Source organism: Stenotrophomonas maltophilia (assembly GCF_047497515.2).
GTDB lineage: Bacteria > Pseudomonadota > Gammaproteobacteria > Xanthomonadales > Xanthomonadaceae > Stenotrophomonas.
The window spans coordinates 167,588-209,915 of sequence record NZ_JAXAXL020000002.1 but is presented as its reverse complement, the minus strand read 5'-3'; the positions used below and the strand labels follow the sequence as shown (position 1 = coordinate 209,915).

The following is a 42,328-nucleotide window of genomic DNA, read 5'->3' as shown; positions in this document are numbered from 1 at the left end:
CCGGCAACCCCGCAACGTATACGGGGATCATGAGGTTGCCGGCCAGCGGCCGGCACTACCAATCGGATTCGTCAAACGGAAGCGCCGGGCCACGCCCGGCGGCGTCATTTCACCGGGGTGAACAGCAGGTCCTGGAAATCGAAGCTGAAATCGGTCAGGTCGGAGATCGGCTGCATGCGCACGTCGCGTACCTTCCCATCCGGGTCCAGGGTGAAGTTCACGAACGCGTCGGCGTTGAGCGAGCGATCATCCCAGCGCACGATGAAGGTGTCGTGCTGCCAGTGCTCCAGGCGCCCGCTGAGCTGCGCGGTCTTCATGAAGCGCAGGCGCAGGCCCTTGCCCTCGGCAGCGATCTGCATGTCGCCATACCAGCGGTCGCGGAACGTGCCGGTGTAGCCGGCCAGCGCCAGCGACGGCGTGCTGCGCTTGTCCCGCGCGGCCTGGTGCTTGGCCCAGGCTTCATCGGCCTTGTCCTGGCCCTTGGCCACGGCCTTGGCATAGGCATCGACCCAGTCGTGCTTCTCCCCACCCAGGTAGGCATCGAGCACGCTCAGGGTGATCGCGTTGAACGCCGCGCCCACTTCCTGGTTGGTCAGCACCACCACGCCCAGCTTTTCGCCCGGCACCAGGGTCAGCCGCGAGACCATGCCCGGCCAGCCACCGGTATGCCAGACCAGCTTCTGGCCGCGGTAATCACTCAGGCTCCAGCCTTCGCCATAGCCGGCAAAGTTGGCCCGCGCCGGGGCCAGCTCCGGCACGCTTGGCGCCGGGATCGACTGCGGCGTGATCATCCGCCACATCTGCTGCTGGCTCTTTTCGGTAAACAACGGCGTGCCATCGGACAGCTTGCCTTCGGCCAGCTGCACCTGCATCCAGCGTGCCATGTCATGCGCGCTGGAATAGATGCCGCCGGCGCCGGCATTGTTCGACCAGGTCAGCGGCGCAACCGTGCGCAGGTCCTTGAAATCGTACTTGGCGTGGCCGACGGCCGCCCTGTCGCCCGGCTTCAGATGATCGGCGTTGTAGCGCGTGCCTGCCATGCCGACCTTGTCGAAGATGCGGGTCTGCAGGAACTGCTGGTAGCTCATGCCCGAGACGTGCTCGATCACCTGCTGGGCCACCGCGTACAGGATGTTGTCGTAGGCATAGCTTTCACGGAAACCGCCCTTCAGCGGCACCTTGCCCAGCCGCTCCACCACTTCGGCGTTGCTGTAGGACGTGGTCGGCCAGAACAGCAGGTCGCCCGCGCCCAGGCTCAGGCCACTGCGGTGCGAGAGCAGGTCGCGGATCGTCATCTGCCCGGTCACGAACGGGTCGGACATGCGGAACGACGGCAGGTGGTCGATCACCTTGTCGTCCATCTTCAGCTTGCCGTCTTCGGCCAGCAGGTTCAGCGAAGTGGCAGTGAACGCCTTGGTGTTGGACGCAATGGCGAACAGCGTGTCGGCCTGCACCGGCTCCGGCTTGCCCTGCTCGCGCACGCCCCAGCCGCGTTCCAGCACTACCTGGCCATCCTTGACCACGGCCACGGCAATGCCGGGCACGTCGAACTGCGCGCGCACGCGCTCGACCGTCGCATCCAGATCCTGCAGCGGCGTCGGGGTCGACGCGCTCGCCATGGTCGTGCAGGCCAGCAGCACGGCGCCTCCAATCCAGGTTTTCATCCAGCACCATCTCCGAACAGGGGTCGCGGCCATGTGCAGGCCGTCACCGGGGTTTCGCGGAATGGTAACGGTGAACGGCGCACCCTGCCCTGTGCCATAGGAGGGGTGTCATGGGCGAGAACAGCCAGCCGGGCAACGGCTCCACCATCATTCCGTGCCTGCGCTACCGCGACGCGCTGGCCGCCATCGACTGGCTGCAGCGCGCTTTCGGCTTCCACGCCCAGGCCGTCTACGCCGACGGCGAGACCGTGTTCCATGCGCAGCTGACCTTCGGCCACGGCATGATCATGCTCGGTTCGGCCAGCAACCAGAGTGCCTGGACCGAGCACACCGCCATGCCGGACGAGGTCGGTGGCCGCCAGACCCAGAGCGCGTGCGTGATCGTCACCGATGCCGATGCGCACTACGCCCGCGCCAAGGCTGCCGGAGCACGCATCGTCATCGACATCGCCGACCAGGACTACGGTGGCCGCGGCTACGCCTGCGCCGACCCGGAAGGCTACCTGTGGTGGTTCGGCAGCTACGACCCGTGGCGCGCGGACCACGGCCAGTGAAGGCCGCGTCCCGCCAGGCAGCCGTCCGCTGCGGCATCGGTGGCTGGGTGTTTCCCGAATGGCGCGGCGGCACGTTCTATCCGGCCGGGCTTGCGCAGCGCGAAGAACTGGCCCATGCCAGCCGTGCCCTGCGCTGCATCGAGATCAACGGCACGTTCTACCGCACGCCCACGCCGGCCCAATGCGCGCAATGGGCGGCGCAGACACCGCAGGACTTCCGATTCTCGATGAAGGCGCCGCGCTACCTGGTGCAGCGCCGCGACCTGTCCAGCACGGTGGAGGCCGCCGCGCCTTTCCTGCAGGCTGCGCTCGCGCTGGGCGACCGGCTCGGTCCGTTGCTGTGGCAGTTCGATCCACGCCATCCGGCCGATGCCGAAGCGCTGGACTCACTGATGGCGCAGCTGCCGAAGCAGCTGGACGGCGTGCCGCTGCAGCACGCACTGGAAGTACGCAACGCCGCCGTGCACGGCCCGGCACTGGTTGCCGCCGCCCGCCGCCACGATGTCGCCCTGGTGATCGAGGACAGCGACGAGGCGCCACTGCACGGCGACATCAGTGCCGGTTTCGTCTATGCGCGGATCAAGCGCAGCCAGGCCCGCTTGAAGCAGGGCCTGCCAGCCCCGGTGCAGCAACGCTGGGCCGAACGCGCACGACGCTGGTCACAAGGCGCGCCCGTGGATGATCTGCCGTGCCTGGCCGAACCGCCCCCGGCCAAGCCCCGCGAGGTGTATCTGCTGTGCATCGGCGCGGGCAAGGCTCGCAACCCGGCAGCGGCGATGGCGTTGCAGCGGCTCATCGACGGCGCCAACGATCCAGCGCCCACAGCACCGTCCAGCCCAGCACGAACGCCGCGGCCACGCGCAGCACGTTGATCGCGAAGGCCACCGCCCCGATCCGCTGCACCTCCAGGAATGGATAGGGTGCCTGCCCCAGCAGCCAGGCCACGGTCATCGCCCAACCGAGATAGGCCAACGGCACCAGCAGCACGCCCCCCAGTGCACGCCAGCGCAGGCCGCCGTGCGGCAACAGCAGCACCCAGCCGCCCAGGTACAGCAGCGGTACCGCGTAGTGCAGCCCTGCATCCACCCACCATTGCAGGCCGGTCGGTTGCCACAGTCCCTGCAGGGCCAGCACGTAGACCAGGCCGGTCACACCGATGCACAGGGCCAGGGTGGCCGCCAGCATCGCGGGCAGTACCCGGCCGCGCGCCACCCCGATGCAGCCCAGGCACACGCCCAGATTGCTGAGGATGGTGAAGTAACCAAAAAAGCGTACGGTGGCCGCGACCACGCCCGCATCACCGCCCGGCCCGTGCAGCAGCAACAGGTACTGCAGCAGCAACGAAGTGGCAGCGACCAGGGCGGTCAGCGCCGCCCATCCACGCACGAACACCGGGCCTGCACGCATGCGGGAGTCTCGATGGGAACGGCGCGCCGGCCCGGCCGTGACCATCGCCGCGAACCTGCGCTTGCCGCACAATACACCGATGAGCACACCCGACACCCGCAAAGCGCTGTGGCAGATCCACTTCTGTGTCCTGCTGTGGGGCGTCACCGCCATCCTTGGCAAGCTGATCACCCTGCCCGCGCTGCCGTTGGTGTGGTGGCGCATGCTGCTGGTGACGGCGATGCTGGCGCTGCTGCCGCGGGTCTGGCGCGGGCTGCGCACCCTGCCGCTGCGGGTGGTGGCCGGTTATGCCGGCATCGGCGCACTGGTCGCCCTGCACTGGCTGACCTTCTATGGCGCGGTGAAGCTGGCCAACGCCTCGGTGGCCGCCACCTGCATCGCGCTGGCGCCGGTGTTCACCTCGATCATTGAACCGTGGGTGGCCAAGCGGCCGTTCCAGCTGCGTGAACTGGCGTTCGGCCTGGCGGTGCTGCCCGGCGTGGCGCTGGTGGTCGGCGGCGTGCCCGATGGCATGCGCCTGGGCGTGCTGGTGGGTGCGATCTCGGCGCTGCTGGTGGCGGTGTTCGGCTCGCTCAACAAGCGCATGGTCAGCCACGCCGATCCGCTCACCGTCACCGCGCTGGAACTGGGTGCAGGCACCCTCACCCTGACCCTGCTGGCGCCGCTGCTGCCGTACCTGCTGCCAGCACTGGCCAGCCCATTGTGGGTGGTGCCGGACCTGCACGACGGCATCCTGCTGCTGGTACTGGCCGGCTTCTGCACGCTGCTGCCATTCGCGCTGGCACTGGTCGCGCTGCGCCACCTGAGCGCCTACACGGTGCAGCTGGTGACCAACCTGGAGCCGGTGTATGCGGTGCTGCTGGCGGTAGTGCTGCTGCGCGAACAGCACGAGGTCACGCTGTGGTTCTACCTCGGCGTGGCGATCATCGTCGGTGCGGTGTTCCTGCATCCGCTGCTGAATCGTCGCAAGCCGGTGCAGCACCCGGAGATTCTCGGTACGGCGGAAGCACGCAACATCGCCGATTGAGTGCATCCACGCATGGCGTGGATCTACCGGGCGTAGATATACCGGGCGTGGATGGCCGTATCAACGCTGCGGCCAGTGCCATGCCGGCGCATCCAGCAGGCCCTGCCCGCTCAGCAACGTGCGGCCCTGCTGCTTGTGCAGGTGCAGCGAATGGCACCCCGGCGCCTGTTCCAGCGCTGCGATCAGGCGGCTGGCATGTGACACCACCCAGACCTGGCTGCGCGCACTGGCGGCAATGATCAGCCGTGCCAGTGCCGGCAGCAGGTCCGGATGCAGGCTGGTCTCCGGCTCGTTCAGCACCAGCAGCGGCGGCGGGCGCGGCGTATGCAGGGCGGCGGCCAGCAGCAGGAAGCGCAGGGTGCCATCAGACAGCTCGGCCATCGACAACGGCCGCAACAGGCCCGGCTGGTGGAAACGCAGGGCCAGGCGACCATCCAGCTGCTCAAAGCCGACCGAGGCCCCCGGGAAGGCATCGTCAATGCTGCGTGCCAACCCGGCCGGATCCCCGATCTCGAGGATGGTGACCCAGGCCGCGGCCAGATCGCGGCCGTCGTGATGCAGCACCGGCGTGCGCGTGGCCATCGCCGGCTGCCGTGCCGGCGCATCGGCATCGCTGCGGAAATGATCATAGAAGCGCCAACGACGGATGTACTCGCGCAGCGCGATGGTTTCCGGCATGCGCTGCGGATCACCGACCTGGGTGAACAGGCTGTCGAACACCGACAACCGGTCATCCACCAGGGCCCAGCCGCGCGCATGGCGTTGCCGCACCATCGCCCCACGCCGATCGACCAGCAGGTTGGCGCTACGCAGGAAGGGCCCGGCCCAGATCGCCTCGGCCTTGATCTGCGGATCCAGCGCGAACGCCGAGCGGCTGGGTGGCGGGTAACCGAGATCGATGGCATAGCCGAATTCGTCCGTGGCGAAACCCAGCTTCAATCCCACCGCCGCTTGCCGGGGGCCACCCTGCAGCGCGATCTCGCCGGCCGCAACCCGGCGATCGAGGGTTTCCGGTCCGGCCCACAGCGCCGAGCCCAGCCCACCTTCGCGGGCCAGCACCGCCGCAACGCCGCCCTGTGCGGTCTCCGCCAACAGGCGCAGCGCACGGTACAGGCTGGACTTGCCACTGCCGTTGTCGCCGGTGATCACGTTCAACGGCTGCAGCGGCAGCACCAGCCCATGCAACGAGCGGTAGTGGGCGATGGCCAGGGTCTGCAGCATGGGCGCGTCCGCGGGAACAGAAACCCCATGTTCGCGGGTCGCAATCGCACAGACCGCGACGCAGCGTTACCCGATCGGCAAAGGCATCCACGCTTGGCGTGGATCTACCGGGTGGAGCGCTTCAGTCCGCCAGTTCCACCCGGTTGCGGCCGTTGCCCTTGGCCCGGTACAGCGCCTTGTCGGCACGCGCCAGCGTCTGGTCCACGCTCTCGCCCGCACAATGCTGGGCGATGCCGATGCTGATCGTGACCGGGAAGCCCAGCGGCAGGCCCGCCACCGCCAGGCGCAGGAACTCGCATTGCAGTTCGGCGGTACGCAGGTCGGTGCCCGGCATCACCGCGACGAACTCCTCGCCGCCATAACGCGCGCCCATGCCGCGCCCGGCGAAATGCGAGCGCAGCAGCACCCCCAGCTCAGCCAGCACGCGGTCACCGGTAGCGTGGCCCTGGAAGTCGTTGATGTGCTTGAAGTGGTCGATGTCCAGCAGCGCCACGCAGGCCAGCCCGGGCTGGCCGTCGACCACGGCAACCGCCTCTTCCAGCGCAGCCGCCATCGCACGGCGGTTGGGCAGGCCGGTCAAGGCATCGGTGCGGCTCTGCTCGGCCAAATCGGCATTCTGGGCCAGCAGCACGTCCTGGTACTCCGACAGCAGCCGCTCATAGTCATCGCGTTCCAGCATGTGCTTCTGGATGTCGAGGGCGAAGCGGCGCAGCTCCATCACCAGCATCACCTGCCGTGACAGTGCAGCCAGCGCTTCGGCCTTGTCGCTGGCCAAGTGCTGGGGATGCGCGTCGAACACGCACAGCGTACCCAGTGGCAGGCCGTCGGAACTGATCAAGGGCGCACCCGCATAGAAGCGGACATGCGGATCGCCGGTCACCACCGGATTGTCATGGAAGCGGATGTCCTGCTGCGCGTCCTCGACCACCATGATTTCCTGGGGCTGCAGGATCGCGTGCCCGCACATCGATTCGCTGCGCAGGTTCTCCGCCGCATCGATGCCCTGGATCGACTTGAACCATTGCCGTTCGACGTCGATCAGGGTCACCGCCGCCATCGACGTGCCGCAGACCGCCTTGGCGATCACCACCAGGTCATCGAAGGATTTTTCGCGCTCCGAATCCAGGATGCGGTAGCGGTACAGCGCCTCAAGCCGAAGGGCTTCGTTGGCAGGCTTGTCGGGCTTGATCATGCAGCGTCACGTTCCGGCAGGTCACTGCGAAGTCTAGCCGATGCAGGTGCGCAATCCGCACATCGGGGGATGCCGGCCAGCGGCCGGCACTACCGCGCGTTACCAGTCCAGCTGCTTCGGCAGCAGGCCCTGCAGCTCCTGCTCGGTCAGGTTTCGCCACTGGCCCGGCTTCAGCGCACCGATCTTGATGTTGTCGATGCGCACGCGGCGCAGCTGGGTCACGCGGTAGCCGAACTCCGCCGCCATCAGGCGGATCTGCCGGTTCAGGCCCTGCTGCAGGGTGATGCGGAAACCGAACTTGGCGATGCGCGAGGTCTTGCACGGAAGTGTCATCTGGTCGTGGATGCGCACGCCGCGCGCCATGCCACGCAGGAACTCGTCGGTGACCGGCTTGTTCACCGCCACCAGGTACTCCTTCTGATGGCCGTTCTCCGCGCGCAGGATCTGGTTGACGATGTCGCCGTTGCTGGTCATCAGGATCAGCCCTTCCGACTCCTTGTCCAGGCGGCCGACCGGGAAGATGCGCTGTTCATGGCCAACGAAGTCGACGATGTTGCCCTTGACCGACGTTTCGGTGGTGCAGGTAACGCCCACCGGCTTGTTCAGCGCGATGTAGACGTGGCGGCGGGCGCCGGGCTTGCGGGCGACGCGGGCTCGCAGCGGCTGGCCGTCGACCAGCACCTGGTCTTCCTCACCCACCACCGCGCCGGTGCCGGCCGGATGGCCGTTGACGGTGACGCGGCGGGCGGCGATCAGGCGATCGGCCTCGCGGCGGGAGCAGAAGCCGGTGTCGGCGATATGTTTGTTGAGTCGGGTGGTCATCACCCTATTATCCGGCATCGCCGCCCGCTGCGCGTCATGCCGGTGCGGACGGATCCAGTTCCTCGCCGTCGAAGACCCGGTTGCGACCGGCGCGCTTGGCCACGTACATGGCATGGTCGGCGCGCCGCAGCAGCGCGGCCAGATCGTCCTCGCCCGGCCGCCACTGCGCCAGGCCGATGCTGGCGGTCACTTCCAGGCCCGGTACCTGCAGCGCCTGGCAGGCCTCGGTGATGCGCTGGCGCAGGCGGTCCAGCCGTGCCGACGCCGCTTCACGCGGCATGCCCGGCATCAGCAGCAGGAATTCCTCGCCGCCCATCCGCACCACCTCGTCCTGGCTGCGCACCGCGGTCCGCAGCGCCCGTGCCACCGCAACCAGCACCTGGTCGCCGACGGCGTGGCCATGACGGTCGTTGATGTCCTTGAACAGGTCGATATCGAGGAAGCCGATCACCAGCGGCCCGCGCTCACGGTCCACCCGTTCCAGATGGCGGGCCAGCTGCTGCAGGCCGGCACGCCGGTTCGGCAGCCCGGTCAGGCCATCGGTCTCGGCCAGGTGGCGCAGTTCGTCGCGCTGCTGGCGCAGGCGGCCCAGCCGCTGGTTCAGGGCATAGGCGGCCATCATCAGCAGCCAGGTCACCGCCAGCTGCAGCGCTTCCACCCGGTATTCCATCAGCCATTCGGCGCCACAGGCGTCGGCGATGATCAGCACCAGCATCGGCGCCAGCGCAGCCAGCCCGGCCTGCGCCCAGCGGTCGCCGCGCGCGCGCGCCCAGACCCCGACCAGCAGCGCCAGGCCGCAGCCGAGCAGGTAGGACACCTGCAGGCCCTGCGCGACCCAGGCCAGATGATCCCAACGCAGCCACGGCACCAGCACGGCCAGTCCCAGCCCGGCCCACAGCACGGCCAGCTGCACCGGGCGCGAGCGCGGCAGCACACGGTCACCACCGTTCAGCCGCCACAGCGCCGGCAATACCAGGGCCTGGCTGGCCGCAGTCAACGACAGCAACCACTTGGCACCGTGCTCACCCACCGGCAGCCAGGGTTCGGGATAACCACTGAGACCGCCGAGGATGGCCTGCCACAGCACCAGCACGGTGGTGCCGGCGATGTAGACCAGGAAGCTGCGGTCACGCGTGGTCAGGAACGCCATCAACGACGACAGCGCCAAGGCGATCGCCACCGCGATGCAGGCCGCGCGCACCAGCAGTCGGGCGGTGTCGTTCTGCTGTACCGGGCTGGGCGCGCCCAGCCGCAGCGTGGGCACCCAGCGTGCCTTCAGCGGTGTCTGCCAGGACACCAGGAACGGTGCGTGGCTGCCGGCCGGCGGCACGGCCACCAGGCCGATGCCGGCACGGAAGCGCGAATCGCGGGTGCGGGCATCGTGCATGTCCCCGCAGATCTCGCGATCGCCATGCTGGACGCGGACTTCGCCGGAAAACACGTTGAACACGTCCAGCGCCTGCGGCTGCCCCGACCAGCCTTCGGCTGGCGCAGGCACCTCCACCTGCTGGCGGGGGCCGGACAGCATCTGCGGTGTGCAGGCGCGATGCGGGGTGGGTTCATCGGTGGCACCACCGACCAGCAGGTAGTCGCGGCCCGACGCGGGCGCTGCGGCCTGCAACGGCCACGCCATCGCCAACCACGCCAGCAGTACGGCCACCACCGCTCCTGTTCCGTACCACCCCTGCCTGCCGCCCACGCCACGTCCTGTTCCTGCTTACGTCCGCGCCCGTTGCGCGTCGCCCCTGGGCCGCATTATCGCAGCCGCGCGGGCCGCGCATGTGTAGACCAAAGTCGCCGCCCGCCGTTCAGCCGGCGCCGGGCGGCCCTTTCACCGCAACCAGGCGGAACGGCCGCAGGTCGGTCAGGGTCATCCGTTCCAGCGGCTGCGGGCGCTCGATCGCGTAGCCCTGCAGGCCCTGCACGCCGAGCCGGGTCAGCGCACCGGCCACCTCGTTGGTCTCCACCCATTCGGCCACCACTTCCATCTGCAGCTCACGCCCCAGCTCACTGATCGCGCGCACGGTGGCGTGGCTGACCGGATCGGTATCCATGTCGCGCACGAAGGCGCCGTCGATCTTCAGCATGTCGGCAGGCAATTGCCGCAGGTATCCGAACGAAGACAGCCCGGAACCGAAGTCGTCTAGCGCCATCCGGCACCCACGCGCCTTCACCGCGTCGATGAAGGCGCGGGCCTGGCTGAGATTGCTGATCGCCGCGGTCTCGGTGATCTCGAAACACAGCTTGGATGCCAACGCGCGGTTGCGCTCCAGCAGATCGCAGACGAAGGCGAGGAAGCTCGGCTCGGCGATCGACTGTGCGGACACGTTGACATTGCACAGCCCGAGCTGGCGCACATGCGCCGGGCACACCTGCAGGTGGCGGAACAGCAGCCCCAGCACATGGCGATCCAGCGCCACCGCCATGCCATAGCGCTCCACCGCCGGCATGAACTGGCCCGGCAGGTGCAGGCTGCCGTCGGTGCCACGCATGCGCACCAGCACCTCGTAATGCAGGTAGTTGGGGTCACCGACGCGGGCGATGCGCTGGGCATACAGCAGCATGCGGTTCTCGGCCATCGCCAGGCTGACGCCCTGCAGGCGCTCGGCTTCCTGGCGCCGCTCTTCCAGCGCCATGCGGTTTTCATTGAAGCAATGCACACGGTTGCGGCCGGCCTGCTTGGCGGCGTAGCAGGCGCTGTCGGCGGCGCTCATCAACCAGTTCACATCGGGCGCGTCGGCGCTGACCTCGACCACGCCGATGCTGCAGCTCAGCTGCGGGCTACCCTCGCTGATCGGGAAGGTGGCCTGGCCCAGGTTGCGGATCACCCGTTGCAGCACCCGCTTGGCTTCGTCCTGCCCGGCATGGGCAAGGAATACCGCGAATTCGTCGGCACCGAGCCGCCCGACCCAATCGCCATCGCGCACCGTGGCCACCAGGTAGTCGGCAAAACTGCGCAGCATCTGGTCACCGGCAGCGTGGCCGAAGCTGTCGTTGACCAGCTTGAAATGGTCCAGGTTGATGTAGCACAGCGAATGCGTGCCGCCCTCGCTGCGCACCTGCAGCAATGCGCGCTCCAACAAGCGCTCGATCTCGCGGCGGTTGATCAGGCCCGTCAGCGGATCATGGCTGGCGTGGTGCTCGATCTCGCGCGCCAGTGCATGGTTCTGGCTGACATCCTCGATGATTGCGAACACTGACAGCCCGCCATCGGTGCTGCGCACGGCGGTACCGCTCCAGCGCCCCCAGACCAGGCTGCCATCGCGCCGGCAGAAGCGTAGTTCGCTCGGCCGCAGCTGCCGGTCCCAGTCGATGCGGCCGTCCCCGTCAATGACCAGCTCGCCTTCCATCAGCAGGTCGCCCAGCGACAACTGCACCAACTGGTCGCGGCGATGATCGAGAATGTCGGCCATCGCCTGGTTGGCTTCGATCACCTTGCCTTGCATGTCGAGCTTGAGCATGCCGACGTTGGCCTGATAGAACGCGGCGCGGAAGCGGCTCTCGTGTTCAGTCAGATCCTTGCCGACGCGGCGTGCCAGCGCGACCGCCATCAAGCTGATTGCCAGCACTGACAGCCCGCCGACCACCAGCGTCGCCACCCGCACCATCGTGGCCATGCGCAGCAGTGCCTGGGAGAACGCCTGCGCCTAGACCTGCAGGCGCCGATCAAGATCGCGCAACTGCTGCAGGTAGCGGTCACGCGTATCCGCCGGCAAGGGGCCTTCGTGATGCCGCAGCTGCAAATCGTCGACCAGGCGCTGCACCGCCATCAGGTCGCCATCGGTCTGCCGCCACAACGCGGTCGCCTCGCGGAAGGCACCGATGTCGCGCGCATAGCGGAATGAAAACACCAGGCGGGGAATATCGGCAGGTGCATTGCCCCCCTGCAGGAAGCCCTGCTTGGCCTTCGCCGGATCCGGCTCGGCCTGCTCCAGCGCCAACCGCGCCTGCAGGTCGCCCAGCGGCACCTGCAGGGCCTGGCGTGCGTCCTCCAGGTCCTGGGCATCGGTGCGCGCCAGGTAACGGCTGAGCGCGGCGGTCGCATCCTGCTGACCCCGCGACCAGTAGCCCTGACCGGCGATCCAGGCGGTGGAAGCCGCCTGCAACTCCTGGATCAAGGCGGACAACGCGACCAGTCCGATCGCCATGCCCGTCAGCAACGCAAACCGCAGGCCCAGGCCACGGGTCATCGGCACCCGCCGACTCTGTTGGTCCGTGCCACTCCTACCCATCCCGGATCCCCCTGAATGTGATGCGGTGACAACCTCCCTTGGAACCGGCTCAGCCTAGGACCGGGAATGTGTGGGCCATGCGAAAAAAGGGACGGAGGGGATTAAGTCGTTTTCGGCATAAGCGCGCGGCCTGCCATTTACGACTTAATCCCCTCCGTCCCCTTTTCCGGTACGCCAGCCCGGGGGCTGGCGTTGTTCAGGATGACTGCGGGTGCAGCTTAGAAGCTGCGCGGGCCGCGCGGCTTGAAGCCGTCACGACGCGGCGGGCGGCTGTCGCGGTCACCGCCGCGGTCGCCACCGTGACCACCCGGACCACCCGGGCCGCCACGACGGGGGCCACCCGGACCGCCCGGACCGCGCTTGTCGAAGCGCGGCTTGAACGGACGCGGGGCCGGGTTGGTGTCTTCACCCGGCGCCAGCGCACGCATCTGCAGCTGCTGGCCAGACACCCAGACCTTCTGCAGGTGTGACAGGACGTCCGACGGCATCTGCGCCGGCAGGTCCAGCAGCGAGAAGTCGTCGTGGATGTCGATGCGGCCGATGAAGCGGCTTTCCAGGCCCGCTTCGTTGGCGATGGCGCCGACGATGTTGGCCGGCTTCACGCCGTGCTGGTGGCCGACCGAAATACGGTAGGTCTCCATGCCCTGCTCCGGCGCACCACGCGGCGGAACCTCACGGCGCGGGCGCTGCTCGAAACCACCTTCGGCATCGTCACGACGCGGGCCTCGCTCGAATCGCGGGCCACGCTCGTTGCGGTCGAAGCGCTCGCCACGCTCCGGGCGGTCGCCACGGTCGAAGCGCTCGCGCGGCGCGCGCTCTTCGCGCGGGGCACGCACCGGCGGCTGCAGCAGGAACGGGGTGTCACCCTGCAGCATCTTGGCCAGCGCGGCGGCCACTTCGATGGCCGGCACGTTCTGCTCGTTCTCGAAGCGCTCCAGCAGCTGGCGGTAGAAGTCCAGGCCACCGGCACCGAGGGTTTCGGTGATGCGCGAGGTGAACTTGTTGATGCGGGTGTCGTTGACCGCTTCCACGCTCGGCAGCTGCATTTCTTCGATCGGCTGGCGGGTGGCGCGCTCGATCTGGCGCAGCATGCCCTTCTCGCGCGGGGTGGCGAACAGGATCGCCTCACCGCTGCGGCCGGCACGACCGGTACGGCCGATGCGGTGCACGTAGCTTTCGGTGTCGTACGGGATGTCGTAGTTCAGCACGTGGCTGATGCGCTCCACGTCCAGGCCACGGGCGGCCACGTCGGTGGCGACCAGGATGTCCAGCTTGCCTTCCTTCAGCATGGCGATGGTGCGCTCACGCTGCGCCTGCTGCATGTCGCCGTTGATCGCGGCCGCGGCCAGGCCACGGGCCTGCAGCTTGCTGGCCAGTTCTTCGGTGCCGGCCTTGGTGCGGGCGAAGATGATCATCGCGTCGAACGGCTCGACTTCCAGGATGCGGGTCAGCGCGTCCAGCTTGTGCATGCCGCTCACCCACCAGTAACGCTGGCGGATGTTGGCCGAGGTGGTGGTCTTGGCCGCGATGGTCACTTCCACCGGGTCCTGCAGGTAGGTCTGCGCGATGCGGCGGATCTGCGGCGGCATGGTGGCCGAGAACAGCGCAACCTGGCGCTGTTCCGGCAGCTTCTTCAGCACGGCCTCGACGTCATCGATGAAGCCCATGCGCAGCATTTCATCGGCTTCGTCCAGCACCAGCGTCTTCAGCTCGGACAGGTCCAGGGTGCTGCGGTCCAGGTGATCGATCACGCGGCCCGGGGTACCGACCACGATGTGCACGCCGCGGCGCAGCGCCGACAGCTGCTGGCCGTACGGCTGGCCGCCGTACACCGGCAGCACGCGGAAGCCGGGGATCTTCGACGAATAGGACTGGAACGCCTCGGCCACCTGGATGGCCAGTTCGCGGGTCGGTGCCAGAACCAGGGCCTGGGGCTTGATCTGCTGCAGGTCGATGTTGGACAGTACCGGCAGTGCGAACGCAGCGGTCTTGCCGGTGCCGGTCTGGGCCTGGCCCAGCACGTCGCGGCCTTCCAGCATCGCCGGGATGGTGGCGGCCTGGATCGGCGACGGGGTTTCGTAGCCGATGGCGGTGACCGCCTGCATCACGGGTTCGGACAGGCCGAGCTGCGCGAACTGCAGCGGCGCTTGGGAATCTTGGGACATGGGGAACTCCAAAGGCACTGCCGTCTTCCTGGCAGTGCGATAAAAAAGGGATGCTCCGCGCTTTGGGCGCCCTTCTTATCGCGTGCCCTGGCGCTGCTCGGTCGGAGGAGATTTCACTCGCTCAGAGCGGAATGATACCGCATTGATCCTGAACGAGGCGTACAGCTTTTCCGGGCGCGTGCGGTCATGCCCGGTGCTGGCGCACAATACGCGCCCTCTTTCCGGCCCGGCCACCGGCCTGCGCCCTCTTCCCAGGAACCCCGCTCCATGCAGATTCTCGAATTCGACCTCGACGGCGACTACGTTGAACTCAAGCAGCTGCTCAAGCTGGCCGACCTGGTCACCAGCGGCGGCGAGGCCAAGATGGTCATCAGCGAAGGCCAGGTATTGGTCGACGGTGAGGTCGAACTGCGCAAGGCCTGCAAGATCCGCGCGGGCCAGGTGGTCGAATTCGCCGACAGCCAGATCCGCGTGCTGGCTGCTGGCTGATCTGAACCGGTTCAGGCCACGCGCTGGGTCAGGTGCGAGGCAATCAGCTGCCTGAACGGTGCAACGCCCTGTGCCAGGCGCAAACCAGCTGCACGCAGCACGCGCGCCGGCCGGCGATCGTCGGTGTACAGGCTGGCGATCGCATTGGTGGCCTCGTACAACGGCCGCGACGCCAGTCGATGGCCACGCTGATATCGGGCCAGCATGCCCTCGGCCGCGATGTCGGCGCCACGCCGCTGCTGCCCGGCGATGCCCTGCGCCAGCCGCTGTGCGCTGGCCAGGCCCAGGTTGAAGCCATGCGCGGTGACCGGGTGCATGCCCACGGCAGCATCACCGACCAGCGCCGAGCGCTCGCCCACGAACCGGTGCGCGTATACCCCTACCAGCGGATACGCCTGCGGCGTGGCCACCGGCTGCATCCGGCCCAGGCGGTGCTCGAAGCAGGCACTGATGGCCTCACCGAACGCCACCTCGTCCATCGCCAGCAATTCCTCGATCTGCCGCGGCGGCAGCGTGATCACCGCCGATGCCTGGCCCTCGTTGAGCGGCAGCAACGCCATGGTGCGGCCATAGCCGAACCACTCCCACGCGGTGTGATGGTGATCGCGCTCGACCTGCATGCGGCAGACCAGCATCGATTTGCCGAAGTCGCGCATCTGCGCGCCGATGCCGAGCATGCGTCGGGTGGCGGAAAAGCGGCTGTCGGCAGCCACCAGCAGCCGCGCGTGCAGCGTGTTGCCGTCGTCCAGCGTGACCAGATGGCCCTGCGCATCGGCCTGCACGCCGAGCACCTTGCGGCCATCGAACAGTTCCAGCCCGTCCTGGCCCTGCACGGATTCCCAGGCGGCGCGGCGGATCAGATGATTGGGCACCAGCCAGCCCAGCGGCTGGCCGTCGACCTGGCTGCTGGCGAAGGTCAGCGCAAACGGCGAGCCGCCGTTCATCACCTTGGCATCGCGCAGCTCGGCTACTTCAGCCTGCGGCAGGCGCTGCCACAGGCCCAGCTGCTCGAGGCTCTGCCGCGAGGCATGGGTCAGCGCGATCTCGCGGCCATCGAAGGCCGCCTCGGCCAATGCCTGGCGCGGCTGCACGTCCACCAGCCCGACCTGCAGGCCGCTACCGGCCAGCGCGCGTGCGAAGCACAGGCCTGCCGGGCCCGCGCCAACCACCACCACGTCCATCCTGCGCATGCGCGCCTCCTGCCGTTGATCCAGTCCGGGCCAGCATAGCGCCACGCAGCTGACCGGCCTTGATCTGGATCAGGCCCGGCTCACAACAATGCGAACACCAGCGCCAGGATCGACAGCAGCGACACCGCCCAGACCAGGCTGCGCACATAGGGCACGCCCGCGGCATACAGCGGCAGATAGGCCACCCGCGCCCAGAAGTACGCCTGTGCGGCCAGCGCCGTGGTGTCGTTGCCACGCCCGGCCAGCACCACCGCGATCGCGGCGGCGGCGAAGAACGGGAAGGTCTCCAGGAAGTTGGCCTGGGCCCGCTGCAGGCGACCGGCCAACGCACTGAGTGGCCGGGCCTGGCCATCACGCGCCGAGGCATTCCATTTCAGGCCGCGCTCGCGGGTGACCACGGTGGAGGTAGCGAAGATGTAGACAAAGCCCAGCAGCACCGACCAGGCCAGCATCGTCAGTTCAGTTGCCATCATTGCGCTCCTCAGGGTGCCGATGCACGCAGGCTGTAACCGGCCAGGCGCCACACCTGGTCCTCGTCGAAACGGAACGACACCAGTTCGCGCACAGGCTGCGCGCTGTTGGCGAAGCGGGTCGGGAAGCTGACGTTGATGTACAGGCCTTCGGGCACGGCGGCACCGGCGCCGTACTTGACCCGGGTGATGGTCGGCTGGCCGCGGCCGGCCATCGCGCCCAATCGCGTGCGCTCGGTGGTCAACTGGGTGACGAATGCGGCCTTCGGCACGGCGCGGCGCGCAACCGGCGAGGCACCCTCCCACAACTCGCCGGCGCGGTTGGCGTCGACCAGCTGCGCCACCCTCACTGCGGCGGCCCCCATTTCCGCGTCCTGTTTCTGCACCTGGGCCTGCTGCGCGGCGGTCAACGCCGGTGCACCGGCCGTGGCCGGCTTGGCGGCCGCGGGCGACGACGGCGCCGGGCGCGCGGGTGCCGGTGCGGGCGTGGCGGGTGCAGGTGCCTGCGCCAGCGCAACGAATGGCAACAAGGACAGCAGCAGGAGCACGCGCTTCATGGACACCGCCGGTTCTCGGAAAAGAACCGCAGTCTACGCCAGCGCAGTGACCGCTTCGTCAGCGCGCGTGGGCGCTGCCTTCGACCACGGCAGCGTCGGCCTGCGCGGCAGGCTTTCCGGCGTCCACCGGTGCCTGCTCGGCCACCGGCGGCGGCTCGGACGGTGCCGGTGGCAACGTCGCCACGTCGATCTCCGACAACGGGCTTTCTTCCGGGCACACCGCATCGGGGAAACCGAAGCGCTGCTTCAGTGCCTGGCCACAGCTGTTGATCGATTCCATGTCAGCGCCTTCGCGCTTGCACTGCTGGTCGAAGGCGATCAGGAACGCATCCTTGCGCTGCACGAAGTCATCACCGCAAGCGCGCATCTGCTTGATCCGCTCCAGATCGTCCTGCACTGCGTTGGTACCATCCAGGCCGTACTGTCGCAACTCATCCGGGGTCAGCAGGCGCAGGCTGCGGTTGGGCACGGTCATCATCAGGTCGGCCACGCCCACCGCCACACCGTTGCGCTGCAGGTAGTCCTTCACGTTGTCGTAGACCTCGTGCAGCTCGCGGTTGAGTTCAGCACGCGAGGTGGCCTTGGAACTGATGCGCATCATGCGGTGGATGCCGACCTTGCCCGACAGCAGGCGGTTGTCACCGGCGGCCAGCACGAACACGCAGGCACTGTGGCAGATCGAGCCTTCGCGCACCCAGATGGTCCAGCCCGATTCACCGATGCTGTCACCGGCCACGATGGCCGATTCCACCTGGCCGCCGCTGGAATCCAGGTCGAGGATGCGCTTGTGGATCTTCTGCTCGTCGGCAACCACGGCCAGCCGCCACATCATCTCGGCGAAGCCCGGATTGATCTTTCCGGAATAGCGCACGCGCATCAGGCCACGCTCGGCGCAGGGCGCCAGCGCCTGGCTGATCTGATCGCGCTGCAGGCCCTCCAGCTCGATGCCATCACCGGCGTCGCCGGCGTACTCGGTGCTGCAGCTGACCCAGGCGCGGCCATTCTCCAGTTGCGCCTGCGGCCACGGCCGATCGGCCCGGCTGCGCGGCGCTGGCGGCGGTAGCGGCGCGTCGGCCGCATTGATCGACACCATGTTCTCGCCATCGCTGGCCGGCGCGCGCGCCGCCTTGTCGGCGGCGGTCACATTGCCCGGATTCTCCAGCTTGCTGCAGCCCGCCAGGGCCAGGCACAACAGGGGCAACCAGCGGAATTTGGCGGACATCGGCAACCGGTCTTCATAAGAGCAAGGGCCACAGTCTACCCGCCCAGCGCGCGCGTTCAGCGCGTGGCACTGAACCCGCTCTGACCCTCGGGAAAGCGTGTCGACCGAGGTCGACACCCACCCACAGCAAAAGCGTGCCGACCAACGGTCGGCACCCACCAACCGCAGCGACCAACTGTCGGAGGTGGGGCGGTGCGGGTGCAGGGCTGCAAGCCCTGCCAGAACCCCCCTTCAGCATCCATGTCCGAATCCGGCGAGTATCCCCACCCGCACCCGCCTAGACTGGCGCCATGGACACCGCCCTCGCCCTCGACACCGCCGCCTGTGACCGCGCCCGCCTGGCCCGTGACGCGCGCTTCGACGGCGTGTTCTTCACCGCCGTGCGCAGCACCGGCATCTATTGCCGCCCGGTGTGCCCCGCGCCCCCGCCAAAGCCGCGCAACATCACCTACTACCCGAGCGCCGCTGCCGCCGCCGCCGCCGGCTACCGGCCGTGCCTGCGCTGCCGCCCGGAACTGGCTCCCCAGGCCCAGCAGGCACTTGCCGGACAGGCAGTGCAGCGCGCCCTGGCCCTGATCCAGGGTGGCTTCCTGCAGGAACAACCGGTGGCAGACCTCGCAGAGAAGATCGGACTCAGTGCACGCCAGCTGCAACGGCTTTTCGTTGAACACCTGGGCGCGACACCCGGACAGATCCACGCCACCCATCGCCTGCTGCTGGCCAAGCAGCTGTTGACCGAAACCACGCTGCCGGTGACCGACGTCGCGCTGGCAGCCGGCTACAACAGCCTGCGCCGCTTCAATACCGCGTTCCTGCAGGGCTGCGGCATGGCCCCCACCGCGCTGCGCCGCCAGCATCAACCGCTCGCCGCCGATGAGGGGGGCCTGGTGCTGCGCCTGGCCTACCGGCCACCGCTGGACTTCCCACGCATGCTGGCCTTCCTGCGCAAGCGCAGCCTGCCCGGCATCGAACTGATCGGCGAAGACAGCTACCAGCGCGTGTTGGGCACGCACGAGCGGCCCACCCTGCTGCGCGTCACCGCCGATCCGAAACGGCCGGAACTGCACCTGCAGCTGAGCGCCGTCGATCCGCGCTTGATTCCAGACATCGTGCGGCGTGTTCGTCGCGTGTTCGATCTGGATGCCGACCTGCAACAGGTGCACGCTGCGCTGAGCGAGGAACCGCTGCTGGCGCGGGGCATCGCCGAGCGCCCCGGGCTGCGTGTTCCGGGCGGCTGGGATGGATTCGAAGTGGGCGTGCGCGCGGTGCTCGGCCAGCAGGTCAGCGTCGCTGCGGCCACCACGTTCGCGCGGCGCCTGGTGGATGCCTTCGGCGCACACCTGCCGGGCATGCCGTCCGATTTTGACCGCCAGTTCCCTGCGCCAGAGGTGCTGGCCGAGGCACCGCTGGAATCGATCGGCCTGCCGCGCAGCCGTGCCGCCACGGTGCGCGCGCTGGCCGCCGCCTGCGCCAGCGGCCAGCTCGATTTCGGGCCGGGCCAGGCGCTGGAAGAGTTCGTCACCCGCTGCGTGGCACTGCCCGGCATCGGCCCGTGGACCGCGCAGTACATCGCCCTGCGGGGCCTCGGCCAGCCTGATGCCTTCCCCGCCGGCGACCTGGTGCTGCAGCAGGTCCTCGGCCATGCGGAGGGCCAGCGCCTGAGCGAGCGTGCCACCGAGGCGCGCTCGCAACCCTGGCGGCCGTGGCGCGCGTATGCCGTACTGCACCTGTGGCACCTGTCCGGCACTTTCGTTGGAGAACCGACATGAGCCTATTGTTCGACCGTTTCGACAGCCCGATCGGCGTGCTGACCATCGCCGGTGACGAGCGCGGACTTGCGCATGTGCTGTTCCCGGAAAACCGCCATCCGGCGCGTGGCCGCGCCGACTGGCACTACGCGCCGGATGCGCTGCCGGAAGCCCGCCAGCAGCTGCTGCAGTTCCTGCACGGCGAACGCAGCAGCTTCGATCTGGAACTGGCACCGCGTGGCACGCCGTTCCAGCTGCGGGTGTGGCAGGCGCTGGCGCTGATCCCGTTCGGGCAGACCTGGAGCTACCTGCAGCTGGCACAGCATCTGGGCCAGCCCAGCGCAACCCGCGCGGTGGGCGCCGCCAACGGCCGCAACCCGTTGCCGATCATCCTGCCCTGCCATCGCGTGATCGGCAGCAACGGCGCACTGACCGGGTTCGGCGGCGGCCTGGAAACCAAGGCCGCACTGCTGCGTCTGGAACAGCGCCAGGCGCCGCTGTTTGCCTGAACTCCGGGGTCAGATCCCTTTTCCAAAGGAAAAGGGATCTGACCCCGGGCGGGACCACGGGTGGCGGTGGGTGCAGCGTGTCTCGGCTTGGTCATTGCGGCGGCTTATCATGCGTGGATGACTTCCGTACGCCTGACCTGCGCGCTGGCGCTGCTGCTGCCCCTGGCCGCCTGCACCACCGCGCCCGCCCCTTCCGCCTCCATTCCCACGCCCGTCGCTGCGGCTGCGCCGCCGAAGCTGCTGTTGATCTCCATCGACGGCCTGCGCGCCGACGCGCTCGATCGCGGCCTGACCCCGAACCTGCAGCGGCTGATCGACGGCGGCGTACGTGCACGCTGGATGACCCCGTCCTACCCATCGCTCACCTTCCCCAACCACTACACCATCGTCACCGGCCTGCGCCCGGACCACCACGGCATCGTCAACAACAGCATGGACGATGAGGCACTGGGCCGTTTCGAGCTGAGCAACCGCGAGGCGGTCACTACCAGCGCGTGGTGGGGCGGCGAGCCGATCTGGGTCGGCGCCGAGAACGCCGGCGTGCGTTCGGCCACCACCTCGTGGCCGGGCAGCGAGTCGGAAATCCGCGGTGTGCGCCCGAGCCAGTGGCGCATCTACGACGGCCAGGAACCGCTGGAGCAGCGTGCCGGCATCGTGCTTGACTGGCTGGCACAGACCGACGCCGATGCGCCGCGCCTGACCACGCTGTACATGGAGCACGTGGACAAGGCCGGCCACCACTACGGCCCCGATTCGAAGCAGTATGCCGACGCCATCGTGCGCGCCGACCAGATCGTCGGCCAGGTGCTGTATGGACTGCAGCAGCGCGGGCTGGCGTCGACCACCAACGTGATCGTGGTGTCCGACCATGGCATGGCCAGCGTCGCCGACGGCCACGTGATCGCCACCGAATCGATGGCCGATCCGGCCATCGCGCGCAATGTCAGCCAGGGCCAGTCGGTGGGCTTCGCACCGGTCGCGGGCCGCGAAGCCGAGGCCGAACGCGCCCTGCTCGGCCGCCACGCGCACTACGAATGCTGGAAGAAGGAAAACCTGCCGCCGCGCTGGCACTACGGTACGCACCCGCGGGTGCCGCCGATCGTCTGCGCCATGGACGAAGGCTGGGATGCATTGCATCGGGACAGGATCGCCAAGCGCACCAAGCAGGATCGCGGTTCGCACGGCTACGACAACGCCCTGCCGTCCATGCGTGCGGTGTTCGTGGCCAGCGGCCCGTCATTCCGCCAGGGCCTGGTGATCGATGGCTTCGACAACGTCGATGTCTACCCGCTGCTGGCACATCTGCTGCAGGTGCCGGCCGCGCCGAACGACGGCAACCCGGAAACGCTGAACAAGACCCTGCGCTGACGCCGTTGTAGGGCCGAGCCCATGCTCGGCTCTACAAAAGCGTGCATAAAAAAACGCGGCGCCAGGCGCCGCGTTTCTTTTTGGACCAGTCAACCGGCCGGATCAGGCCTTGGCGACGGCCTTCTTCGCCACAGCCTTCTTCGCCGGAGCCTTGGCCACGGTCTTCTTGGCAACCGGGGCGGCGGCGCCTACGGCGACCTTGCTCGCGGTGTGCGAACGGGCGTTGCCGTAGCTGGCGTTGTAGCGCTTGCCCTTGGCGGTCTTGCGGTCACCCTTACCCATGTCTTCAACTCCTCAAGTGTGAAATCTGGTTACCCCGTACTGACACGGGTTCGGCGGGGCCGCCTTGCTGGGCGCCCCCGCGCACGATCGAAAATCCTATCACGGAGCGCCTAGTGCGCGCAGCTGGCGTCGTGCACGTGGCCGTGGTTGAGGCGCAGGTTGACCAGGTGCGCGACGCCCACCAACAGGCCACCGATGGTCATCACCACCGCATGCGGCACCGCGTTGTGGTGCAGCGGGTCGTACAGCACGCCAGCCCACAGCGCGACCAGGCCCGGAATCAGGAAACCCAGCGCGCGCAGCGCGCCATGCCGGCGATAGCCCCAGACCAGGCTGAACAACCCGAGCAGGGTCACGAACAGCACCAGCGCCTGCTCGACGCCATCGCTCAGCCACAACGACAGGCCCAGCGACGGCGCCGCCGCCAGCACGACGGGAATCACTGCGCAGTGCACCGCGCACAGCATCGAACCGGTGGCGCCGAAACGGTCGAGCAGGTGGCGCAGGCGTGAGGACAGGGACATGACTTCCAGCAGGGTCGGCGAATCGTTATGGAATAATATAACATTCGTTCCCGACCCGCACGGTTTCCCTCCCCCTGTCCCATCGACGGGATTCGTGCGCCCCGTGATTGATACATTGTAACAAAGGACCTGCCCATGCCCGCCCACACCCCTCGGCTCAGGCCGCATTCCCTGGCCCTGGCCCTCGCCGCCCTGCTGCCGTCCGTCGCCTTTGCTGCCGGCCCGGACAGCGCCCATCGTGACCGCCACCTGACCGAACTGTCCTCGGTACAGGTCACCGCATCCCCGCTGCAGGGCGATGCCGAATCGCTGGCGCGCCCGGTGGACGTGCTGGCCGGTGAGCGCCTGGACGAGCAGAAGGCCGGCACCCTCGGCGATACCGTGGCCAAGCTGCCCGGCGTGCAGAGCACGTTCTTCGGCCCGGGCGTCGGCCGCCCGATCATCCGCGGCCAGGAAGGCCCGCGCGTTGCGGTGCTGTCCAACGGCATGGGCAACATGGACGCCTCCACGGTCAGCGCCGACCATGCCACCAGCATCGAGCCGTTCCTGGCCGACCAGATCGAAGTGCTGAAGGGCCCGGCCACCCTGCTGTTCGGCAGCGGCGCCATCGGTGGTGCGGTCAACGTGGTCGATGGCCGCATCGCGCGCGAACTGCCGGAGCGCCCGCTCAGCGGCCGCGCCGAACTGCGCGGCAATTCGGTGAACAATGAACGCAGCGGCATGTTCCGCCTCGATGGTGTCAGCGGCAACGTCGTGCTGCATGTGGACGGCCTGGTGCGCAATGGCGACGACTACCGCATTCCCGGCTATGCGGTGATCGACAGCCTGGAAGATCATCACGACCACGATCATGACCACGATGCGGCCGAGGGCGAAGAACCGCGCCGTGGCCGCCTGGACAACAGCTCGATCCGCACCCGCGCCGGCGGCGTCGGCGCAACGTGGCTGGGCGACGGTGGCTACTTCGGCGTATCGGCCAGCACCTACCGCACCAACTACGGCATTCCCAATGGCGCGCACGTGCACGCCGACGGTGATGATCATGGTCATGACCACGGTCACGACCACGGCGATGAAGAGGAAGGCGGCGACGAGCATGACGTGCGCATCGACATGGTGCAGAACCGCTTCGAGACCAAGGCCGGCATCTACGACCCGGTCTCGTTCCTGAAGAACATCAACGCACGCGTGGCCTATACCGACTACGAGCACGTGGAGCTGGAGGCCGGCACGCCGTCAACCCGCTTCACGAACCGTGGCATCGAAGCGCGCCTGGAAGCGGTGCAGCAGCAGATCGGTGGCTGGGACGGCGCCTTCGGCCTGCAGTTCGGCAACAGTGATTTCGGCGCCAAGGGTGAAGAAGCTTTCGTTCCGGATACCGGCACCAGGAACATTGGCCTGTTCGTGCTGCAGGAAAAGCAGTTCGGCCCGTTCAAGCTGGAACTGGGTGGCCGCCACGACCAGGTCAAGCTGGACCCGACCGGTGACTACCGTCGCCGCACCTTCGGTGCCACCAACCTGTCCGCTGCGGGCATCTGGAAGCTCAACGACGCGGTAGACCTGCGCATTGGCGTGGACAGTTCCGAGCGTGCGCCGACCAATGAAGAGCTGTACGCCGCTGGCGCGCACATCGCCACCCGTTCGCTGGAAATCGGTGATGCCAACCTGAAGACCGAGCGCGGCCAGCGCATCGAGCTTGGCATCCACACCCACAGTGACCGCCTGGACTTCTCCGCATCGGTTTACCAGACCAAGTTCAAGGACTTCATCTACCTGGCCGACACCGGCGTTACCGAAGGGCTGCCGGTCCGTGCCTGGACCCAGCAGGACGCGGTGTTCCGCGGCGCCGAGGCCGAAGCGCTGGTGCACCTGTTCGAAGGCGGTGCCGGTGATTGGGACCTGCGCCTGTTCGGCGATTACGTGAAGGCCAAGCTGGATGGCAGCGGCAGCCGCAACCTCGACATCGCCGTGCCGCACGGCGACCACAACCACAACTACACGGTGGAACTGGCCAACACCGGCTACCTGCCGCGCATCGCTCCGGCCCGCGTCGGTGCCGACCTGCGCTGGTCGAAGGATGGCTGGCGCGCGTCGGTCGGTGCGGTGCGTTACAGCCGCCAGAAGGACGTCGCCCAGAACGAGGAACCGAGCAACGGCTACACCCTGGTCGATGCGCACCTGGCCTACCGTTGGGACCGCAACGCCAGCAACAGCTACGAGGTGTTCCTGGATGGCAGCAACCTGACCAACCGCGAAGTGCGCCCGCATACCTCGCTGCTGCGCGACTACTCGCCGCTGCCGGGTCGTGGTGTCGCTTTTGGCATCCGCGCGTTCTTCTGATCGCGCGCGGCAGGGTCGAAGCCCTTTCCGCAGGAAAGGGCTCTGATCCACGCCCATCCACGCATGGCGTGGATCTACCGGCACAGCGGGGTCGGATCCCTTTCCGCAGGAAAGGGCTCTGATCCACGCCCATCCACGCATGGCGTGGATCTACCGGCACAGCGGGGTCGGATTCCTTTCCGATGGAAAGGGCTCTGACCCTCGCCCATCCACGCATGGCGTGGATCTACCGGCACAGCGGGGTCGAAGCCCTTTCCCAAGGAAAGGGCTCTGAGCCCACGCCATCCCACGGGGGCCTTCGGGCCCCCGTTTTCGTTTCGGCCAGGCCCATCACGCGGGCGTCACAAAGATGTGCGTACGACAACAAACGGACAATCCCGTCACTCAATGTCTCGCCAACCGGACATTAATGTCCGAAAATAAACCCATGACCGCCCAACGTGCCGATGCCGCTGCCCGCCGTGCCCTCATCCTCGACGCCGCCGATCATGTGTTCGGCCAACACGGCGTCACCGCCCCACTGGACCTGGTGGTCGAACGCGCCCAGGTGGGCCGCGCCACCCTGTACCGCAACTTCCCCGACCGCACCGCGCTGATCCAGGCGCTGCTGCAGCGTACGGTTGACCGCATCCGGCGCCAGGTCGAACAGCTCGGTGACCGCGACGACGCCCTGTTCGAGGTGTTCGAGGGCATGGCCCAGCGCATCATCGATTCACCTGCCCTCGCCGATTACTGGCGTGCGGTGGATTCGGACGTGCCGGCCATGCGCACCGCGCGCGAGACCGTGCGTGACCTGCTGGAAGCGCCGATTGCCCGTGCCAAGGCCGCCGGCCTGTGCCGCGCCGACCTGGAGAAGACGGATATTTCACTGATCTCGGGCATGCTGGGTGCGGCCCTGCGCGGCAAGACCCGCGATGAGCGCGCCCAGCTGGCCGGGCGTGCCCTGCAGCTGCTGCGCGGCGGCCTCCAGGGAGAACCCAGCGAGGCCCGTTGATGGTCCAGCCGTATCTGAAGCCGGTTCCGGATTGGGAGGAGCACGAGAAGCCGACCATGCCCGGTTCGGCGTCGATGCCCTGGCATCCGCCCTATCGGCGCGTGGCCTACGCGCTGGTATCGCTGCTGGTGGCCATCACCGGCGGCCTCGGCAATGCGCTGGTCACCGCGAACCTGCCGTTCCTGCAGGGCCAGCTGGCGCTGACGCCGACCCAGGGCAGTTGGCTGGTGGCGGCCTATGCGATGGTCAATGTCACCGCCAACCTGCTGGCCTTCAAGTTCCGCCAGCAGTACGGCATCCGCCTGTTCGCCGAGATCGGCCTGGGCCTGTATGCGGCGCTGGCGGTGCTGCACCTGTTCGTCGGCAGCTTCGAGACCACGATGCTCACCCGCGCCGCAAGCGGTTCTGCAGGCGCCGCCTGTTCCACGCTGGGCACGCTGTACATGCTGCAGGCGCTGCCGCGCCGCTTCACCGGCAACCTGCTGGTGGTCGGCGTCGGCCTTTCACAGTTGGCGGTGCCGATTGCCTGGATTGTGTCACCGGGGTTGGTCGATACCGGCCAGTGGCACCAGCTCTACTCCTTCGAAGCCGGCCTCGCCCTGTGCGCGTTCGCGGCGGTGGTGGTACTGAAGCTGCCGCCCGGCATCCAGATCAAGGCCTTCGAGCCGATGGACTTCCTCACCTTCGCCCTGCTCGCCCCTGCCGTTGCCCTGCTGGTGATCGTGCTGGCACAGGGCTATACGCGCTGGTGGCTGGATACGCCGTGGCTGGGGTGGGCACTGGTCGCCTCGATTGCGTTGTCCACCACCGCCTTCATCATCGAGCACTACCGCCGCAACCCGCTGCTGCAGACGCGCTGGCTGGCCAGCCTGCCGGTGCTGCACTTCATCGTCGGCGCGTTCCTGATCCGCTTCCTGACCACCGAACAGTCCTACGGCGTGGTCAACCTGATGCGCACGCTCGGCATGGGGCCGGACCAGCTGCGGCCGCTGTTCGTGGTGATCCTGGCAGGCGTGATCACCGGCATCGCGGCGGCGGCACTGACGTTCGGGCCGAAGCGGCTGATCGCCCAGCTGCTGATGGCGATCCTGCTGCTGGGCACCGCCGCCTTCTTCGACCAGCACCGCACCAGCCTGGACCGGCCGCACGACTTCTACGTCAGCCAGTTCCTGGCCTCGGTGGGCGCCGGCATGTTCATGGGGCCGCTGATCATGCTCGGCATCTCCGCCGCGCTGAAGCAGGGCGTGGACCACATGATCACCTTCCTGGTCACGTTGTCGATCACCCAGACCCTGGGTGGCCTGGCCGGTTCGGCGGTGCTCGGCACCTTCCAGCTGCATCGTGAGCAGCTGTATTCCAGCGCGTTGACCAGCCAGCTCGATCCGGCCGATCCGGTGGTCGCGCAGCGCCTGCGGGTGCAGCAGCAGCTGTACAGCGCGCAGATCACCGATCCGGTCCTGCGCAGCGCACAGGGCAGCGCGCAGCTGGCGCAGATCACACGCCGCGAAGCCAATGTGCGCGGCTTCAATGATGTGTTCACCCTGAGCGGTTGGCTGGCGATCGGCTTCCTGTGCTGGTTGCTGCTGCTGTCGCTGCGTACCGCCGTGCTCAAGCAATGGCGCAAGCGCCACCCCACGTCCCCTGCTGCGGCCACGCCGGCCGCGCCCCGTTGAGTTGATCGCCATGCCCCCCGTCCCGCCCCGCCCCGACGACATCGACGCCGACAACGTCACCCCACCGCCACCGACCGATGCGGCGCCTGCGCCCACACCCGCGGCGCCGGCTGCCGCACCGAAATACCTCAAGCCCAGCGCGCGCAGCGTGGTGGTGATGGTGGTGGTGGCGTTGCTGGGGATCGCGCTGATCCTGCGCGCCTGGCATCTGTGGCCGTTCACCAGCAGCGTGATGGTGACCGACAACGCCTATGTGCGCGGGCAGATCACGGTGATGGCGCCGCAGGTGAACGGCTACGTGACCGAGGTGCTGGTGAAGGACTTCCAGCATGTGAAGAAGGGCGAACCGCTGCTGCGCATCGATGACCGCATCTACGCACAGCGCGTTTCGCAGGCCCAGGCCACGCTGGACAGCGCGCGCGCGGCGCTGGCCAACTCGGACCAGTCGCAGGCGCAGAACCGTGCGCAGATCGCTTCCGCGCACGCCACGCTGTCGGCCGGGCAGGCCGAACTGCAGCGCTCGCGCAACGAGGCCCGGCGCTACGAGGAACTGGCCGCGCAGCAGCTGGTGTCGGTCAACGACCGCGACAAGTTCCGCACCAGCCAGGCCTCGGCGCAGGCCAGCGTGCAGCAGTCGCAGGCCCAGATCCGCATTGCCGAGGAAACACTGGTCTCGACCCAGGTGGCACGCAAGAGCCTGGAAGCCCAGGTGGAGAGTGCGCAGGCACAGCTGGAACTGGCCCGCATCGACCTGGCCAATACGGTGATCCACGCACCGCGCGACGGCCAGATCAGCGAGGCCAGCGTGCGCGTGGGCCAGTACGTTGCCGCTGGGTCGCAGCTGCTGTTCCTGGTGCCGGAAGCGCTGTGGGTGGTGGCCAACTACAAGGAAGGCCAGACCTGGCAGATGCGCATCGGCCAGCCGGCTACCTTCGCGGTGGACGCGTTCCAGGGCCAGGTGCTGCACGGCCATGTCGAGCAGATCGCGCCGGCGACCGGCTCGGAATTCAGCGTGCTGCGCCCGGACAACGCCAGCGGCAACTTCACCAAGGTGGTGCAGCGGCTGCCGATTCGGATCTCGATCGACCCTGGGCAGGAACTGGCCGCGCGGCTGCGGCCGGGCATGTCGGTGATCGCGCGGGTGGATACCGCCGCAGAGCCCGCACCGGCGCGGTAGCCATGAATCGGGGTCAGATCCCTTTTGCCTCGGCAAAAGGGATCTGACCCCAGGAGCCATTGCTCAGCCGGCGCAGCGGGCGCAGAGCCCGTGCACTTCAAGCGTCTGCGCCTGCGGCTGGAAGCCCAGCTCCTTGGCGCGCTTTTCCAGCTGGGTGACGATCTCGCGGTCTTCCAGTTCCACCGCGCTGTGGCAACTGTTGCAGATCAGGAACGGCACCGAGTGCGCCGCACTGCTGGGGTGATGGCAGGCCACGAAGGCGTTCACCGATTCCAGCTTATGCACGAAGCCATTGGCCATCAGGAAGTCCAGCGCGCGGTACACGGTGGGCGGGGCATCGGCGCCCACGCCCTTGCCGTTGCGCACCCATTCCAGCAGCTCATACGCCTTGACCGGCTTGCCGGCCTCGGCGATCAGCTTCAGGACGTTGGCGCGGATCGGGGTCAGGCGCAGCCCGCGTTCGCGCGAGACACGCTCGACCACCGCCACGAAATCCGATGCGTCGTGGACGTGATGGTGCGGGGCGGTACAGGCAGTGGCGGTCTTGGCGGGCATGCGTGTTCTCCGGTTCGGGCCTGGCAAGGATGCCTCAGGCCGTTGCTACCTTGGTGATGGCCACATCAATGCGTTTCAAGGCCTGTTCGCGGCCGGCCAGGTACACTGTCTGGGAAATGTCAGGGCTGACCTGGGTGCCGGTGATCGCCACGCGCAGCGGCTGGGCGACCTTGCCCATGCCGATTTCCAGCGCAGCGGCGGTGTCGTGCAGGGCCACGCCGACCGCTTCGGCGGTCCATGCCGGCAGCGCTGCCAGCAGTTCGCGAGCCTTGCCCAGCGCCACCTCGGCGCCGGCCTTGAAGTGCTTGGCCACCGCGGCTTCGTCGTAGACGGTCAATGGCTGGTACCAGACCACCGCGCTCTCGGCCATGTCCTTCAGGGTCTGCACGCGGTCACGCAGGGCGACCACCACGTCCTCCGGCGCCGGACCCGCGGCCAGGTCCACGCCCAGCTTCTGCAGCTGATAAACCAGGTGCGGGGCGACCGCCGCGGGGGCTTCGCTCTTCAGGAACTGCTGGTTGACCCAGCCCAGCTTGGCCATGTCCAGGCGCGAGGCCTTGGAATTGCAGTCCTTCACGTCGAACAGGTCGATCAGCTCCTGGCGGCTGAACAGTTCCTGGTCACCGTGCGACCAGCCCAGGCGGGCCAGGTAGCTCAGCAGCGCGTCGGGCAGGTAGCCGGCGTCCTTGTACTGCATCACGTCGGCCGCGCCGGTGCGCTTGGACAGCTTCGCGCCCTGCTCGTCCAGGATCATCGGCATATGGCCGAACTTCGGTACCGGCGCGCCGATGCCTTCGTACAGGTTGATCTGGCGCGGGGTGTTGTTGATGTGGTCGTCGCCGCGGATGACCTCGGTGATGCCCATGTCCCAGTCGTCCACCACCACCGCGAAGTTGTAGGTGGGGAAGCCGTCCGGGCGGAAGATGACCATGTCATCCAGCTCGCTGTTGGCGATCTCGATGCGGCCCTTGATCAGGTCGTCGAACGCCACCGTGCCTTCCAGCGGGTTCTTGAAGCGGATGACGCGGTTCGGGTCGTCCCTGCGCGGCAGGCCCAGGTCACGCGCGGCGCCGTTGTAGCGCGGCTTTTCCTGCCGGGCCATGGCGGCCTCGCGCATGGCATCCAGCTCTTCGCGGGTCTCGTAGGCGTAGTACGCCTTGCCGTCGGCGATCAGCTGCTCGGCCACTTCCTGGTAACGGGCGACGCGCGCGGTCTGGTAGATCGGACCCTCGTCGTAATCCAGGCCCAGCCACTCCATCGCCTCCAGGATGGCGTCGATCGCGCCCTGGGTGCTGCGCTCGCGATCGGTGTCCTCGATGCGCAACACGAACTCGCCGCCACGGTGGCGGGCCTCCAGCCAGCAGTACAGCGCAGTGCGGGCACCACCGATGTGCAGGTAACCGGTGGGACTGGGGGCGAAGCGGGTGCGGCAGGTCATGGAGGGCTCGAGGAACGGGAATCCCCCGATTTTACCAGTCCCCCGCCCCCGACGGAAAAAGGGGACGGAGGGGATTAAGTCGCGATTGCCCAACCGATGCGGTTACGGGCGGAAAGCGGAGGGGAGAAACGACTTGATCCCCTCCGTCCCTTTTTACGGTTCAGCCTTGCGCGGGAACGGCTGCTCGCGCATGGCGGCGTTGTAGGCGAACGAGGCGACGATGGCCGCGGCCTGCTTCAGGTCTTCCGGCTCGGCGTGGTCCCAGGTGTCCAGGTGGCTGTGGTGGACGTTGCTGAAGTAGTCCAGACGGTCCTGGATGAACTGGAAGCCCGGCAGGCCGATGCGGTCGAAGCTGATGTGGTCGGTGCTGCCGGTGTTGCGGGTGGCCACGGTGGTGGCGCCCACGTCATGGAACGGGGCCAGCCAGGCTTCGAAGATCGGCATCGCCGCCAGGTTCTCCTGCGCATAGATGCCTCGGAAGCGGCCCGAGCCATTGTCCATGTTGAAGTAGACTTGGAACTTGCTGTAGTCGCGCGTCTTGCGCAGCGCGCCGGTCGGCTCGCGCAGCGAGGCCGGCAGTGCCTTCTGCGCCGGGTCGGCGGGCTCCGGGAACTGGCCGAAGTGCTTGGCCACATACGCCTGCGAGCCGATCAGGCCCTGCTCCTCGCCACTCCACAACGCTACCCGGATGGTGCGCTTGGGCTTGGCGCCGGTGGCCTTGAGGATGCGCATCGCCTCCATCATCACCGCCACGCCAGCAGCATTGTCGGCCGCGCCGGTGCCGCTGTGCCATGAATCCATGTGCGCGCCGATCATCACCACTTCATCGGGCTTGCTGCTGCCGCGGATCTCGGCCAGCGTGTTGTAGCCCGGCTGGTCGGCCTCATCGGTGAAGCGTGCGGCCACGTCCACGCGCAGGCGCACGATCTGCTTGGCCTCCAGCGCGCGCGCCAGCGGATTGAAGTGCTCGCTGATCATCGCCAGTTCCGGGATGCCCACCGATTCACCGGCCTTGCGCGAACCACCACCGGCAACGCGGATGATGCCGTTGTCCCACCCGCTGATGCTGATCGAGGCCAGCGCGCCCTCTTCGACGAAGAACGCGTTGACCTTGGCCACCAGCGCCTGCCGCTCCTGGTACTCCTTGACCCGCTTGGCGCGCTCGGCGGTGGCGTCCTTGTCCTTGGGCAGGGTGAATTCCTGCAGGCCTTCCAGCGAGGTGGCGTCGTGCCGATGCGAATCGGCCTCGGTGCTGCGCTTGTACTCGCGCGCGTCGCCCAGCAGCAGGATCTTTCCGCGCAGCTTGCCCCGATACTTCTCGATGTCTTCCGGCTTCTTGATCTCGACCTGCACCAGCTCACCTTCGACCGGGCCCTTGGTACCCGGGGTCCAGGCCTTGGGCAGCGCATGCAGCGGCTGCACACGGTCGCCCAGCATTTCCACGCTGGCCGAGGTGAACTCCCAGCCCCGGCCGAAATCATCGAAGGCTTCGTCGTGGACGTTGTCCAGTTTCCATTCGTTGAACTTGCCGCGGGTCCAGGCGTTGGCGCGGCCCATCGCCGGCGAGTTGGTCAGGCGCGGCCCGATGCGCTCGGTGAGGTAGCTGAAGGTGTCCATCACCTGCGAACGGTGGAAGGCCTCCTGGCGGATGCGGCTGACCATGTCCAGGTCCACCGTCTCGCGCTGCTGCGCCCCTGCATTGCCACCCATCGCCAGCGCTACCGCCAGCACGCCCCACTTCAGCCCGCTCCACTTCAACACGCCGCACCCCTGCCCTTCGGCTCGATCATCCAGCCCCCGAGTCTAGCCAGCAGGCGCGCGGCGATACCGTCCCATCGGTCATGGGCAGGAGCGTGCGAACCAAGGTTCGCACCCACAGGTGACCGGTCGGTTCGCACCCACAGGTGACCGGTCGGTTCGCACCCACCAAAGGGCTGGGTTCCCGCCCGTAGATCCACGCCATGCGTGGATGAACAGCCCGATCACCCACTCCATCCCAACCACAACTGCGCCCGCTCCGGCAGCAACAACAACCAATGCCTCCGGTCGATGCTGCTGCAGCCGTACACCGCCGCACGTGCCGGCCAGTCCTCCGGCAGGCCGCCGATACCGATCTCGGCCAGCGCCTCCGCCCCGGCCCTCCATGGCCGGTAGCGCGTCACCTCGCCCGCCAGCGCGCCACGTCCCTGCCGCGCGCCCTGCAGCCACCCCAACCCCCGTGCCTGCAATCCCTCGCAGGTCACTGCGGCCAGCTGGAAGCGGACCAGGCCGGGGGCGATCCGTGCCCCCGGCAGGGCCGCCAGCACGCCATGTGCCTGCAGCAGTGCATCCACCTCCAGCAGGGCCGGAATGCCCTGCCGTGCCCGTTGCCGCAATCCGTGGCGCCAGCCCATGGCGAACTCCTTACTTCAGATCCGCGCCAAGCGCGTACCAGTCGACCCGACGGGTCACCCACATCGCCAGCGCCAGGATCACGAACAGCAGCAGCGAGCCCATCAGCAGCGCGTTGTTCTCCGACACCAGCAGGCCATACAGCGCGCCGTACAACACCGTCAGCAGCGCGGCAAAGCCGAGGCCACGCTTCCAGTGGCCAAGCACGTTGGCCAGGTACACCGCCTGCAGGCCGATGCAGGCCACGGCCGAGACCAGGTAGGCCTTCCAGAACGCGATGTGCTCGGACAGGCTGATCAGCAGCAGGAAGAAGATCGCCAGCGCCAGGCCCACCATCAGGTACTGCAGCGGATGGATGCGCAGCGACTTGATCAGTTCGAACAGGATGAAGCCGACGAAGGTAAGCAGCACGAACAGCACGCCGTACTTCGAAGCACGATCGGCCTGGGTATAGGTATCCACCGGATCGACCAGCGACACGGTCACCGCCTGCGAATCTATCGCACCGTCGCTGCGCAGCTGGCGCTGCGCGTCGGAGGCCAGCGAAGACACCGCCCAGCGTGCATCGAAGCCCTGTGCATTGACGCGCCGCTCGTTGGGAAGGAATGCACCACTGAACGACGGATGCGGCCAGCTCGAACGCAGCGCGATGCGGGTGTCATCGCCCACCGGCACCACCGACAGCATGCGGCTGCCGTCCAGGCGCAGTTCCAGCTCGACGGTACTGGCGGCCAGGCTGCCGCCCTGGTCGTCGGCGAAGCCGGCCATGGGGGCATGCAGGCCGCGGCCGACCTCGCTGGCCGCTTCCACGCCCGGCAGCAGCCGCAACTGCTTTCCATCCACGCGCAGGTTGGGCGTACCAACCAGCCCGCGCACGTCGGAGACGCCCAGCGCCACATACGGCTGTCCATAGCTGCGGCCGGCCTTCACCGGGTAGTCGTCAACGGCGAAGGTGGCCTTCAGCTGGCCGTTCCAGCTGTACACCGGTACCTTGAACAGGCCGACCTCGCGCTGGCTCGGCAGCATCTCGCCGCCCACCTCCAGTGTTGCCGGCATCTGCAGCCAGTGCCCTTCGCTGACCTGCACCTCGGTCTTCTTGTTGCCCTTGGCGTCGACCACTTCGACCTGCTGGCGTTCGATCCACGGCACCACCCGCACCGGCCCGACCAGGCGCTGTACCCCGGCGCGGCTGTCGGCTACCCGCGAAAAGGCCTCATCGCGGTATGCACTGCGCTCGGTGATGACCCCGCGGATCATCGTCAGTGGAACCAGCAGCAGCAGGATCAGCCCGCCGACAATGGCGAACCGCAGCAGCATTTTCAGGGATTTCATGGTCCATCCTCGTTGGAGAGGGCTGCAGGATGGACCGCTGCGGTGAGCAGGGTTTGTGGCGAATTTGAAGCGAGTGTGAAGTCAGCGGCGCGGGCGCTGGCCCGGCACGTTCAACGGCAACCACAGGCTGGCCACGGTGCCACCGCCGTCACGGACCTCGACGCTGGCACGGCCGTCATGCAGGCGCGCAACCTCCTGCACGAACGGCAGGCCCAGGCCGGAACTGCGCCGTCCACTGGCGGGGCGCGCCAGCGAATAGAAGCGCTCGAACACCCGATCGCGCGCATAGTCCGGAATGCCCGCCCCCCGGTCGGCCACCTGCAGGCGCACGCCTTGTCCATCCACCACGGCCTGCAGCGCGATCTCCGTGCCGGCCGGCGAAAATGCGATGGCATTGTCGATCAGGTTATGCAGCGCCTGCCGCAGCAGATAGCCGTCGCCCTGCACGGACAGGTCGGGCACGTTGCCGATGCGCACCTGCACGCCCGCCGCCTGTGCGCGCACCTGCGCTGCAGCCGCCGCCTCGGCCAGCAGCAGCGGCAACGCGATCGGGTCGCGGGTCTGCAGCCACCCGTGCTGCTCCACTTCGGCCAGCGCCAGCAGCTTGTCGATGGTCTCGGTCAGCCGTTCCTGCTGATCGACGATGCTGCGCGCGAAATGCAGGCGATCGGCCTCCGGCAGTGGCTCCTGCAACAACTCGGCGGCACCGCGGATCGCCGCCAGTGGGCTCTTCATCTCATGCGTCAGTGACTGTACGTACTGCTCGACGTAGGCCTTGCCTTCCAGCTTGCGGCGCATGGTTTCCAGCGCCTGGCCGAGATCGCCGATCTCGTCGTGGCGGCGGCGCGGCGGCGGCACCGGTTCGCCGGCGGAGACCGCGCGCGCATAGCGGCTGAGCTGGCCCAGGCCGGTCGTCAGCCACATCGTCACCAGCACGCCCACCAGCGCCGACAGCCCGATCAGCCACGCCCCGCGCTCGATGATGGCGCGCTGGCTGGCAGCGATGAACGGATCGATGCTGCGGTTGGGCTGGGCCAGGCTGAGCACGCCGATCAACGTGCGGCCATCGGCCGGGTCATACACCGGCGCCGCCACGTGCATCACCGTATCGCCTTCCTCGCCCGGCACTTCCGGGCTGGAACGGGCGCCATACTCGCCGCGCAGGGTGCGGTAGACATCGTTCCAGCGCGAGTTGTCGCGGCCCAGGTCGCGGCCCAGCGAGTCGTAGATGACGATGCCCTCGGCATCGGTGATGGTCACCCGGTAATCCAGCGAGCGCTTCGGGAAGCGCCACACCATCGCCTTCAGGTCGCGCTGGCGTGCCTTGGCCAGGCTGCGGGTGAAGCTGCCGCTGCGGATGGTGCCGGCCTTGACGTCGGCGGCCGCCATTTCAGCCAGCACGTTCGCCGCATCGACCAGGGTCGACTCCATCGCCTGGCGCACACCCGGCTTCACCTCGTTGACGAACACCCGCATCACGAAGAAGGCCGCGATGCCGGTGATCAGGAAGAAGCCCAGGAACAGCTTCAGCACCAGGCGCATCGGCTAGACCTCCAGCGCGTAGCCGAGGCCACGGTGGGTGCGGATCGGGTCCTCGCTGGCACCGGCCGCACGCAGCTTGCCGCGCAGCGTCTTTACATGCGTATCGACGGTACGGTCAGCGCTGTCGGCGCTGCTGTCCCAGCCGCGATCCATCAGCTGGGCACGGCTGAGGATGGCACCCGGGCGTTGCAGCAGCGCCTCCAGCAGCGCGTATTCGTAACGGGTCAGGTCCAGCGCCTGGCCCCGGTAGCGGATGCGTCGGCCGTCGCGGTCGATGGCGAAGGCGCCGTGTTCCTGCCAGCCGGACTCGGCGCTGCCCGCTGCCACGGCGGGCAGCGCGCGGCGCAGGCGCGCACGCACTCGCGCCACCAGCTCGCGCGGCGAGAACGGCTTGGTCATGTAATCGTCGGCGCCCAGTTCCAGGCCCAGCACGCGGTCGACCTCGTCATTGCGGGCGGTCAGGAAGATCACCGGCAGCTGTGCCGCCGGCCCGGCCTGCGCGCGCAGCCGCCGGCAGACCTCGAACCCGCCCAGGTCGGGCAGGCCCACGTCCAGCACCACCAGATCGATGCCCCCGGCCTGCAGCCGCTGCAGCGCCTCACCGCCCAGCAGGCAGTGGCTGACGGCGTAGCCTTCGCTGCGCAGCGCATAGAGCACGGTTTCGGCGATGGCGGCTTCGTCCTCGACCACCAGGACATGGGCAACAGGAGCTGTCATGGCGCGCAGCATAGCCGCTGCGGCCGCCGCCCCGTACACTGCCGCCCATGAACTATCGCCATGCCTTCCATGCCGGCAACCACGCCGATGTGCTCAAGCACATCGTGCAGCTGGCCCTGATCGACAGCTTCAAGCGCAAGGACAGCCCGTTCTTCGTGCTCGACACCCACGGCGGTGCCGGCCGCTACCTGCTGGCCAGCGAAGAGAGCCGCAAGACCCTGGAGGCCGAGTCCGGAATCATGCGGCTGATGGCCCAGCCCAAGCTGCCTGAGGTGGTCGAGCGCTACCTGAAGGCCGTGCAGGCCGACAACCCGGTGGGCGCGTTGACCAACTACCCGGGCTCGCCGCTGCTGAGCGCACAGGCGATGCGCGCGCAGGACCGCATGGCGGTGTGTGAGCTGCAGGAACCCGAAACCGCCACGCTGAAGGCGCTGTTCGCCCACGACAGCCGCGTCGATGTGCGTCCCGGCGATGGCTACGCGCTGCTGCGCTCGTTGCTGCCGCCGAAGTTCAACGGCAGCAAGATCGGCCGCGGCCTGGTGCTGATCGACCCGCCCTACGAGGCCCAGGACGCCGAGTACCAGAACATCCTGGCCGCCCTGGCCGAGACCCTGGCACGCTGGCCGCAGGCCACCTGCGCGGTCTGGTTCCCGATCAAGCAGCGCCGCACCATCCTGCACTTCCTGCGCAAGGCCAGTGCGCTGCCGGTGAAGTCGGCGATGACGATCGAGTTCCTGGTGCGCCCGGACGACTCGCCGCTGCGCCTCAACGGCAGTGGCATGCTGCTGCTCAACCCGCCCTGGCAGTTCGATCGGGTGGTCGGCCCGGCCCTGCCGGCGCTGCGCCAGCACCTGGGCGAACCCGGTGCCAGCACCCGCCTGGATTGGTTCAAAGCCCCCGAATAACGGCCTTCACGAGGCTGTACCGCCGTGAGCCTTTCGTTCACGGAATGCAGCCCCGGTGATGCCACAATCGATGGACCACCAAGGAATCACCCGGTATGGCCACTCGCAACCGCATGCCGCCCTGGCATGAGATCTTCAAGGCTCCCAGCGGCCACGAGCTGCTGATCCGCCCCATCCGCCCGGAAGATGGCGCGCCGCTGCAAGCAGCGTTCAGCCTGTTCGGGCCGGAAGAAATCCGTGATCGTTTCCTGCAGGCGGTGACCGAGCTGTCGCCGGAAACCACCCAGCGCCTGACCCACCCCAATCCCAAGACCGAGATCACCCTGGTCGCAGCCGAATCCCTGCCCGCTGGCGAAGCGGTGGTCGGCGCGGTCGCCCGGGCCTCGATCATCCCCGGTACCCGTGAAGCCGAGTACGCGATCCTGATCAGCCGCTTCCTGATCGGCCAGGGCCTGGGCCGGCAGCTGATGCGCAAGCTGGTGAAGTGGGGCCGCGGCAAGTACCTGGACCGCCTGTACGGCGATGTGGCCGCCGAGAACGAGCCGATGAAGCAGCTGGCCGCCTCGCTGGGCTTCAAGCCGGTGCCGCACCCGACCGGCGCCGAAGGCCTGGTGCGGATGGTGCTGGAGCTGGACAACTGAAGGATGCGCCGGGTACTGCCCGGCCACGCCCCCCGGTAGTGCCGGCCGCTGGCCGGCAGCCTCATGCACCGTTGGGGTATCGGAATGCCGGCCAGCGGCCGGCACTACCCGACGGGGTTTGATCGGGTTTCTGCTAAAATCCGGGGTCCATGTCGCGTACCTCATACCCCGCCCCGCCGCTGCCGCGCGCCGGCCAGCTCCGCGCCTGGTGGCGCGCCCCTGCATCGCCGACCGCCCTGGCCTGGTACCTGGCCCAGGCCGCGCGTGCGCACGACGCCCCGCTGCTGGTGATCGCCCGTGACAACCACGGTGCCAACCAGCTCGAAGCCGACCTGCACACCCTGCTCGGCGGCGATCCGGCCCTGCCGGTGGTCGCTTTCCCGGACTGGGAAACACTGCCCTACGACCGCTTCAGCCCGCATCCGGAGATCATCTCGCAGCGCCTGGCCGCCCTGCACCGCCTGCCTGCGCTGAAGCGTGGCCTGGTGATCGTGCCGGTGCAGACCCTGCTGCAGCAGCTGGCCCCGCGCAGCTACGTGATCGGTGGCAGCTTCGACCTGAAGGTCGGCCAGCGCCTGGACCTGGAGGCCGAGAAGCGCCGCCTGGAAAGCGCCGGCTACCGCAACGTGCCGCAGGTGATGGACCCGGGCGACTTCGCCGTGCGTGGCGGCCTGCTCGACGTGTTCCCGATGGGCGCCGACGAGCCGCTGCGGGTGGAGCTGCTGGACGAGGACATCGACTCGATCCGCGCCTTCGACCCGGAAAGCCAGCGCTCGCTGGACAAGGTCGAGGCCGTGCACATGCTGCCCGGCCGCGAAGTGCCGATGGACGAGGCCAGCATCGCCCGCGTGCTGGCCACGCTGCGTGAGCGCTTCGATGTCGATACCCGGCGCAGCGCGCTCTATCAGGATCTGAAATCCGGGCTGGCTCCGGCCGGCGTCGAGTACTACCTGCCGCTGTTCTTCGAGCGCACCGCGACCCTGTTCGAGTACCTGCCCAGCGGCAGCCTGCCGGTGGTCTGTGCCGGTGCCGGCGAAGCCGCCGAGGCGTTCTGGGCGCAGACCCGCGAGCGTTACGAACAGCGCCGACATGACGTGGAGCGCCCGCTGCTGCCACCGTCGGCGCTGTACCTGTCGCCGGAACTGCTGCGCGAGCGCCTGAACGATGCACCGCGCATCGAGGTGTGGGCCGCCGACCACGCGCGCATCGCCGACGCGCACGCACTGGGCGACCAGCCGTTGCCGCCGCTGCCAGTGGCTGCACGTGAGGCGCCGGCCGGCGATGCACTGAAGTCGTTCCTTGGCCACTACCCGGGCCGGGTGCTGATCGCCGCCGATTCGCCGGGCCGCCGTGAAGCCCTGCTGGAAGTGCTGCAGGCTGCCGAACTGAAACCACCGGTGGTGGCCGACCTGCCCAGCTTCCTTGCCGACGATGCGCGCTTCGCGATCGCGGTGGCGCCGCTTGAAGACGGCTTCGCGCTGGACGATCCGCGCATCGCGGTGCTGACCGAGCGCCAGCTGTTCCCCGAGCGCGCCGGCAGCACCCGCCGCACGCGCCGTGCCGGCCGCGAGCCGGAAGCCATCATCCGCGACCTCGGCGAACTGACCGAGGGCGCGCCGATCGTGCACGAGGATCATGGCGTCGGCCGCTACCGTGGCCTGATCGCGATGGATGTCGGCGGCATGCCCGGCGAGTTCCTCGAAATCGAGTACGCCAAGGGTGACCGCCTGTATGTGCCGGTCGCCCAGCTGCACCTGATCAGCCGTTATTCCGGTGCATCGGCGGAAACCGCGCCGCTGCACTCGCTCGGTGGCGAGCAGTGGAGCAAGGCCAAGCGCAAGGCCGCCGAAAAGGTGCGCGACGTGGCCGCCGAACTGCTGGAGATCCAGGCCCGCCGCCAGGCGCGTGCCGGCCTGGCGCTGCACGTGGACCGCGCGATGTACGAGCCGTTCGCCGCAGGTTTCCCGTTCGAGGAAACCCCGGACCAGCTGGCCGCGATCGACGCCACCCTGCGCGACCTGGCCAGCAGCCAGCCGATGGACCGCGTGGTCTGTGGTGACGTCGGCTTCGGCAAGACCGAGGTGGCCGTACGCGCCGCCTTCGCCGCCGCCAGCGCTGGCAAGCAGGTGGCCGTGCTGGTGCCGACCACGCTGCTGGCCGAACAGCATTTCCGCAATTTCCGCGACCGCTTCGCCGACTACCCGATGAAGGTCGAAGTGCTGTCGCGCTTCAAGACCAGCAAGGAAATCAAGGCCGAACTGGAGAAGGTCGCCGCCGGCACCATCGACGTCATCGTCGGCACCCACCGCCTGCTGCAGCCGGACGTGAAGTTCAAGGACCTGGGCATGGTCATCGTCGACGAGGAACAGCGTTTCGGCGTGCGCCAGAAGGAAGCGTTGAAGGCGCTGCGCGCCAACGTGCACCTGCTGACCCTGACCGCCACGCCCATCCCGCGCACCTTGAACATGGCCATGGCCGGCCTGCGCGACCTGTCGATCATCGCCACGCCGCCGCCGAACCGGCTGGCGGTGCAGACCTTCATCACGCAGTGGGACGACGCGCTGCTGCGCGAAGCCTTCCAGCGCGAACTGGCGCGTGGCGGCCAGCTGTACTTCCTGCACAACGACGTGGAGAGCATCGGTCGCATGCAGCGCGAGCTGTCCGAGCTGGTGCCCGAGGCGCGCATCGGCATCGCCCACGGCCAGATGCCCGAACGCGAGCTGGAAAAGGTGATGCTGGATTTCCAGAAGCAGCGCTTCAACGTGCTGCTGTCGACCACGATCATCGAATCGGGCATCGACATTCCCAACGCCAACACCATCATCATCAACCGCGCCGACCGCTTCGGCCTTGCCCAGCTGCATCAGCTGCGCGGCCGTGTCGGTCGTTCGCACCATCGCGCCTACGCCTACCTGGTGGCCCCTGATCGTCGTTCGATCACCCCGGATGCGGAAAAGCGCCTGGAAGCGATCGCGTCGATGGACGAACTCGGCGCCGGCTTCACCCTGGCCACGCACGATCTGGAAATCCGCGGTGCCGGTGAACTGCTGGGCGAGGACCAGAGCGGACAGATGGCCGAAGTCGGCTTCAGCCTGTACACCGAACTGCTGGAACGCGCGGTGCGCAGCATCAAGCAGGGCAAGCTGCCCGACCTGGATGCCGGCGAGGAAGTGCGCGGCGCCGAAGTGGAACTGCACGTGCCAGCGCTGATTCCGGAAGACTACCTGCCGGACGTGCACACCCGCCTGACCCTGTACAAGCGCATCTCCAGCGCGCGCGACAGCGATGCACTGCGCGAACTTCAGGTGGAGATGATCGACCGCTTCGGCCTGTTGCCGGATGCGGCCAAGCACCTGTTCGCCATCGCCGAGCTGAAGCTGAAGGCCAACACGCTCGGAATCCGCAAGCTGGACCTGGGCGAGAACGGTGGCCGCATCGTGTTCGAGTCCAAGCCGAACATCGACCCGATGGCGGTGATCCAGCTGATCCAGAAGCAACCGAACCTCTACGCCATGGAAGGGCCCGACAAGCTGCGCATCAAGCATCCGCTGCCGTTGCCGGAAGACCGCTTCAACGCCGCCCGCGCCCTTCTGACCACCCTCGCCCCGGGTTGATCGCCCCCCGAATACCCCGCACCGGTCCCCACCCGGTGCGGGTGGATGCCCATGTTTCCTGACGCCGTACCCGCCCCCGACCTGCTGCACGCGCAGGCCTGCCTGATCGATGCCCTCTCGATGTCGCTGCAGATGCGCGACGCCTACACCCGCCATCACTGCGACCGCGTCAGCCTGCTCGCGCAGCGCCTGGCCACGCACTGCGATCTTGACGACGAAGCCAGTGCACAGATCGGCCTGGCCGCCCGCTTTCACGACATCGGCAAGATCGGCATTCCCGACGATGTACTGCTAGCCCCACGGCGGCACACCGACGAAGAGCGGGCGATCATGCGCGAGCACCCGGTGCGGGGCGAGCATATCTTC

The 42,328-nt window shown here is 68.0% G+C and carries 35 protein-coding genes and 1 pseudogene (1 of these 36 only partly in view); 15 read left to right on the top strand and 21 right to left on the bottom strand.

Going from position 1 to position 42,328, the window contains the following annotated elements:
* Nucleotides 1–104: 104 nt before the first annotated feature.
* Entirely contained in the window at nt 105–1,664 is a 1,560-nt protein-coding gene (locus ACMZPQ_RS04695) for a serine hydrolase (RefSeq protein WP_197582934.1), read from the bottom strand.
* A 110-nt stretch (nt 1,665–1,774) separates the two neighbouring features.
* Between ACMZPQ_RS04695 and ACMZPQ_RS04690 the strand changes: the two genes are divergently transcribed.
* Nucleotides 1,775–2,218 carry a VOC family protein gene (locus tag ACMZPQ_RS04690; RefSeq protein ID WP_049456451.1) on the top strand — a complete coding sequence of 148 codons (444 nt, stop codon included), beginning with the start codon at nt 1,775–1,777 and terminating at the stop codon, nt 2,216–2,218.
* Nucleotides 2,215–3,090 (top strand): DUF72 domain-containing protein, encoded by an 876-nt coding sequence (locus tag ACMZPQ_RS04685; RefSeq protein WP_197582933.1) that lies wholly within the window; start codon nt 2,215–2,217, stop codon nt 3,088–3,090. The genes ACMZPQ_RS04690 and ACMZPQ_RS04685 overlap by 4 nt, the downstream gene beginning before the upstream one ends.
* Here the strand turns inward: ACMZPQ_RS04685 and ACMZPQ_RS04680 are convergent.
* Nucleotides 3,011–3,625, bottom strand: coding sequence for a Pr6Pr family membrane protein (locus tag ACMZPQ_RS04680; protein WP_197582932.1), 615 nt, complete (start codon nt 3,623–3,625; stop codon nt 3,011–3,013). The two genes, ACMZPQ_RS04685 and ACMZPQ_RS04680, sit on opposite strands and share 80 nt — an antisense overlap.
* A gap of 79 nt (nt 3,626–3,704) precedes the next feature.
* Between ACMZPQ_RS04680 and ACMZPQ_RS04675 the strand changes: the two genes are divergently transcribed.
* Nucleotides 3,705–4,652 (top strand): DMT family transporter, encoded by a 948-nt coding sequence (locus ACMZPQ_RS04675; RefSeq protein ID WP_197582931.1) that lies wholly within the window; start codon nt 3,705–3,707, stop codon nt 4,650–4,652.
* A 60-nt stretch (nt 4,653–4,712) separates the two neighbouring features.
* Here the strand turns inward: ACMZPQ_RS04675 and ACMZPQ_RS04670 are convergent, their stop codons facing one another.
* The 6 genes and pseudogenes from ACMZPQ_RS04670 to ACMZPQ_RS04645 all read right to left on the bottom strand — a co-directional run bounded on the left by ACMZPQ_RS04670 (nt 4,713) and on the right by ACMZPQ_RS04645 (nt 14,284).
* On the bottom strand, nt 4,713–5,873 hold the full coding sequence (locus ACMZPQ_RS04670; protein WP_197582929.1) for an AAA family ATPase: 1,161 nt from the start codon (nt 5,871–5,873) through the stop codon (nt 4,713–4,715).
* Nucleotides 5,874–5,994: 121 nt separating this feature from the next.
* Nucleotides 5,995–7,065 (bottom strand): sensor domain-containing diguanylate cyclase, encoded by a 1,071-nt coding sequence (locus tag ACMZPQ_RS04665; RefSeq protein WP_197582928.1) that lies wholly within the window; start codon nt 7,063–7,065, stop codon nt 5,995–5,997.
* A gap of 99 nt (nt 7,066–7,164) precedes the next feature.
* Nucleotides 7,165–7,887, bottom strand: coding sequence for a pseudouridine synthase (locus ACMZPQ_RS04660; protein WP_197582927.1), 723 nt, complete (start codon nt 7,885–7,887; stop codon nt 7,165–7,167).
* A 34-nt stretch (nt 7,888–7,921) separates the two neighbouring features.
* Complete coding sequence (locus ACMZPQ_RS04655) at nt 7,922–9,586, bottom strand: sensor domain-containing diguanylate cyclase (protein ID WP_197582926.1); 1,665 nt, start codon at nt 9,584–9,586, stop codon at nt 7,922–7,924.
* 109 nt (nt 9,587–9,695) lie between these two features.
* Nucleotides 9,696–12,119, bottom strand: a pseudogene (locus tag ACMZPQ_RS04650) (putative bifunctional diguanylate cyclase/phosphodiesterase).
* Nucleotides 12,120–12,337: 218 nt separating this feature from the next.
* Nucleotides 12,338–14,284, bottom strand: coding sequence for a DEAD/DEAH box helicase (locus ACMZPQ_RS04645; RefSeq protein ID WP_197582923.1), 1,947 nt, complete (start codon nt 14,282–14,284; stop codon nt 12,338–12,340).
* 267 nt (nt 14,285–14,551) lie between these two features.
* Here ACMZPQ_RS04645 and ACMZPQ_RS04640 point away from each other — a divergent pair, with 267 nt between their 5' ends.
* Nucleotides 14,552–14,773 carry an RNA-binding S4 domain-containing protein gene (locus tag ACMZPQ_RS04640; protein ID WP_006426190.1) on the top strand — a complete coding sequence of 74 codons (222 nt, stop codon included), beginning with the start codon at nt 14,552–14,554 and terminating at the stop codon, nt 14,771–14,773.
* Nucleotides 14,774–14,784: 11 nt separating this feature from the next.
* Here the strand turns inward: ACMZPQ_RS04640 and ubiM are convergent, their stop codons facing one another.
* The 4 genes from ubiM to ACMZPQ_RS04620 form a co-directional block, all read right to left on the bottom strand.
* Nucleotides 14,785–15,963, bottom strand: a complete 1,179-nt coding sequence (ubiM, locus tag ACMZPQ_RS04635; protein ID WP_197582922.1) for a 5-demethoxyubiquinol-8 5-hydroxylase UbiM — start codon at nt 15,961–15,963, stop codon at nt 14,785–14,787.
* An 80-nt stretch (nt 15,964–16,043) separates the two neighbouring features.
* Complete coding sequence (locus ACMZPQ_RS04630; protein ID WP_197582921.1) at nt 16,044–16,433, bottom strand: MAPEG family protein; 390 nt, start codon at nt 16,431–16,433, stop codon at nt 16,044–16,046.
* Nucleotides 16,434–16,444: 11 nt separating this feature from the next.
* Nucleotides 16,445–16,990, bottom strand: coding sequence for a DUF4019 domain-containing protein (locus ACMZPQ_RS04625; protein WP_197582920.1), 546 nt, complete (start codon nt 16,988–16,990; stop codon nt 16,445–16,447).
* Between the two features lie 58 nt (nt 16,991–17,048).
* Entirely contained in the window at nt 17,049–18,212 is a 1,164-nt protein-coding gene (locus ACMZPQ_RS04620) for a COG3904 family protein (protein WP_197582918.1), read from the bottom strand.
* Nucleotides 18,213–18,502: 290 nt separating this feature from the next.
* Here ACMZPQ_RS04620 and ACMZPQ_RS04615 point away from each other — a divergent pair, with 290 nt between their 5' ends.
* The 3 genes from ACMZPQ_RS04615 to ACMZPQ_RS04605 all read left to right on the top strand — a co-directional run bounded on the left by ACMZPQ_RS04615 (nt 18,503) and on the right by ACMZPQ_RS04605 (nt 21,837).
* Nucleotides 18,503–19,981 carry a DNA-3-methyladenine glycosylase 2 family protein gene (locus ACMZPQ_RS04615; RefSeq protein WP_197582917.1) on the top strand — a complete coding sequence of 493 codons (1,479 nt, stop codon included), beginning with the start codon at nt 18,503–18,505 and terminating at the stop codon, nt 19,979–19,981.
* A complete protein-coding gene (locus tag ACMZPQ_RS04610; RefSeq protein ID WP_197582916.1) occupies nt 19,978–20,469 on the top strand; it encodes a methylated-DNA--[protein]-cysteine S-methyltransferase in 492 nt (163 codons plus the stop codon). The genes ACMZPQ_RS04615 and ACMZPQ_RS04610 overlap by 4 nt, the downstream gene beginning before the upstream one ends.
* Nucleotides 20,470–20,586: 117 nt before the next feature.
* Nucleotides 20,587–21,837 carry an alkaline phosphatase family protein gene (locus tag ACMZPQ_RS04605; protein ID WP_197583152.1) on the top strand — a complete coding sequence of 417 codons (1,251 nt, stop codon included), beginning with the start codon at nt 20,587–20,589 and terminating at the stop codon, nt 21,835–21,837.
* A gap of 102 nt (nt 21,838–21,939) precedes the next feature.
* Here ACMZPQ_RS04605 and ACMZPQ_RS04600 read toward each other — a convergent pair whose 3' ends face one another.
* Both ACMZPQ_RS04600 and ACMZPQ_RS04595 read right to left on the bottom strand, forming a co-directional pair.
* Nucleotides 21,940–22,119 (bottom strand): 30S ribosomal protein THX, encoded by a 180-nt coding sequence (locus ACMZPQ_RS04600; RefSeq protein ID WP_004150462.1) that lies wholly within the window; start codon nt 22,117–22,119, stop codon nt 21,940–21,942.
* Nucleotides 22,120–22,229: 110 nt separating this feature from the next.
* Complete coding sequence (locus ACMZPQ_RS04595) at nt 22,230–22,643, bottom strand: MerC domain-containing protein (protein ID WP_197583153.1); 414 nt, start codon at nt 22,641–22,643, stop codon at nt 22,230–22,232.
* Nucleotides 22,644–22,778: 135 nt separating this feature from the next.
* Between ACMZPQ_RS04595 and ACMZPQ_RS04590 the strand changes: the two genes are divergently transcribed.
* The 4 genes from ACMZPQ_RS04590 (at nt 22,779) to ACMZPQ_RS04575 (ending at nt 28,827) form a co-directional block, all read left to right on the top strand.
* Nucleotides 22,779–24,983 carry a TonB-dependent receptor domain-containing protein gene (locus tag ACMZPQ_RS04590; RefSeq protein WP_197583155.1) on the top strand — a complete coding sequence of 735 codons (2,205 nt, stop codon included), beginning with the start codon at nt 22,779–22,781 and terminating at the stop codon, nt 24,981–24,983.
* A gap of 427 nt (nt 24,984–25,410) precedes the next feature.
* Nucleotides 25,411–25,977: a TetR/AcrR family transcriptional regulator gene (locus ACMZPQ_RS04585; RefSeq protein ID WP_049458880.1), complete on the top strand. Its 567-nt coding sequence runs from the start codon at nt 25,411–25,413 to the stop codon at nt 25,975–25,977.
* Nucleotides 25,977–27,650 (top strand): MFS transporter, encoded by a 1,674-nt coding sequence (locus ACMZPQ_RS04580; protein WP_197583156.1) that lies wholly within the window; start codon nt 25,977–25,979, stop codon nt 27,648–27,650. Before ACMZPQ_RS04585 ends, ACMZPQ_RS04580 begins: the two co-directional genes overlap by 1 nt.
* A 10-nt stretch (nt 27,651–27,660) precedes the next feature.
* Entirely contained in the window at nt 27,661–28,827 is a 1,167-nt protein-coding gene (locus ACMZPQ_RS04575; RefSeq protein WP_197583157.1) for an HlyD family secretion protein, read from the top strand.
* A 63-nt stretch (nt 28,828–28,890) separates the two neighbouring features.
* On the opposite strand, the gene ACMZPQ_RS04570 is transcribed toward ACMZPQ_RS04575, so the two are convergent.
* From ACMZPQ_RS04570 to creB, 7 genes are all read right to left on the bottom strand, one after another.
* Nucleotides 28,891–29,382 carry a Fur family transcriptional regulator gene (locus ACMZPQ_RS04570; RefSeq protein ID WP_004150412.1) on the bottom strand — a complete coding sequence of 164 codons (492 nt, stop codon included), beginning with the start codon at nt 29,380–29,382 and terminating at the stop codon, nt 28,891–28,893.
* 34 nt (nt 29,383–29,416) lie between these two features.
* Nucleotides 29,417–30,820, bottom strand: coding sequence for a glutamate--tRNA ligase (gene gltX, locus ACMZPQ_RS04565; RefSeq protein WP_197583159.1), 1,404 nt, complete (start codon nt 30,818–30,820; stop codon nt 29,417–29,419).
* A 153-nt stretch (nt 30,821–30,973) separates the two neighbouring features.
* Nucleotides 30,974–32,530 carry a M20/M25/M40 family metallo-hydrolase gene (locus tag ACMZPQ_RS04560; protein ID WP_414486149.1) on the bottom strand — a complete coding sequence of 519 codons (1,557 nt, stop codon included), beginning with the start codon at nt 32,528–32,530 and terminating at the stop codon, nt 30,974–30,976.
* A gap of 272 nt (nt 32,531–32,802) precedes the next feature.
* On the bottom strand, nt 32,803–33,213 hold the full coding sequence (locus ACMZPQ_RS04555; RefSeq protein WP_197583160.1) for a hypothetical protein: 411 nt from the start codon (nt 33,211–33,213) through the stop codon (nt 32,803–32,805).
* 10 nt (nt 33,214–33,223) lie between these two features.
* Nucleotides 33,224–34,543 (bottom strand): cell envelope integrity protein CreD, encoded by a 1,320-nt coding sequence (gene creD / locus ACMZPQ_RS04550; protein ID WP_197583161.1) that lies wholly within the window; start codon nt 34,541–34,543, stop codon nt 33,224–33,226.
* A gap of 81 nt (nt 34,544–34,624) precedes the next feature.
* On the bottom strand, nt 34,625–36,085 hold the full coding sequence (creC, locus tag ACMZPQ_RS04545; protein WP_197583163.1) for a two-component system sensor histidine kinase CreC: 1,461 nt from the start codon (nt 36,083–36,085) through the stop codon (nt 34,625–34,627).
* A gap of 3 nt (nt 36,086–36,088) precedes the next feature.
* Nucleotides 36,089–36,814 (bottom strand): two-component system response regulator CreB, encoded by a 726-nt coding sequence (creB, locus tag ACMZPQ_RS04540; RefSeq protein ID WP_197583164.1) that lies wholly within the window; start codon nt 36,812–36,814, stop codon nt 36,089–36,091.
* 35 nt (nt 36,815–36,849) lie between these two features.
* Here creB and ACMZPQ_RS04535 point away from each other — a divergent pair, with 35 nt between their 5' ends.
* The 4 genes from ACMZPQ_RS04535 to ACMZPQ_RS04520 form a co-directional block, all read left to right on the top strand.
* Nucleotides 36,850–37,707 carry a 23S rRNA (adenine(2030)-N(6))-methyltransferase RlmJ gene (locus tag ACMZPQ_RS04535; protein WP_197583166.1) on the top strand — a complete coding sequence of 286 codons (858 nt, stop codon included), beginning with the start codon at nt 36,850–36,852 and terminating at the stop codon, nt 37,705–37,707.
* 95 nt (nt 37,708–37,802) lie between these two features.
* Nucleotides 37,803–38,348 (top strand): GNAT family N-acetyltransferase, encoded by a 546-nt coding sequence (locus tag ACMZPQ_RS04530; protein WP_004150340.1) that lies wholly within the window; start codon nt 37,803–37,805, stop codon nt 38,346–38,348.
* A 149-nt stretch (nt 38,349–38,497) separates the two neighbouring features.
* Nucleotides 38,498–41,962: a transcription-repair coupling factor gene (gene mfd, locus ACMZPQ_RS04525; protein ID WP_197580595.1), complete on the top strand. Its 3,465-nt coding sequence runs from the start codon at nt 38,498–38,500 to the stop codon at nt 41,960–41,962.
* 45 nt (nt 41,963–42,007) lie between these two features.
* Nucleotides 42,008–42,328 carry the 5' portion of an HD-GYP domain-containing protein gene (locus ACMZPQ_RS04520; RefSeq protein ID WP_197580594.1) on the top strand. It continues 297 nt past the right edge of the window, so the window shows 321 of its 618 coding nt (coding positions 1–321); it begins with the start codon at nt 42,008–42,010; its stop codon lies off the right edge, out of view.

Coding starts and splice junctions, on each gene's coding strand:
- ACMZPQ_RS04695 (WP_197582934.1), bottom strand. CDS start 1,664: ATGAAAACCTGGATTGGAGGCGCCGTGCTGCTGGCCTGCACGACCATG.
- ACMZPQ_RS04690 (WP_049456451.1), top strand. CDS start 1,775: ATGGGCGAGAACAGCCAGCCGGGCAACGGCTCCACCATCATTCCGTGC.
- ACMZPQ_RS04680 (WP_197582932.1), bottom strand. CDS start 3,625: ATGCGTGCAGGCCCGGTGTTCGTGCGTGGATGGGCGGCGCTGACCGCC.
- ACMZPQ_RS04675 (WP_197582931.1), top strand. CDS start 3,705: ATGAGCACACCCGACACCCGCAAAGCGCTGTGGCAGATCCACTTCTGT.
- ACMZPQ_RS04670 (WP_197582929.1), bottom strand. CDS start 5,873: ATGCTGCAGACCCTGGCCATCGCCCACTACCGCTCGTTGCATGGGCTG.
- ACMZPQ_RS04665 (WP_197582928.1), bottom strand. CDS start 7,065: ATGATCAAGCCCGACAAGCCTGCCAACGAAGCCCTTCGGCTTGAGGCG.
- ACMZPQ_RS04660 (WP_197582927.1), bottom strand. CDS start 7,887: ATGACCACCCGACTCAACAAACATATCGCCGACACCGGCTTCTGCTCC.
- ACMZPQ_RS04645 (WP_197582923.1), bottom strand. CDS start 14,284: ATGTCCCAAGATTCCCAAGCGCCGCTGCAGTTCGCGCAGCTCGGCCTG.
- ACMZPQ_RS04640 (WP_006426190.1), top strand. CDS start 14,552: ATGCAGATTCTCGAATTCGACCTCGACGGCGACTACGTTGAACTCAAG.
- ubiM (WP_197582922.1), bottom strand. CDS start 15,963: ATGCGCAGGATGGACGTGGTGGTGGTTGGCGCGGGCCCGGCAGGCCTG.
- ACMZPQ_RS04630 (WP_197582921.1), bottom strand. CDS start 16,433: ATGGCAACTGAACTGACGATGCTGGCCTGGTCGGTGCTGCTGGGCTTT.
- ACMZPQ_RS04625 (WP_197582920.1), bottom strand. CDS start 16,990: ATGAAGCGCGTGCTCCTGCTGCTGTCCTTGTTGCCATTCGTTGCGCTG.
- ACMZPQ_RS04620 (WP_197582918.1), bottom strand. CDS start 18,212: ATGTCCGCCAAATTCCGCTGGTTGCCCCTGTTGTGCCTGGCCCTGGCG.
- ACMZPQ_RS04615 (WP_197582917.1), top strand. CDS start 18,503: ATGGACACCGCCCTCGCCCTCGACACCGCCGCCTGTGACCGCGCCCGC.
- ACMZPQ_RS04610 (WP_197582916.1), top strand. CDS start 19,978: ATGAGCCTATTGTTCGACCGTTTCGACAGCCCGATCGGCGTGCTGACC.
- ACMZPQ_RS04605 (WP_197583152.1), top strand. CDS start 20,587: ATGACTTCCGTACGCCTGACCTGCGCGCTGGCGCTGCTGCTGCCCCTG.
- ACMZPQ_RS04600 (WP_004150462.1), bottom strand. CDS start 22,119: ATGGGTAAGGGTGACCGCAAGACCGCCAAGGGCAAGCGCTACAACGCC.
- ACMZPQ_RS04595 (WP_197583153.1), bottom strand. CDS start 22,643: ATGTCCCTGTCCTCACGCCTGCGCCACCTGCTCGACCGTTTCGGCGCC.
- ACMZPQ_RS04590 (WP_197583155.1), top strand. CDS start 22,779: ATGCCCGCCCACACCCCTCGGCTCAGGCCGCATTCCCTGGCCCTGGCC.
- ACMZPQ_RS04585 (WP_049458880.1), top strand. CDS start 25,411: ATGACCGCCCAACGTGCCGATGCCGCTGCCCGCCGTGCCCTCATCCTC.
- ACMZPQ_RS04580 (WP_197583156.1), top strand. CDS start 25,977: ATGGTCCAGCCGTATCTGAAGCCGGTTCCGGATTGGGAGGAGCACGAG.
- ACMZPQ_RS04575 (WP_197583157.1), top strand. CDS start 27,661: ATGCCCCCCGTCCCGCCCCGCCCCGACGACATCGACGCCGACAACGTC.
- ACMZPQ_RS04570 (WP_004150412.1), bottom strand. CDS start 29,382: ATGCCCGCCAAGACCGCCACTGCCTGTACCGCCCCGCACCATCACGTC.
- gltX (WP_197583159.1), bottom strand. CDS start 30,820: ATGACCTGCCGCACCCGCTTCGCCCCCAGTCCCACCGGTTACCTGCAC.
- ACMZPQ_RS04560 (WP_414486149.1), bottom strand. CDS start 32,530: ATGGGTGGCAATGCAGGGGCGCAGCAGCGCGAGACGGTGGACCTGGAC.
- ACMZPQ_RS04555 (WP_197583160.1), bottom strand. CDS start 33,213: ATGGGCTGGCGCCACGGATTGCGGCAACGGGCACGGCAGGGCATTCCG.
- creD (WP_197583161.1), bottom strand. CDS start 34,543: ATGAAATCCCTGAAAATGCTGCTGCGGTTCGCCATTGTCGGCGGGCTG.
- creC (WP_197583163.1), bottom strand. CDS start 36,085: ATGCGCCTGGTGCTGAAGCTGTTCCTGGGCTTCTTCCTGATCACCGGC.
- creB (WP_197583164.1), bottom strand. CDS start 36,814: ATGCTGCGCGCCATGACAGCTCCTGTTGCCCATGTCCTGGTGGTCGAG.
- ACMZPQ_RS04535 (WP_197583166.1), top strand. CDS start 36,850: ATGAACTATCGCCATGCCTTCCATGCCGGCAACCACGCCGATGTGCTC.
- ACMZPQ_RS04530 (WP_004150340.1), top strand. CDS start 37,803: ATGGCCACTCGCAACCGCATGCCGCCCTGGCATGAGATCTTCAAGGCT.
- mfd (WP_197580595.1), top strand. CDS start 38,498: ATGTCGCGTACCTCATACCCCGCCCCGCCGCTGCCGCGCGCCGGCCAG.